We start from the raw sequence: 57,046 nt of genomic DNA, 5'->3' as shown, positions 1-57,046 counted from the left end.
AAAAGCTGATCGAAGATCCGCTGAGCATGTTGCTCTGAGGTTCGGAAATTGCGCGGGGACTTTAAACAGTCCCCGCAAGCATTTGAATTTCAAGACCTGTGACCGGTGACGGGCAGGCGAAGGAGATCTTACGATGGCGGATAACAATTTCGACGTAATCGTTATTGGTGCGGGTCCCGGTGGCTATGTCACGGCCATTCGCGCCGCACAGCTCGGCCTGAAAACCGCGGTTGTGGAACGCGAACATCTTGGCGGTATCTGCCTGAACTGGGGCTGTATCCCGACCAAGGCGCTGCTGCGTTCGGCAGAAGTCTATCGCAACATGCAGCATGCCAAGTCATTTGGTCTGTCATGCGAAAAACCATCCTTTGATCTGGATGCAGTCATTCAGCGTTCGCGCGGTGTTTCCAAACAGCTTTCGGGTGGTGTTGGCCATCTTCTTAAGAAGAATAAGGTCACCGTGATTAACGGCGAAGCCAAATTCGACGGTCCGAAAAAGATCAAGGTCGAAGGCAAGGATGCCGGTACCTATACCGCGAAGAATTACATCATTGCGACCGGTGCACGGGCGCGGTCCCTGCCGGGGCTGGAAGCTGATGGCAAGGTGGTCTGGGACTATAAAAAGGCGATGACGCCTGATAAGATGCCCAAAAGCCTTGTGGTTGTAGGTTCGGGCGCGATTGGTATCGAATTTGCCAGTTTCTATCACACCATGGGTGCGGAAGTGACAGTGGTCGAAATCATGTCGCAGATCATGCCGGTCGAAGACAAGGAAGTGGCCGCCCTTGCACAGAAGATGATGACCAAGGACGGGATGAAGATCCTGACAGAAGCCAAAGTCGCGAATCTTAAGCGCAATGCAGACAATGTTGTCGTCACCATTGAAACCAAAGACGGCAAGAAACAGGAATTGACTGTTGATCGCGTTATTTCTGCGGTTGGCGTAATCGGCAATACCGAAAATCTTGGCCTTGAAACCACCAAGGTAAAGGTTGATCGCAATGTGATCGGTACGGATGAATATTCCGCAACCGCAGAGCCGGGCATTTATGCCATTGGTGACGTTGCCGGTCCGCCGATGCTGGCACACAAGGCAGAACATGAAGGTGTGATCTGCGTTGAAAAGATTGCCGGTGTCAAAGGGGTTCACCCGCTTGATCCGCGCAAGATACCGGGTTGCACTTATTGCCATCCGCAGGTGGCAAGTGTCGGTCTGACCGAAGCCAAAGCCAAGGAAGCCGGTTACGACGTCAAGGTTGGCAAATTTCCGTTCATCGGGAATGGCAAGGCGGTTGCACTGGGCGAGGCCGAAGGTCTGGTCAAAACCGTGTTTGATGCCAAGACCGGTGAATTGCTTGGTGCACACATGGTTGGCGCCGAAGTGACCGAGCTGATCCAGGGCTTTGTCGTGGCCATGGGTCTTGAAACGACCGAAGAAGATCTGATGCATACGGTCTTCCCGCATCCGACCCTTTCGGAAATGATGCATGAGTCGGTCCTTGACGCCTATGGGCGTGCGATCCACTTCTAGAATACTGCGTTGTACCGGGCAAACATGCCCGGTATGACCGTTTTGGACGATTGTCGGTTTGACAAATGCGTGACGTGGCGGCACATTGCCGCCCGTCCAATCCTTCGGAGGTAACTCTATGTCGACGGCGCGCAACGAAGCCCAAGCACTTCGTCACCCGGAAAAGCAGAAACGCCCGGATCGTCCATCCGGACGCAAGCCGGAATGGATTCGCGTCAAGGCGCCAACCTCGAAGGGGTATCAGGAAACGCGTGAACTTGCGCGTGGCCTTAATCTTCATACCGTTTGCGAAGAAGCAGCCTGCCCGAATATCGGCGAATGCTGGCAGAAGAAACATGCATCCTTCATGATCATGGGGGATACCTGCACGCGTGCCTGTTCGTTCTGTAACGTCAAGACCGGGATGCCCGGTGCCCTTGACCCGTTCGAGCCGGAAAATCTTGCGATGGCGGTTGCCGACATGGCGCTTAAGCATGTCGTGATCACCTCGGTTGACCGTGACGATCTGGCCGATGGCGGGGCCGCACATTTTGCCCGCGTAATCGAAGCGATCCGTCACAAATCGCCGGAAACAACCATTGAAATTCTGACGCCGGACTTCCGCGATAAACCCGGTGCCGTTGAAATTGTTGCCCGCGCACGGCCCGACGTTTTCAACCACAACCTTGAAACCGTGCCGCGGCTTTATACCTCGATCCGTCCGGGCGCGCGTTATTATCAGTCGCTGCGCATTCTTGATCGTGTCAAACAGATTGATCCGACGATCTTTACGAAATCGGGCCTGATGGTTGGTTTTGGTGAGGAACGTCACGAACTGGCACAGGTCATGGATGATCTGCGTGTTGCCGATGTCGATTTCCTGACGATTGGCCAGTATTTGCAGCCGACCCTGAAACACGAGCCAGTCAACCGTTTTGTGACCCCGGACGAGTTCAAGGATTATGCATCCATGGCACGCGGCAAAGGGTTCCTGATGGTGTCGGCAACGCCGCTAACGCGTTCAAGCTATCACGCGGATCGCGACTTTGAAGAGTTGCGTAAGGCACGCGAAAGAAAGCTTGCTGCTGCGGATGAAGCCAAAGCCAGAATGCAGGCAAACACTGCGGCGCAATAAGTGCGCCACATTTCAGAACGATAAACGCGACGACAAAGGAGATCAGGGTGCCGACGCATGCGGAGCGCAGGAAACTGCCCTATACGCCGGAACAGCTGTTTGACCTCGTCGCGGATATCGATTCCTATTCGGAATTCCTGCCATGGTGTGTGGCATCGCGTGTGCGCAAGCGTAACGGCGACGTTTTGCATGCCGATCTGGTGATCGGTTTCAAAATGTTTCGCGAGAAATACACCTCGAAAGTCACCTTGCAGCGCCCGGACCGGGTGGATGTCGAATATCTGCAGGGACCGTTCAAGTACCTCAACAATCACTGGGTTTTTGAACCGGCAGAGGATGGTGGCACGTGGCTCGACTTCTTTGTCGATTTCGAATTCCGTTCTGCCCTGTTGCAGAAGATGATCGGGGTGGTGTTCAACGAGGCCGTCAAATTGATGGTTGGTGCATTTGAAACCCGCGCCCATCAGGTTTATGGCGAGCCGAACAGCTCGACACCGTCCAGCTCGTAATTTCATCAATCCCGTGTCGGAAAATGACTTTCCGGCAGTGACCTATTTCGATTTGCCAGCCATTTCGGAAAGCATGTCATAGGCTTCCAGAATGGTTGCCTTGCGCACGGCATGCCGATCACCATCATAAATCCGGCGACGATGCAGGGCAGGGTGACCGTTTCCCGCACAAGCAAGATGGACAAGTCCGACCGGTTTTTCTTCCGATCCACCGCCCGGCCCGGCGATGCCGGTAACAGCAATCGCCATGGTCGCCAATGGTGCGCGGGCCAGAGCACCTTCGGCCATTGCGATGGCGACCTGTTCCGATACCGCGCCATGCTTGTCCAGAAGTTCCTGCGCAACGCCAATCAGACCATGCTTGGCTTCGTTCGAATAGGTGACAAAGCCGCAATCCACAACCGATGAACTCCCGTCAACCGCGGTTAATCCGCCGGCAATCAAGCCGCCGGTGCAGGATTCTGCGGTTGCGATCATTTCGCCGTTTGCCTTGCAAAGGGTAATCAGCTTTGCTGCGTTAGCAAGTATGTCCGGTTCGATTTGCATGAGGGTTAAACTCCTGCGAAGTAGCGAATACCGATCAGTATGATCATGCCAAAAACGCCGGCAAGGATGTCATCAAGCATGATGCCAAAACCACCACTGATCCGGCGGTCAATCCAGCGGATCGGCCAGGGTTTCAAAATGTCGAAAACCCTGAACATGACAAAAGCCGCAGCAAGCCAGACAAGATCGACAAATCCGTTACCCAAGGGGACAACAAGAATACAAAGCCACTGTCCCGCGACCTCGTCGATAACGATTTCACCCGGATCGTGAACACCGATCATCTCGCTGTATTTATGGGAAATCGGAATCCCGGCGACAAAGACGATGACAATTCCCGCCAAAAGGGCCGGATATCCCAAAAGAACGGCAATGGCCCAGCCCACGGGAACAGCGGCGAGTGATCCCATCGTGCCTGGGGCCTTTGTGGTTCGTCCGCTGTAAAACCATGTTGCAGCACAGGTCAGCATGAATTGGGATAAACGCATGTTTTGAACGCTGGTGATTGTATCGGAAGACCATTGAGTAACATATTGATGTGCAAAGCAGATGAATTTTTTGCCTTTAAGGATGTGTTAACGTGCTTGCCTGTCTTCGCGCTAACAGGTAGCGTAAAGAAAATAGATATTCAGCCGGGGTCTGAAAAAAACTGGTTGCGCGTCGACTTCATATCGAACGGGCAACTTTGGGTAAATAGGGGTTAGACACTGAATATGTCGGCGTTGGAACGCGCGCGTCGCCTGTTGGAAAAATGGTTTCCGGATCGGCAGATACTTATCCGATCCAATGATTCCGTTTCCCAGCTACGTCTCGGTAAATACGCTCAGCTAACGCTGGCATCAATCGGGGTGATTGCGATCACGTGGTCGGTCGGGGTATCGGGATATTCCTGGTATCTTGATCAACGGCTTGCCGCGCGCGAAGAGCAACTGTTTCGCAGTGAGCTGTCCTACAACCAACTGATCGCCCGGGTGACGGAAAGCCAGCGCCGTTTTGGCGAGATCACGTCACAGATGGAAGATACCCATCGCAATCTTCTGTCGATGGCTGAAAAGAATTTGATGCTGCAGGCGCGGGTTCAGGATTACACCTCGAAGCTGGCCGTCAGTGAAAAGGAAAAGGTCCGGATTTCCGCGCTACGGACATCGATGGACAACCAGATGAACGCGCTGCAAACCCAGATTGACGGTATTACCAACCGCAATCTTGCCCTGCGCGACGAACTGGAAACGGTTGAAACGGTCATGTCACGTGTGATGCGCGAACGTGACCAGGCCATGCAGCGGTCGAAAAAACTGCAATCGGAACTGGGTGAAGCACGCCAGCGGATTGCTGATCTGCACACCATCCAGAAGCAGGCGATGCAGCGCGTGGCAGAAACCGCAGACAGCACCATTCTGGAACTGGAAACGGTGCTTGAGATGACCGGTCTTTCGGTGGATGAGGTTATTACACCGCCAATGAAGCCGCAGGCCCAGGGCAGTGGCGAGGTTGCTGGTGGTGTCGGGGGGCCGTTCGTGGCATTCGAGGCCGAGCATCCCGAGGACGAACAGTTTGTGAATGCCGCACTTGCCGTTGGGGACCGTATGGATCAACTGGTAAGTCTGCATGACCGAATTAAAAGAACCCCGTTGGGGCAACCTGCGGATTCCTATTACCTTTCCAGTTCGTTTGGAAAACGCAAGGATCCCATTAACGGCAAATGGGCTTTTCATTCCGGCGTTGATCTTGCCGGGCCCATGAAGACACCAATTCATGCGACGGCCCCCGGAAAGGTGGTGTTCGCCGGATGGAGCGGAAAATACGGGAAGATGGTTGAAATTGACCATGGTAACGGCCTTCGAACCCGTTTCGGACATCTATACAAGGTCCTCGTCAAGAAGGGCGACGAAGTGAATTTAAAGGGCAAAATCGCATTGATGGGAAGTACTGGCCGCAGTACCGGAAGCCACGTGCACTATGAAGTTCTGGTTCACGACAAGCCGGTAGACCCCATCAAGTTCATTGAGGCGGGACATTATGTTTTCAAAAACGAGCAAGACACAGCAGGGAACGAATAGTTCCCATAATTCGGCTTCCGAGAAAAAAGGCGGCCTGTCGATTATCAATTCCGACCTTCGGGTTACTGGCGACCTGATTTCTGAATCTGACGTTCAGGTCGACGGGTTTGTGAATGGCGACATTCGCACGCGCAATCTTACTATCGGCCAGCATGGCGAAGTGCGCGGCGAGATCGTTGCCGAAAAAGTCCGTATATGCGGTTCCGTCACCGGCCAGGTTCGCGCCCGTGATGTTTCATTGGCAGAAACAGCCCGTATGCTGGGTGATATTCTTCATGAAAGCCTGTCGATTGAGCCGGGTGCCCATATCGAAGGTCATTGCCGTCGTATCGAAGGTGCCGTTGAAGAGGGCGGTCTTACCGTCATTCAGGCAGGCCAGATCGTCGCGGCGAACGTGAAAAAAGAACATAAGCAATAAGACAAGACATGCGTGTTGGTGATCTTTCACCGACACCGGCACAAGATCAAAACCCGGAAAAGCGATGCTGCTTTTCCGGGTTTGCTTTATTCGTCGATCTGATCGTGTTCGGAATGCTTATGCTTTTTCCGGCTGTGCGACCAGCGGCAGCAATTCGTCCAGCCCCTTGAGGACCACATCGGCACTGTGCGACAGGCGTTCCATCGGTTGCTGTGTGCGGTTGATCCAGGCGGTGCGGAAGCCGAAATGCCCGGCCCCGGCAATATCCCATCCATTTGATGACTGGAACGATATTTCAGCCGGGGACAGTTCCAACTGGTCGACGGCAAGCTGATAAACATCGGGATGCGGCTTGTAGGTTTTGAGATCGTCGACACAGATGATCTGATCAAACAGTGCCAGAATACCGGACGATTTGGCCGCCGATATCAGCATATGTTTGGCACCATTTGACAGGATCGCAAGTTTATGCCCCTGCGATTTAAGCGTCTTCAGTGTTTCGACGACTTCGGGGAAAGTATCAAGCGACAGATAGGTTTCCATCAGCTTTGCCCGAAGGGCAGGGTCTTTTTTGCCGATTGCCGCCATGGCGTAATCAAGGGCGTCGCCCGTGACGCTCCAGAAATCAGTGAAGTCACCCATCAGACTGCGCAACCACGTATATTCAAGCTGCTTTTGGCGCCAGATGCTTGATAGCCGGTCTGCTTCATCGCCAATCGTTCCCTTGAACCGGTTCACTGCCGATCCAACGTCGAAAAGGGTACCATAGGCATCGAAAACGAATGCGCGGCAGGACGTAAGTGCATTTTCTGACATTTTCTCTGGCCTCATCTGTCGGACAGGGTTCGATCAAATATGGTGTTCTCTTTACCAAACCGCAAACGTCAAGTTAACGCCGTTCTATGCGGTCGGTTCCACAAGATCATTGGGAATCTGATGGTGCTTCTTCCTGTTGACCCATGGCGATTTCATCACGTGCGAAGCGGCGGCGATAGACATAGGTGCCTTCCATAACCCGCTGAACGTAATTGCGTGTTTCGCTATAGGGAATCATTTCAATCCAGTCGACGGGATCAACATCTGCATCCCGCGGATCACCGTATTCGGCAATCCACTGACGAACGCGGCTTGGACCGGCATTATAGCTGGCGATGGTCAGGATTTCCTCGCCATCCCAACGGTCCAGCAGGCGTGTCAGATATTCCCGCCCGAGCGAGATGTTAAATCCCGGGTCGCTTGTCAGGCGTGATGTTTCGTAATCCAGTTTAAGATCCTTGGCCATGCGTTCGGCGGTTGCTGGCATCAACTGCATCAGGCCCCGTGCCCCGGCAGATGATACGGCTTCGGGATTAAACAGGCTTTCCTGACGCATAATTGCATGGACCAGTGCCGGGTCTGGGTTATGACCAAGGGGGACCTGTTCATGAACGGGGTAGGCAGCGTCAAGATAGCCGCTGCCGGTACGGATGCTGCGCTTCGCGGCGATAATCGCAAGGTCGGCACGGCCGTATTCGCGCGCAAGATCGGTTGCCATTGCAAGATATTCGGGTTCGTCATGCGCATAGACAAGTGCCATGACAAACGGGCGAATGATATTGCCAAGCCCCATCTCGCCGAGCTTGCGGGTTACCTGTGTCAGTTCCTGTGATTCGAAATCGGCACGTTGCTGTTCTGTCGGGATCGGTTGTTCGACAGAGTAGCTTGGTTTGACGCCCAATGCGTCAATTGCCAGCTGACCATAGAAAGTATGGGCATGGTCGGCGGCAAGTTTGTACCATTCACGCGCCTTGTCCTTGTCACCAATCGCATCATTGGCGCGACCCGCCCAATAGGCACCGCGCGCCTGGCTGATCGGGTATTGCACCACGTCATACAGGTTCTGGAAATGGGTCAGGGCAATTCGCGCATCGCCCAGGAATTCCAGCGCGATCCAGCCGGCAAACCATTCGGCTTCGGCAATATCACCGGCATCGCTTTGGCCATGGTTGGCAACCAGACGATAGGCATCTGTAATGTGGCCTTTCTGAAGGGCACGACGGGCCAGAATGGCCTTTTCGATCCACCAGTATTGCGGGCGGATCGATATATAGGCGAGGTCATTGGCCTGCGAGAGCAGCAAATCACGTGCTTCCTGATCGCGGTCCTTGATACGGCGCCAGCGAACACGTTCGTAAATCAGGCCCGGATCGTTCTGGTATTTCTTTGGGACACGGTTGATTGCGCCGTCAACACCGGGGTCGAGCGACCGCAGGGCTGCACGTGCCTTGGCCAGCAAAAGATAATCTTTGCTGACATATTTTTCGGTACGGCTTGCCGGTCCAAGACGGCCTTCCCATAGAAGACGGTCAAGACGCTGCTGATGGGTTTCCTGATCGATATATTTGCCGTAACGATCCAGAAAACGTTTTTCCTGACCGGTTCCGAAATTCTCGTGTACCCAACTGTTGCGGATCAAAGTGGTCGCAGCGTCGGTTTCGCCAGACGCGAGGAGGGCCTTTATCTGCCGGGTGGCACCGTCTGCCGTAACCGGCGCAGACCGCTTGAACCATGCCAGCACCACATCGTTGGGTACGGCATCTGTCATGGCTTCTTCGGCGCGCTGACGCAGCAGAGACTGACTGGGCCATTTCGGGTTGGCATCAATGAAATTTGTGATTTCTTCGAAGCTGCGACCGGAATTCGGGCTGATCAGCCACATCCATTCACTGGCTTTTTGCAGCAGCGGGTCATCAAAGTTCGGAAGAAGTTTTTCGAATGTTTTTGTGCGGCCGTCTTCCAGCGCATCAAGAAACACATTAAGCCGCGCACGGCTAACAGATGAGAATGCCGGTGACGGCGGCAGTTCGGTCAGAATGTTTTCATCCTGACCTGCTGCATATGCCTTATCGCCAATCGGCGCCAGAAAAGTGAATACACCGAGTGCCAATGCGCAGATCGAAACACCGCGGAAAGACGCATGCGCCATTTAAAATTCCCCTTTTGCCTTACGGCAGGTAATGCGCTCCAGACAACCTTATTATGGCAGTGAAACAGCCAATTGCCAATCGGTCGTGAGAGGAAAGAGTAACCTTGATCAAACAAGGCGCGCTTTAATGTATACAGACGCTTGCGGGATGCCTTAACAGCCGCTATTTTCGCGTCGCTTTCAATCCACGATAAGATTTGGAGATATCGATGTTTAAGGGTTCGATTACCGCTTTGATTACACCGTTCACTCAGGATGGTGCAATCGATGAGAAAGCGTTCCAGTCGTTTGTGGATTGGCAGCTTAAACAGGGCACGACCGGTGTTGTGCCGGTCGGAACCACAGGTGAATCGCCGACTTTGAGCCATGCGGAACACCACCGCGTTGTTGAACTGGCACTTGAAGTTGCCAAGGGCCGTGGCCCGGTTATTGCCGGAACCGGTTCAAATTCGACCGCAGAGGCGATTTCGTTGACCCGTCATGCCCAGAATGCCGGCGCGGACGCGGCACTTGTGGTAACGCCTTATTATAACAAGCCCGGTCAGCGCGGTCTTTATGCGCATTACAAGGCGATCCATGACGCGACCGATATTCCGATCGTGATCTACAACATTCCGGGACGATCAGTCGTGGATATGTCTGTTGATACGATGGCGCAGCTTTCGAAACTGCCGCGTATCGTCGGTGTGAAGGATGCAACTAGCGATCTGGAACGTCCGGCATTGACGCGTTTGGCGGCAGGGGCGGATTTCTGCCAGCTATCGGGCGAAGATGGCACCATCGTTCCGTTCCTGGCACAGGGTGGTCATGGCTGCATTTCGGTGACGTCCAACATCGCACCGAAGCTTTGCGCTGAATTGCATACCGCATGGGCAGCCGGGAACATCGCCAAGGTTCAGGAGTTGAATTATCGACTTCTGCCGGTTCACAAGGCGATGTTCTGCGAAACCAGCCCGGGACCGGTCAAATACGCAGCCGAGCTTCTTGGCCTTTGCGGCAGCCACATGCGTTTGCCGATGGTCGAGATTACCGAAGAATCCAAGCAGCGCGTTGAATCCGCGCTGCGCACTGCCGGAATTTTGTCCTAAGGGATTAATTTCGGCCTACAAGTTGTTGTAATGGCACCGAAAAAAGAAGACAGCAATAACAAGGTCGTCGCGCAAAACAGGCGGGCCCGTTTCGATTTTTTCCTGACGGAAACTTTTGAAGCCGGGGTCGCCCTGCGCGGGACCGAGGTCAAGTCGCTTCGTGACGGCAAGGGGAACATTCAGGAATCCTATGCCGAAGAAAAGAACGGCGAGATCTGGCTGATTAATGCCTATATTCCGGAATATCAAAGCAAGATGCCGTTCGGACACGAAGAACGCCGACCGCGCAAACTGCTTTTGCATAAACGTGAAATCACGAAAATGAGCGACGCCCTGAACAAGAAGGGGTTCACCCTCGTTCCGGTGAAGCTTTATTTCAATGACCGCGGCATCGCCAAGCTTGAACTGGCGATCGCGGAAGGCAAGAAAAAGGCTGACAAGCGCGAAGCGGTCAAGGAACGTGACTGGCAGCGTGACAAGGCCCGGATCATGCGGGATTTCGGATAATAGTCCTGCCTCGCAAGCATGTGTATTGCTTGCCAATGCCGATAGAATGCATAAATGGCGCAGACATGGTGAACATGACTGCGCCATTTTTCGTATGATGTGGTCAGGGAGGATGATGAATGGCTGATGGTTTCAGTGGCAAGATCAAGGAAAAGCTGATCGAAGCGAAACAGAAATGGGCGGAAAACGGTCGTCTTTTGACGGGGCAGGCCGATCATGCCCATGAAAATCGCCTGCCACCCGGCCAGCGCGAGGTCAAGGACTGGCCGGTGCTTGATCTTGGCATCACGCCGCATGTCGGAACGGATGACTTTCGCTTGACGATTGACGGCGAGGTTGAAAATCCGGTTACGCTTGATTTCGGCCAGTTGCTTGATCTGCCGCCCTTCATGGCCAAAAACGATATTCATTGCGTGACCAGCTGGTCGCGTTACGACAATCACTGGCAGGGTGTGTCTGCCTTGTCGCTTGCCGATCTGGTAAAGCCGACATCAGATGCCCGCCACGTACTTTTCACCGCCCACGACGGCTATACGACCAATGTTCGGATTGATCAGTTTCTCGATGATGATGTTTTACTTGCCCATCATTGGGAAGATGCACCATTGACCGAGGAGCATGGCGGCCCGGTTCGCGTGATCATCCCCAAGCTGTATTTCTGGAAAAGTGCCAAATGGGTTCGCCAGATTACATTTTCCAAAACCGACAAACCCGGATTTTGGGAAGTACGTGGCTATCACAATAATGCCGATCCATGGACGGAAGAGCGATATGGCTAGGAAAACCAGAACTTTCGGAAACGGAATGCTGATTTTGTTGAAGACCGGTTTGTACGGCTTCATTTGCCTGATGATTGGAAATTCTGCCATGGCCAGCGATAAAGCGACCAATGCCTATGATTTTTCATTCCCGTCGATTGACGGGGGCGAAATCGACCTTGCGGATTATCGCGGCAAGGCGGTTCTGGTCGTCAATACGGCGTCGATGTGTGGTTACACCCCGCAATATACCGGGCTTCAGGCGCTATGGTCGGATTATCGGGCCGACGGACTGGTTGTTCTGGGGGTTCCTTCAGGCGATTTCGGCGGGCAGGAATACGCCGATGACAGCGAAATCAAGGATTTCTGCACCGTCAATTTTGATGTCGATTTCCCGATGACCACCAAACAGTCGGTTCGCGGAGACGATGCGCATCCGTTCTTTAAATGGGCAGAGGCCGAACTTGGCAGCGATCAGGCCCCGAAATGGAATTTCCACAAATATCTGGTCGATCCGAACGGCAATCTGGTTGCCAGTTTTGCCACCCGGATCAAGCCGGAAGATGATGTGGTTGTGAGTGCAATCAAGGAAGCACTGTCCGGGTCTTGATGCCGGTCCCGATCAGCGCCGACCATCCATGACATCCAGAAAAACAAGACCGTACTGGTCGAGTTTCTTGACACCAACCCCGTTGATTGATGCCATATCCTGCAATGTCCGTGGTTTGAAGCGGACCATTTCCCAAAGCGTTCTGTCACTGAAAATGACATAAGGCGGAACATTCTGGCTGGTGGCAAGCTCGCGCCGCAGGGTGCGCAGGCGTTCCCACAGATCACGATCTTCCTCGTTCTTGAACTCGGTATCGAAATCACGCAGCCGCTTGGTCATGGTGCGTTTGCTTTCGCCCGGGTCCTTGCGCATTTCAACGACTTTTTCACCGCGCAGGACGGGGCGGGATTCTTCGGTCAGGTAAACGCCACCATGGCCTTCGACATCGACCTGAAGATAGCCCATCGCAAGCAATTGCCGGAAAACCGACCGCCATTGCGGCTGTGAGACATCCTTGCCAATACCGTAGACGGAAAGATCGTCATGGCTGTTTTGACGGATTTTTTCGGTCTTGCGTCCCATCAGGACTTCGATGATGTGGGCTGGACCAAACCGCTGTCCGGTGCGATAAACTGCCGAAAGTGCCTTGCGGGATGCATCGGTTGCGTCCCACGTATCAACCGGTTCAAGACAGGTATCGCAATTGCCGCAGGGTTTTGCGTCTTCTTCGCCGAAATAGGACAAAATGACCTGGCGACGGCATTTCGTGGTTTCGGCAAGGCCGACCAAGGCATCAAGCTTTCGGCTTTCAATGCGCTTCTGACTGTCAGGCGCGTCAGATGATGCCAGCATGGAGCGGATGGAAACGATATCGGACAGATCGTAATTCATCCATGCATTGGCGGGCAAGCCATCGCGGCCCGCGCGGCCTGTCTCCTGATAATAGGCTTCCATGCTTTTGGGCAGGTTCAGATGTGCGACAAAGCGGACATTCGGCTTGTCGATCCCCATGCCAAAGGCAACCGTTGCGCAAATGATCAGACCGTCTTCGCGCAGGAACCTGTCCTGATGAAGCTGTCTTGTTTCCTGTGTCAGTCCGGCGTGATAGGGCAAGGCGGGGCGCCCGTTATCGGTCAGCCATTGGGCGACGTCTTCGGTCTTGCGACGCGACAGGCAATAGACAATCCCGGCATCTTCGGGATGTTCCCGGTTAAGGAAAGAAAGAAGGCGCTGCTTTGAATTGCCCTTTGTTTCGATCCGGTAGGTGATATTGGGCCGGTCAAAACCGGTCAGGAAGCATTGCGCATTTGTCAGATGCAGGTTTTCGGCAATGTCCTTGCGGGTCGGGGTATCTGCCGTCGCGGTCAGGGCAACACGCGGCACATGCGGGAAACGCGTTGGCAGAAGGTCAAGCCGACGGTATTCCGGTCGGAAATCGTGCCCCCATTGCGAAACACAGTGTGCTTCGTCAATGGCAAACAGTGATATGCTGATCCGGTCAAGCAGGTTGAGAAAACGATCCGTCGCGAACCGTTCCGGGGCGACATAAAGCAGATCGATATCGCCATCAACCGCTCGGGTTTCAATTTCGCGCGCGGCTTCGGGCGTAAGTGTTGAATTTATAAAGGCCGCCTTGACGCCAAGCTGGCTTAGCGCGTCGACCTGATCCTTCATTAATGCGATCAGGGGGGATACAACAATTGCCGTTCCCGAACGACAAAGGGCAGGTATCTGATAACATAAAGATTTGCCGCCGCCGGTTGGCATCAGCACCAGTGCATCGTTGCCGGCAATCACGTGGTCGATGATTTCGGCCTGCTGACCACGGAAACTGTCATAACCGAACACTTCGCGCAGAACGTCAATCGGCAGACGTTGCATGGGTCGGTCGAGCAGGTCGGGTAGTGGTGCTGTATCGGGCAATTTAACGGTCCAGATGTGCGCGGATATCGGCAAAGACGTTTTCAAACATCTCTGGCGTCAGGCGATAGGTCTGGGTGTTGTAGCGCGAACAGTGATAGCTATCAAACAGTGTGATGCCATTTTCCATTTGATGCGATGCCCCGTGGCCGAATTTCAGGGATGAAAGCTTCAGCCCGAAGGTGCGTAACATTGCCTGATGGGCCACCTGTCCGAGGCACAGAATGGCCGAAAGGTTTTTCATCGCGCCAAATTCGCTGATCAGGAAGGGGCGACAGGTATTGGCTTCGGGGCCAGTCGGTTTGTTTTCCGGTGGAACGCATTTGACGGCATTGGTAATCCGGCAATCAATCAGTTCAAGTCCGTCATCCGGGCGTTTCGCATAAGTGCCCTTGGCAAAACCGAATTTCTTGAGCGTGTCATAAAGAAGATCGCCGGCGTAATCGCCGGTAAACGGGCGACCGGTAGCATTCGCGCCCTTTAAGCCCGGAGCAAGTCCAACGACGAGCAGGCGGGCATCAATGGGCCCGAACGGGCGGACCGGGCCGTTATAGAAATCGGGAAATTTCGCCTGATTGGCACGACGAAAATCAACAAGGCGCGGGCAAAGTTGGCAGTCCCTGTCGGGTTGAAGGTAGGTGGTCATGGCGTGTCCGACAGTTTGCCGGGCGCAATTTGTTCTGCACCCGGTCATTTGATCAACAAAAGAGGGAATTAATCGAAATCAATTTCATCAAGATCGGGATGTTGCGGGTGATCATCAAAATCCGGATGGTCATCTTCGCGACGTTGCTGAACCTTGCGGGCGATTGTGCCTTCCAGTTCGGTCAGTTCGATAAAGTTATCGGCCTGACGACGCAGTTCGTCGGCAACCATCGGGGGATTCGATTTGACGGTCGATACAACGGTAACACGAACGCCTTTGCGCTGAACCGCGTCGACAAGACGGCGGAAATCGCCATCACCCGAGAAAATGACAACGTGATCAAGATGCTGGGCCATTTCCATGACATCGATCGCGAGCTCGATATCCATGTTGCCCTTGATTTTCCGGCGACCGGCGGCATCGGTGAATTCCTTGGTCGGTTTGGTGACCATGGTGTAGCCATTATAGTCAAGCCAGTCGACCAGCGGACGGATGGGGGAGTATTCCTGATCTTCGATCAGCGCGGTGTAGTAGAAGGCGCGGATCAGTTGCCCCTTTTGTGCAAAAAGATCCAGCAAGCGTTTGTAATCTATGTCGAAACCAAGTGCTCTGGCCGCGGCATAGAGGTTCGAGCCGTCAATGAACAGCCCGATGCGTTCCTGCGGGTAAAAAATCATCTGAAAATTCCTCAAACATAGCTTTTTAATAATGCCGTTTCCAAAATTCGGGAAACGCCGACTTTTTTACCGTGCAACTGCACACAAAGAAAGGGCGAAAATATCGTGGACACAACGGGATCGCTTCCGTAGTTATGCGCCAGCATCCCCGCAAATGATGTGCAACAGCCCGTTTCGTGAGCAAGCCGACCATGAACAACGACACTGCCCGTAATGACAGGGTGATCCTGATCGCCTTTGGCGCCAATCTTCCTACCGAGGAATATGGGGCACCTGCCGATACATTGAAAGCGGCCCTTAAACGATTGGCGGAGGATGGCGACATTTCTGTGGCAAATGTATCCCCGTTCTACGAGACCGCACCGGTTCCGGTGTCGGACCAGCCATGGTACGTCAATGGCGTTGCGCGGCTTGAAACGGTTTTAGGCGCACATGATCTTCTGGCACGTCTTCACCATGTCGAGGCGGAATTTGGCCGCGTCAGGCGCGAAAGAAACGAGGCACGGGTTATTGATCTTGATCTGATTGCCTATGGCGATGAACTGGTGATCGAGGAGGGCGGCATCCAGGTGCCCCATCCGCGCATGCATCAACGGGCGTTCGTTCTGCTGCCGCTTCGCGATATCGTTCCGAACTGGCAGCATCCGCAGCTTTGTCAGTCGATTGATGATTTGATCCGAGCGCTTCCGGCAGATCAGGAAATCCGCAAACAATCCTGATATGCGTAAAAACCGCTAAAAACCTTCCGATCCGGACGGCTTCGCTGTTGCAACAATCCAAATGCGACGCTATAAAGTCCGGTCTGGACACCCCAAAAGTATTTCTGGAGACATTTATGGCGCGCGTTACCGTCGAAGATTGCGTTGAAAAAATTCCGAACCGCTTCGAGCTCGTGATGCTGGCAGCTCAGCGTGCACGCAACATCTCGGCCGGTGCCGAACTGACCATTGATCGTGATAACGACAAGAATCCGGTTGTTGCCCTGCGCGAAATTGCAGAGCAGACCGTTGATTATGACGATCTGCGCAATGGCATGGTTTCCGGCCTGCAGCGGCATGTTGAAGTCGATGAACCTGAAGAAGCCGAAGACGATTTTGGTCCGAAGCTGATGGCAGAAGCAATTGAAGATGCTTCGGTTGGCGTGACCATCCCGTCCGCTGACGAAGACGAATAAGGTCAAGTAACCTTGTTCTGAGACAGCATTCAAAAGAAAAGCCACGGTGATTATCTTCCGTGGCTTTTTTTTATCCAAATCGTACTATCTTATGAAGGGGTATGGATTTAGCCCCGCCAGACGAATACGGAGAAGCCGCTGAATGATGCGCCAATACGAACTTGTGGAACGGGTTAAGGCCTATGATCCGGATGCATGCGAAACGTCGCTGAACCGGGCATATGTTTATGCTACCCAAAAACACGGTTCGCAGAAGCGCGCCAATGGGGATCCGTATTTTTCCCATCCGATCGAAGTCGCCGGTATTCTGACGAACTACAAACTTGATTGCGACACGATCATCACGGCACTGTTGCACGACACCATCGAAGATACTGATGCAACACCGCAGGAAATCACCAAGCTGTTTGGCAGCAACATCATGAAGCTGGTCGATGGTGTGACCAAGCTGACCCAGATCGAGCTGAAATCTGCCGACTCAAAACAGGCCGAGAATTTCCGCAAGCTTTTACTTGCGATGTCCGAAGATATCCGGGTTCTTTTGGTGAAGCTTGCGGACCGTTTGCATAACATGCGCACGCTGCATTACATCCCGAAACCGGAAAAGCGGGTGCGGATTGCTGCCGAAACGCTCGAGATTTATGCGCCGCTTGCTGAACGCATCGGTATGCATGACATCAAGGAAGAACTTGAAGACCTTGCCTTCCAGCATATCAATCAGGAAGCGCGTGATTCGATCCGCGCCCGCCTGGAATTTCTGCGCGAGAAGGACGACAATGTCGTCAACCGCATTGTTGCCGAGTTAAAAGAGGTCATCAGCCGCCAGGGCCTGTCGGTCGACATTTACGGGCGCGAAAAGCGTCCTTATTCGATCTGGCAGAAGATGCAGCGCAAGAACATCACCTTTGGTGAACTGTCCGATATCATGGCGTTCCGTGTGCTGGTCGAGGACATGCCGCAATGCTACGAGGTTCTTGGCTATTTGCATGCCAACTACAAGGTCGTGCCGGGCCGGTTCAAGGATTACATATCGACCCCGAAGCCGAACGGCTATCGATCCATTCATACCACTGTACTTGGCCCGGAAAATCATCGTATCGAGGTGCAGATCCGCACCCGGCAGATGCACGAGGTCAACGAAAACGGTGTGGCAGCGCACTGGGCCTATAAACAGGGCAGCGGGGACGAAAACAAGGAAGGCGTTCAGTATCGCTGGCTGCGCGATCTGCTTGATATCCTTGAACATGCCTCAGAACCCGAAGAATTCCTTGAACATACCAAGCTTGCGATGTTCCAGGATCAGGTATTCTGTTTCAGTCCGAAAGGCGATGTGATTGCATTGCCGGCTGGTGCCACGCCTGTCGACTTTGCCTATATGATCCATACCCATATCGGCGACACCTGTGTCGGGGCGAAAGTGAACGGCGCGATGGTACCGTTGCGCACGACCCTTAATAACGGTGATCAGGTCGAAATTGTAACCTCGAAGGCGCAGACACCGAATCCCACCTGGGAACGCTTTGTCGCGACCGGCAAGGCGCGCGCACGTATCCGCCGTTTCATCCGCCAGCAGCAGGAAGATCAGTACAAGGATCTGGGCAAGGCCATTCTGCAAAAGGCATTCCGGCAGGAAGGTTACGACTATTCCGACAAGGCGATCGATGGTGTCCTGAAAATCTTCAAACTGCCAAGTGTCGATACGCTTCTGGCGTCGGTCGGGGCAGGGCATCATACCGGCCGCGAAATCGTTCATGCGGTTTTCCCGGGCACGAAAGATGTCGAAACGGCGCGTAAAGTGGTTCCGTTGGAGCGCGCGCGCAATCGCAAACATGACCATGCCATACCGCTTAAGGGGCTGATCCCCGGCATGGCTGTTCACTATGCCGGGTGCTGCCATCCGCTTCCGGGGGACCGGATTGTCGGTATCGTTACGACCGGCAAGGGTGTCACGATCCATACAATCGATTGCGATACGCTTGAAACCTTTACCGAGCAGCCGGAACGCTGGCTTGACGTTGGCTGGGACAATGATGGCGAGCCGGAACATTTCATCGGGCGCCTTGGGCTGACTGTCGGACATGAACAGGGGGCGCTGAGTTCGATTACCAGCGTGATTGCCAAGAACCATGGCAATATCACCAACCTTCGCTTTACCAACCGCACGCAGGATTTCTTTGAAATGCTGATCGATATTGACGTGGTTGATGTCAAACATCTGACCAACATTATTGCCGCGTTGCGGGCGACCCCCGTTGTCAATACCGTTGAACGTGCGCGCGGATGAAACAGGATTGTGAAGGAGTTCGCCTTTTGGGGGATTTTGGCGCAAAACCCTTGCCAATCGGACGCCCAACACTTACGCATATGCCACACCTGTTTTACGCCTGTCCCGTTTGGCCTATGAATTGATCCTGCATGTTCCGGCGCCGCATCAAACCGACATCCTTTGAACGCATAAGAAATGTGCTTTGGCCGCGCGGAGGCTGGCGCAGATCTTCACGGTATTTCGCCCATCGTGTGGCACGACTGCCGGGAACGCCATACAGCATCGCGTCGGGGTTTGCCATCGGGGCCGCGGTATCCTTTACCCCGTTCATCGGCTTTCACTTTGTCCTGTCTGCGCTGTTCAGCATACTGACACGAAGCAATCTGGTGGCGTCTTTACTTGGAACCATCGTCGGCAATCCCTGGACATTTCCATTCATCTGGTTGTGGCTTTATACCTGCGGTAACTGGATTCTCGGAACGAACCTTGCGACCGATACTGTCCATTTCAATATGGCGGTGCTCTGGGACTTTGTTGTCATGGGGCTGAACTATATCGGCGGGGGACTGATTTTCGGTCACTGGGATACGGCCGATCAGGCTGCCCTGGCGCGGCTTTGGGAAAGTATCGTCGACATTATCTGGCCGATGATGGTCGGTTGCGTTCCCACTTCACTTGTCGTCTGGATGCTGTTTTACTTCCCTGTACGCCGGGCCGTCGTCATCTATCGTCACAACCGCATCCTGCGCCGGATGAAAACATCCGAACGTCATGGGCTTGGCCCGATGCTGGAAAGTGCGAAGAAGAAAATCGGGACGGCTGCGGCCCACGCCACCAAAAAGCAGGACGAAAAGCAATGAGCGCGAAATTAAGGCTGGGTGTGAATATCGACCATGTTGCCACGATCCGCAATGCGCGTGGTGGCGTGCATCCTGACCCGGTAAGGGCAGCAATCCTGGCGGCGAAAGCCGGTGCGGATGGTATTACCGCCCATCTGCGTGAAGATCGTCGTCATATTTCAGATAATGATATCAAACGTTTGCGCGCCGAAATTGATCTTCCGCTGAATTTCGAGATGGCCGCGACGGATGAAATGCTGGCGATTGCGGTTGCGGCAAAACCGCATGCTGCCTGCATCGTTCCGGAAAAACGCGAAGAACGCACGACCGAAGGCGGTCTGGATGCGGCGGGCGGGCACAATCACCTGCATAAATATGTTTCGGAACTTGGGGCAGCGGGGATTCGTGTTTCGCTGTTTATCGAGGCATCCAGGGCGCAGCTTGATGCCGCCAAACATCTTGGTGCGCCCGTTGTTGAAATCCACACCGGGGCCTATTGCGATAAAACGGGCGAGGCACGGGCGCACGAGCTGGAACGCATCCGGGATGCCGTTCGTTATGGTGCCAGTATCGGGCTTGAAGTTCATGCGGGACATGGGCTTAGTTTTGATACGGTGACGCCAATTGCGGCGATGCCGGAAATTGCCGAGCTTAATATCGGCCATTTTCTTATTGGCGAAGCGGTGTTTACCGGCCTTGAACAAAGCATTGCAGAAATGCGTCGATTGATGGATTTGGCGCGCCAGAAAAGTGGCAATGCACAATGATTATTGGCATTGGCACCGATCTGTGTGATATCCGGCGGATTGAAACAGCGCTGGATCGTTATGGCGAGCGTTTCATGAAGCGCGTTTTCACCGAGATCGAGATCGCACGAGCCGTGCGCCGCCCGCACAGGACGGCATCATCGCTGGCGATGGCGTTTGCGGCAAAAGAAGCGTGTTCCAAGGCCTTGGGAACGGGTTTTCGTCGGGGCGTGTATCACAACACCATGGGTGTTGTGCATCAACCGAGCGGCAAGCCTGACATGGTGTTGATTGACGGCGCGCTGAAAAGACTTGAAGAATTGACGCCGGCAGGAAAAGTTGCATCGGTTTATGTAACCCTGACAGACGAATACCCGTTGGCGAATGCGGTCGTGGTCATTTCGGCCGATTGATTGGTAATAAAGTGATTGGTTTAGATACTGAATGGAAAAGCTAGTGCAAAAAAAGAAAACGGGTGGACTTCTGGACACCTTCAAAACCGTTTTCTGGGCCATTGTGATCGCGCTTTTGGTTCGGACATTCGCCTTCGAACCGTTTAATATTCCATCCGGTTCGATGATCCCGACCTTGCTGGTTGGGGACTATTTGTTTGTGTCGAAATTTTCCTATGGATATTCAAAGCACAGCCTGCCGTTCAGTGTACCGCTGATTCCCGGTCGTATCATGTCGTCCGAACCGGAACGCGGCGATGTTGTTGTTTTCAAACTGCCTGCTGATCCGTCCCAGGATTATATCAAACGTGTTATCGGTCTACCGGGCGACACGGTTCAGGTCACCAATGGTCGTTTGCTGATTAACGGCAAAACCGTCGAACGCGACCGGATCGAGGATTACATCCTGACCGATGGCAGCGGACAGGCAATTGCCGTTCCGCAATATATCGAAACGCTTCCGAATGGTAAGGTTCACCGTATCCTCGAGATATTTGGCGATCAGGGTCCAAGCGATAACACCGAACCCTTTACCGTTCCCGAAGGGCATTTCTTCATGATGGGTGACAACCGCGACAATTCGGCCGATAGCCGGGCCTTCCCGTCGCGGTTCCGGTTCGTCCCGATCGAAAACCTCGTGGGACGTGCGGAATTCCTGTTCTATTCCAAAGACAGTTCGCAGCCGATCTATGACTTGGGCAGCATCCGGTTTGACCGGTTGTTCCAGGGAGTTAACTAATGGCCGAAACTGCGCCATTGATTGCTGAAATTGATCACGAGTTTGCGCAGCCCGATTTGCTTCGGGTTGCGTTGACGCATCGCAGTGCCGCCAAAGGCAAGGATGCGCTAAGTGGTGGCAATGAACGGCTGGAATTTCTTGGCGACCGTGTCCTTGGGCTTGTTGTTGCGGAAATGCTTTACACGCGGTTTGGTCGCGAACGCGAAGGCGCGATGGCCAAGCGTTTTGTTGCTCTTGTCCGCCGTGAAACGCTCGCGAGGCTGGCGCAGCAGATTGGTCTTGGCAATCACATTCAAATGGCAAAAGGCGAACGTGCCGCTGGTGCAGATACCAATCCGGCCATTTTATCTGATTGCATGGAAGCAGTGATTGCCGCACTCTATCTTGATGGCGGGCTGGAGCCTGCGAGAGTGTTTATTGAGCGGCTTTGGCTGCCGCTTCTTGATGAAGCGCCCAAGCCGCCACAGGATGCGAAAACCCGTTTGCAGGAACTGTTGCAGGGACGTGGCAAGCCATTGCCAAAATATGAAATGGTCGGTCGTCAGGGCCCCGCACATGCACCTGTCTTTACCATTGAACTGAGCACCGGAGACGGTGAAAGCGTAAAGGCCGAGGGCAAATCGAAACGCGAGGCGGAACAACTGGCCGCTCAATTGATGTTGGATACACTGAACCATGAATGAGGTTCCCACGCCTGTGAACGAAGACAGATTACCTTATCAGCAGCGGTGCGGATTTGTCGCACTGGTCGGTGCGCCAAACGCCGGTAAATCAACCCTTCTGAACCAGCTTGTCGGTACGAAGGTATCGATTGTGTCTCCCAAGGTGCAGACGACACGAACGCGCGTGCGCGGAATCGTCATGACCGAGGACGCGCAACTTGTTTTCATCGATACCCCGGGTATCTTTGCGCCGAAACGCCGTCTTGACCGGGCGATGGTCAAAGCCGCGTGGAACGGTGCGGACGATGCCGATCTGGTTGTGCTTGTCATTGATGCCGGGGCAGGGATCACCGAAGAAGTCCGCGCGATCATCGATCAGCTAAAAACACAGAACCGCAAGGCCATTCTTGCGATGAACAAGGTCGACAAGGTTGCCGACAAGGAAAAGCTTCTCCGTCTGTCGCAGGAATTCTTTGCCGAGGAAGTTTTCACCGATGTCTTCATGATTTCGGCCAAGAAAGGTTCCGGCACACAGGATCTGGTGAATTTCCTTGCTGCGAAAATGCCCGATGGGCCTTGGATGTTCCCGGAAGACGACGTTTCGGATATGCCGTTGCGCCTTTTGGCGGCCGAGATCACGCGCGAAAAGCTTTATTATCAGCTACAGCAGGAATTGCCGTATTCGGCAACGGTCGAAACCGAACTGTGGGAAGAGCGCAAGGACGGATCGGTCAAGCTGGAGCAGACGATTTTCGTGGAACGCGAGGGCCAGAAAGCCATCATCCTTGGCAAAGGCGGCAAGCGCATCAAGGCACTTGGCAGTGATGCCAGAAAGGAACTTGAAGCGATTTTTGAACGTCGCGTTCATCTGTTCCTGTTCGTCAAGGTCCGGGAAAACTGGGGCGATGACCCCAACCGCTTTGCGATGTGGGGACTTGATCCCAACGCTTGAGGCATGTCCGGCAAGCGAGATGCGATTGTAGCCTGCCAACAGGTTTGGATATGGAAAACGGATCTATATGGGGAATAGTGTTGATTGTCGTTGGCGCCGTTGCCGCGATGATCGTTGCGCGTGTTGCCCGCCGGCCATTCCGTTATCGGCACGATGGCAAACATATCGAGCGCGACAAATCATTCCTTTCGCGCCCGGTTAATCTTCTGGCTTTGCTCGCGGCCGTTGCGACCTTCGTTCTTGGATTGCTTTGGCGTTTGAATGGAAATGGACCGTCGTAATGACCAAGCACCACAATGATCCGATTGATGATGCAATTGATGAAGTTGAAAACAGCAACACATTGAAACGTATTGTTTTTATTGTTGCGTTGATCTGCCTTGCATCCAGTCTCGCCGGTCTTTTCTTTCTTGTTACCCGTCTGATCCTGCCACGCGGCTTTTTCTAGAGGTGCAGGATGGATTGGCGTGATGATGCAATCGTCCTGTCCACACGCAAGCTCGGTGAAAATTCAGTACGTCTTTCGGTTCTGACGCGCGACTATGGCCGATATGCTGGCATGGTACGCGGGGCGACCAGCAAATCCATGCGCGGCACGCTTGAGCCCGGAAACGAGGTCCGGGTGGGATGGTCGGCCAGACTGGCTGAACATCTGGGGCAGTTTCGCTGTGAATTGACGGGCGCGCATGTTGCCGATCTTTTGCTGTCTCCCGGGCCGTTGATGGCATTAAGTTCGGCCTGTGCCATGCTTGAAGTCACTTTGCCGGAACGCGAAGCACATGCCGCGTTATATCACGGTACCGTCGCATTGCTTTCGGCCCTTAAGACAGAACAATGGCTGGCATCCTATATCCGGTGGGAAGTCGGTTTGCTTGACGAGCTTGGATATGGGTTAAGCCTTGATCGTTGTGCGGCAACCGATGTCACGGATGATCTGTGTTTTGTTTCCCCCAAAAGTGGCCGCGCCGTTTCCGAGGCCGCAGGCACGGCATATCGTGACCGTTTGCTACCATTACCGGCGTTTCTGGCCGGTGGGAAGGCATCACAAAGCAGTCGGGAACATGGATTGAACGAGCAATTCCGACAGGGGATCAAACTGACCGGATTTTTCATTCATCGCGATATTTTCGAGGCAAAAGGTGTAAAGCCCGTTGCGGCCCGTGACAGATTGGTAAGCCATATCTGGCGATCAGTAGACACGGATTAAAAATAAATACCGTACTTTGATGCGGACTTGTGTTGACCAGAACCATACCCACCGTAGTATGTTGCCAAAATGGTGATTGAGCGCCGGATAACGGACTGAATTGCCGAATTGATTGCAACCTGCCAAACAACAAGAAAAATCGTTCATGAGCACCAAGACTTCCGATCCGGCCAATGCCGGCCAAATCAGGGAAACGCGCCTTGCGGACGCGTTGAGCGAACGTTATCTCGCTTATGCCATGTCGACAATCATGTCGCGTTCTCTTCCCGATGTGCGCGATGGTCTGAAACCCGTGCATCGGCGTCTGCTGTATGCCATGCGCCAGCTAAAGCTTGATCCGGCGCAGGGCTTCAAGAAATGCGCCCGTGTTGTCGGTGACGTGATCGGTAAATATCACCCGCATGGTGATCAGTCGGTCTATGACGCGCTTGTCCGTTTGGCTCAGGATTTTGCCGTCCGCTATCCGCTGGTCGACGGGCAGGGGAACTTTGGCAACATCGACGGCGATAACGCAGCGGCAATGCGTTATACCGAGGCCCGCATGACCGCGGTTGCCGCGGCGCTGATGAACGGCCTTGATGAAGATGCGGTTGACTTCCGGCCGACATATGACGGCGAGGATCACGAACCAATCGTCATGCCTGCTGCCTTTCCGAACCTGCTTGCCAATGGTGCCGCTGGTATCGCGGTTGGTATGGCAACCAACATTCCGCCGCACAATGTTGGCGAACTGTGTGCCGGCCTGATCAAGCTGATCGATAATCCCGATACGTCGATTGCGGAACTGGTGCGGTGTGTGCCGGGGCCGGATTTCCCGACGGGTGGTGTTCTGGTCGAGCCGCGCGAAAATATTCTTGAGGCCTATGCCACCGGGCGCGGTTCATTCCGTCTGCGCGCCAAATGGGAAGTCGAGAAGCTCAGTCACGGACTGTTCCAGGTCGTTGTGACCGAAATTCCCTATCAGGTTCAGAAAGCCAAACTGGTCGAGCGTATTGCCGACCTTATGGTCTTGAAAAAACTTCCGCTTCTGGCCGATGTCCGTGATGAGTCGACCGACCTGATCCGTCTGGTGTTTGAGCCGCGCACCCGCGCTGTCGAGCCGGAACATCTGATGGAAATGCTGTTCAAGAATACCGAACTGGAAATCCGGTTTGGTCTGAACATGAACGTTCTGGACGGGGACAATACGCCGCGCGTCATGAACCTGCGCGAAGTGCTGCGTGCGTTCTTGGCCCATCGTCAGGACGTTCTGATCCGTCGTTCCAACCATCGACTGGCCAAGATCAATCATCGCCTTGAAGTGCTTGATGGTTATCTTGTTGCCTATCTGAACCTTGATGAGGTCATCCGGATCATTCGTTTCGAGGATGAGCCGAAGGTGTCGTTGATGTCGACTTTCGACCTGACGGAAGTTCAGGCGGATGCAATTCTCAATATGCGTCTGCGGTCGTTGCGCAAGCTCGAAGAGATGGAAATCAAAAACGAGCATGCCAAACTGACCGAAGAGAAAGAAGGCCTCGAAGCGCTTCTTGCCAGCGAAACGCTGCGTTGGGAAAAAATCCGCGACGAAGTCGAGGAAATGCGCGAGAAATTCGGCAAGAAGACGGCCCTTGGCAAACGTCGTACCGAAATCGGTGATGCGCCCGAGGAAATCGAAGTCCCCCTTGAAGCCTTGATCGAACGTGAACCAATCATGGTGATTTGTTCGAAAATGGGGTGGATCAGAGCCCTTAAAGGGCATACCGCCGATACCAGTGATCTGAAGTTCAAGGATGGTGACGAAGGGCGCTTTGCCCTTAAAGCCTTCACCACTGACAAGCTTCTGATCATGAGCACCGAAGGCCGGTGTTACACGATGTCATGTGACAAGCTTCCCGGCGGACGTGGCCATGGTGAACCTATCCGGCTGACGATTGATCTGCCGCAGGAACATGACATTGTTGCAATGGTCATCCATAAGCCTGGCCGGAACCTGCTTGTTGCAAGCTCGGCCGGCCGCGGCTTCCAGGTGGCGGAAGCCGATGTGGTTGCCCAGACCAAGAACGGTAAGCAGATTTTGAACCTTGGCAAGGATGAAGAGGCTAAAATCTGCCTGCCAGTGGAACATGATCACGTTGCCGTTCTGGGTGAAAACCGTAAGCTTCTGATCTATCCGGTTGCCGAGGTGCCAGAAATGACCCGCGGGCGCGGGGTCATCCTGCAGAAATATCGTCAGGGTGGCTTGGCAGACCTTATTCTGTTCAATCTTGAAGAAGGTCTGAGCTGGACAATGGGTGGCAGTGAAGGTCGCACACGTACGGTTACCGAACTTGACGAATGGATTGGCAAGCGTGCCGGTGCCGGCCGTATGCCACCGACCGGTTTCCCGCGATCAAACAAGTTCGAGTAACACATTCGCTTGATCTGATAGCCGAGAGAATAAAGGGATAAGGGCAGGGATGGCCTTGTCCCTTTTTCGTTTTCGGGTACACGTTTGGCCATGTTCTCAGAAAAAGTGGCTTGTTTTTATTCCATATTCTGGAATGGCGCTCAAACAGGCAAAATATATAGCGTTTTGGGGCGTAAATATGTAACTTCGCAACCTGATTAGCAGGGAGCCCGCAAAATCCCTGTGATTTCCAAAAGGGCGTGGGAGTGAAAACGTGAATTTTCTAGGGAGTTTCGTCCGTTTTATCGACGGTCTGAATGACTGGATCGGACGTGGCGTGGCCTGGCTGATAATCCCGATGGTGGTGATCACATTTCTGGTCGCGACACTGCGTTACGGGTTTTCCATTGGCTGGGTTTCGATGCAGGAAAGCTATATGTGGCTGCACGGCATCGTCTTCATGGTGGGAGCCGGTTATACATTGCTGCATGGTGGCCACGTCCGGGTTGATGTGTTCTATCGGCCGGCTTCGGCACGCTATAAGGCCTGGGTTGACCTTTTCGGTTCCCTGCTGCTGCTGCTGCCGGTGATCATCATGGTGTATATCTATAGTTACCCCTATGTGATGACCAGCTGGCATCGCCTTGAAGGATCGCACGAAACCGGCGGCCTGCCAGGGCTGTTCCTTTATAAATCGGTTATTCTCGTTTTCTGCGTCCTGATTGCTTTGCAGGGATTATCCCTTGCTGCGCGCAGCATTCTCGTGCTGGCCGGACATAAAGAATTTGAAATCAAAGAAGAAGAGCACGAGGGCGTTTGATGTCGGGGGAAATTCTTAGCCTTGTAATGTTCGCAGTAGCCTGCGGCGTTCTTCTTCTCGGTTTTCCGGTCGCATTTTCCCTGGCGGGGACGGGGCTTGTCTTTGCGCTGATCGGCAACTCGATGGGCGTGTTTGACATGCCGCTTCTGGGCTCTTTGCCGTCGCGCTATTTCGGTGTGATGACCAACGAGCTTTATGTTGCGATCCCGCTTTTCGTTTTCATGGGCGTCATGCTTGAACGTGCCCGAATTGCAGAAAAGCTGCTGACGACCATGGGGCTTCTGTTTGGCACCATGCGGGCGGGGCTTGGCATTTCGGTCGTGCTGGTGGGGATGCTGCTGGCGGCTTCGACCGGTATCGTTGGGGCAACCGTTGTAACCATGGGGCTTCTCAGCCTTCCGGCGATGCAGAAGGCCGGATACAGCCCGCGTCTTTCCACCGGTGTGATTTGTGCTTCGGGTACGCTGGGGCAGATTATTCCGCCGTCCATCGTGCTGGTTCTGCTCGGTGATATCCTTCAGGGGGCCTATGCCGAAGCCCAGCGGTCGCTGGGTAACTGGGCGCCGGAACCGGTTTCGGTTATTGATCTGTTTGCCGGTGCGTTTATTCCCGGCATGCTTCTGGTCGGGCTTTATATCTGCTGGATCATCATTCAGGCGTTTATTGATCCGAAATCGGCGCCTCCGCTGGTCACCGACAAACGTCCGGAAGGTCTTTGGGGCGAAGTTCTTCGTGCGCTGATACCCCCGGGATTGCTGATTGTCGCCGTGCTTGGTTCGATCCTGACCGGTATCGCAACCCCGACGGAATCTGCGGCCTTTGGTGGCGTTGGTGCCGTTATTCTTGCGGCTTTCTACAGGCGCCTGTCATGGGCTGTTCTGCGTCATGTGACCCGCCAGACCGTCCAGATCAGCGCGATGGTGTTCGTAATCCTACTGGGTGCTTCGGTATTCTCGCTGGTCTTCCGGGGCCTTGGCGGGGATCACCTTGTCGAAGAACTGCTGCATAACCTTCCGGGTGGTGTTTTCAGCGCCATGCTGGTTGTCATGCTGCTGATGTTTGTCATGGGCTTCTTCCTCGATTTCATTGAAATCGTGTTTGTGGTTGTGCCAATCGTTGGCCCGATCCTGCTCAAGATGGATATCGATCCGGTCTGGCTTGGCGTTATGATTGCCATCAACCTGCAGACCAGCTTCCTGACACCGCCGTTCGGCTTTGCCCTGTTCTATCTGCGTGGGGTGGCTCCGGCGGCAATCAAGACCTGGGACATCTATCGCGGGATTGTCCCGTTCGTCCTGATCCAGGTTCTTGGACTTGGTCTTGTGGCCGCATTCCCGGCCCTGGCAACCTGGTTACCGGACGTGTTGTTCAAGTAGCAACCGTTTAAATCACAAGGTAAAAGGCGCCCGTGATGGGGCGCCTTTTCTTTTCTGTTTTTTCCGATATACGGATAAAAAAAGGGTCGGCAAATACCGACCCTTTTTGTTCTCAAAAACTGAAAACCTAGTATTTGAACGGCAGGATACGTGCCTGGGCGAAAGCCGATTCCGAGAATTTCGACCAGCCGATCGACTGGGTACGGAACGCGATCAGGCTTTCAAAGACTTCCTGCGACAGCGGGTTAGACGCAACGAGGTCACGCAGAACCGTGCCCGACAATGCGCCAAGGTTTGTCAGAATGTCGTCCGAGAACGGGCGAACATCGACATTGTGCTTGTCGCGCAGGGTCTGGAGTGCCTGGTTGTTCCGCGCGGTGAATTCCGACAGAACCATCTGGTTCACAGCACGGTTGGCCTGCTCGACAATTGCCTTCAGGTCATCCGGAAGGGCATTCCAGGCATCAAGGTTGATGAAGTTGTCGAGCACGGTTGCCGGCTCGTGCCAGCCCGGATAGTAGTAGAACTTGGCTGATTTATAGAGACCAAATGCCAGGTCGTTATACGGGCCGACCCATTCGGTCGCGTCAATCGCACCGGACTGAAGTGCCGGGGGAATTTCGCCACCCGGAAGGTTCACAACGTTACCGCCTGCAGCTTTGACGACTTCGCCACCAAGGCCCGGAATACGCATTTTCAGACCTTTATAGTCATCAATCGTATTCATTTCCTTGTTGAACCAGCCGCCCATCTGGGTGCCGGTATTCCCCGACGGGAAGAATTTGCAGTTCAGTTCGGAATAGACTTTATCCGCAAGTTCCTGACCGCCACCCCACTGGAACCAGGCATTTTGTTCCTGAGCGTTCAGCCCGAATGGCATGGCTGCGATATACTGGGTGGCATCAACTTTACCTTTCCAGTAGTAGGGCGCGCCATGGCCCATTTCGACAGTGCCGTTACCAACAGCATCAATGGCCTCAAAAGCGGGAACAATTTCGCCCGCGCCAAAAACGGTCACATTCATGCGGCCGTTTGATGCCTTGTTGATGTATTCAGCCAGAAGGTTAGCCCCGGTCCCCAGACCCGGGAAGTTTTTTGGCCAAGTCGTGACCATACGCCATTCACGGACTTCCTGTGCGATAGCCGGTTTGGCAAAGGTAGACGCGACCGCTGCGGTCGCACCGGCTACCGCGGCGCCGGAAAGAAATTGGCGACGTTTCATAGATTACAGCCTCCCAAAGATGCAAGCTCATGATTTATTTTACTCAAAGCCGTCATGCGACTTTGGGCAAAGCTTATATGCGTCTGGAGAATGTGGCAACCGGGGATCGAGTAGGTAGGCACTACTTTAGTCTAAGTGTTTCGGGTCGGGTGTTTTACTGGCAGATGTCAGTTATCCGAACCGTTCGGCAAAGGAATTTTCACCCATTTCCCGCCGCGAAAACCTTCAAGAGGCTGAAAGCGCATCTTGTAGGACATTTTGCGGCACTCGCCGATCCAGTATCCCAGATAAACATGTGGCAGTTCGAGAATCTGGCACTCGTTTATGAGATCAAGGATGATAAAGGTTCCAAGCCCGCGGCGCTGTTCGCGCGGATCAAAAAAGCTGTAAACAGCCGACAATCCATCAGAGAGATTGTCAACCAGGGCAACGGCAATCAGGCTGCGGTCAGGGCGTCTGTATTCGAAAATTGACGTATCAACAGTGCTGTCTTCGATCATTGCCCGGTAGTCGCGGGCATCCATTCTTGCCATGTCGCCATTGCCGTGGCGGGCATCCTGATATTCGCTGAAAAGCTGAAACTGTTCCTGTGTTGCGGCTGGCGGCAAAATCGTGCGGGTCAGGTCGCTATTTTTTGCGACAATCCGGCGGAATGATTTTGTCTTGCAAAAGTCGGCCGAACGTACGCGCACGGGAACGCACGCATCACATTCGCTGCAGGCCGGCAAATAGGCGATGGAATGACTGCGACGGAACCCCGACCGTGAAAGCAGATCATGAATGTTGTTCGCTTCCGGCCCCCGTAATTCTGTGACCAGCTTGCGTTCGAACCGGCCTGCCAGATACGGACAGGGCATCGGAGCCGTCATAAAGTAATGTTGGGTTAGTCGTCTTTGATTGACGGTCATTTATCGCGTTTGCCCGGGTTCAAGAGGGTCTTCTGATAATATGAGATTAGGTATAAATCATGACGGTTTAAAGGGCGAACCCGGTGATTGTTCGAATTCGCCAGAAAGTTTTAACGGTTTGTCGGCACCGAGAAGCTCGGACGGCGATTTGTCGGCGAACCATTCCCGGACGGAGGTGTCGGGCTTTCCGCATCCGATCCGGTTTCCGGGGACGGGGAGCCTGATGTACCTGCATCGGGCGTTTGATCGTCAAGCGCCGGGCGTTCACCGGTTCCGCGAAGAAGTGTAATGCTGATACGGCGGTTGCGTTCGTTTTCCGGTGTTTCCGGGATCAGCGGGTCGGTATCGGCAAGGCCCGCAACCTTGGCAAAGCGCCCTGTTGCAAGGCCCTGTGTTTCAAGTTCTCGACGGGTCGCCAATGCACGATCCGAAGACAGTTCCCAGTTGCTGTAGCCGGTGATTGTCGTAAAGGGCACCGCATCCGTATGGCCTTCAATCGAAATATCCTGCGGCATGCCTTTGATTGCTTCGACAACCTTTGAAAGCAGAAGCTTGGTATGTTCGGCCATGACAGCACTGCCGCTTGGGAACATTGCAGTACCGTCTTCGTCCAAAATCTGGATGCGAAGACCTTCGTCGGTTTCTTCGATCCGGATATTTTTTGCCAGTTCCTGCAAATCCGGCGAGCTTTCAATTGCCTTGCGCAATTGTTCTTCGGCTTCCTTGAATTCCTTGTCTTCCTGTTCGGCAAGACGTTGTTCGGCTATTTCTTCCGGGGTTTTTACCGGCGGGATATCCATGCTTACTGTTGGCGCGCCCATTTCAGAGCGCAAAGATCCCTGTTCGGCAAGGCTTTGTCCGCCAAGAATCCCGCCGGAACCGGACTCGCTTTGTGAAATGGTTTCCGGGGTGAAGTAGTTCGAGATACCCTGAAGCTGTTCCTCGGTTGCGCTGCTAAGCAGCCAAAGCAACAAAAAGAACGCCATCATTGCCGTCACAAAATCGGCATAGGCAACTTTCCACGAGCCGCCATGATGGCCGCCGTGTCCGCCTTTTTTGACTTTCTTAATGACGATATCAGGCATTCTTTGCGCGGATCCCGGTTATCAATAACGCTTGAAGATTGTTTTTCTTATTAGGCCGTTGGCGCATTCTGCAAGGCATCGTCCAGCTCCTTGAAGCTTGGACGAATGTCATGAGGAAGCGTTTTTCGGGCAAACTCGACCGAAACCTGCGGGGCATATCCCTGCATATGACCAATCAGGGCAGCCTTCATGCAACTGTAGAATTTTGCATCCTGATCAAGTGTCTTTTTGATGATGGCAGATGTCGGGCCAACGAAACCATATGATGCCAAAATACCAAGGAAGGTCCCGACAAGTGCCGCACCGATCAGGCCACCCAGAACTTCCGGGGGCTCGGTGACCGAGCCCATGGTCACGATCACACCAAGAACGGCTGCAACAATCCCGAGACCGGGAAGGGCATCACCTACCGTCTGGATGGCATCAGGAACCATGTGCTCTTCTTCATGATGAACTTCGAGTTCCTGATCAATAACGGCTTCCAGCTCGTAGGCGTTGGTTGTTCCCAGCGTTAACAGGCGCAAATAATCGCACAGGAATTCCACGGCATGGTGGTCATGCATGACGCCCGGAAAGTTGCCAAACAGGCTTGAACTTTCGGGATTCTCGACATGGCTTTCAAGGGCAAGGTCGCCCTTCGATTTGGCAAGCCGGAATACGGCATAAAGGCAAATCAGCAGTTCAAGATAAGCCGCTTTTTTCTTCGGCCCTTTTAGTGCCCGGATCGTATAAGCGATGGATTTTTTAAGGATGCTTAGCGGGTTGGCAATCAGAAACGTACCGAAAGCCGCGCCGAAAATGATCAGAACCTCAAGCGGCTGAACAAGTACGCCAAACTCACCATGCGGAAGATAACCACCCAGGACGGCACCGATTACGATAACGTAACCAATAATCAGAAACATTATGTATTCCCCGCTACCCCATAAATTTTCACAAGTAACTCATCCTGAAACGGCTCGGCGAAATTCGCATTGGCTGATTTTGGGATACGACACCTGCAACTATATGATCCATATTAACTTTTAATCTTATTAAGATAGCGTTTAAAACGCTGTCGCGTGGGGTTTGACAGCACAAGTTTTTCCCGCCATTTTCCCTGATCCTGTACGCAGGGCATGTCTAATAGGTTTTATCAGCAAGAGCATTCTTCAATATGTCATTTTCATCGCGCGATTTTCGGGACTGTCTGGGACAATTTGCAACCGGTGTTGCGGTTGTTACGGCACGGGCGAATAATGGCGCAAAAGCAGGCATTACGATCAATTCGTTTGCGTCGGTGTCGCTCGATCCGGCTCTGGTCCTTTTTTCAGTAGACCAGCGCGCGGCCACACATTCATTGTTTGCAGGTGAGTGTGACCGTTTTTGCATCAATATCCTTAATCGGGATCAACGCGACCTGTCTGACCTGTTTTCATCACCGGTTCAGGACCGTTGGGAAGACCTCGTTTTTGAAGATGATTGTCATGGTGTGCCAAAGCTGATCGGTAATCTTGCGACATTTTCCTGCAAGCGACATGCAATTCACGATGGCGGGGACCACAGCATCATTGTCGGGCATGTGCAGGATATTTCGATGGGGAATACCGGCGATCCGCTTCTTTATTATGGTGGCCGCTACCACTCCCTCGGGGAATGATCAAAGGGCCAACGACGCTGTCGCTGGCCCCGATGTTTTCAATCAAGTGATGTGTTGCCCAGAAGGCGACTGCCAAATCCGGCACCCGTCAGTTTTTCAATCACCTGTTCCGCGTGGGTGGTGTCTCTGACTTCGAGTACCATGTCGACGTCTGTCTGCTTTGCCGGCACATCATAGAAGTGACGCTGATGGTACACTTCGATGATGTTGGCTTCGGCGTCACCGATCAGCGCGCTGATGGTTGCAAGTGCGCCCGGCACATCGGGGATTTCGATACGCACACGGACAAGGCGGCCTTCGCGCGCCATACCGCGCATCAGAACCTGCGCCAGAAGGCGTGTGTCGATGTTGCCACCACTGACAATCATGCAAACCTTCTTGCCCTTGAAGCGGTCATGATGGTCAAGCAGGGCCGCAAGAGGGGCCGCACCGGCACCCTCGACAACCGTTTTCTCGATCTCGATCAGCATCTGAATGGCGCGCTCGATCGAGCTTTCCTCGACCAGCAGAACATCATCAAGCTTTTCCTTGCAAATCTCCAAGGTCAGGCCGCCGGGCTGCTTGACGGCAATGCCTTCGGCAATCGTCACGCCACCACCGGAAAGCGGCAAGCCTTTGATGCCTTCATACATGGAAGGATAAAGCTTGGTCTCGACACCGATCACCTCGATATCCGGGCGTCGGGCCTTGATGGCCGTGACAATACCGGCCGCAAGGCCGCCGCCGCCGATTGGCACGATAATGGTGTCGATGTCCGCACCATCATTGAGGATTTCAAGTCCAACAGTCCCCTGACCGGCAATGATATGCGGATCATCAAACGGGTGAACGAAGGTCAGGCCGCGTTCTTCCTGAATTTTCGATGCGGCTTCAAGACTTTCGGCAAAAACACTGCCTTTAAGGACAACTTCCGCCCCGTGTGAGCGGGTGTGATGCACCTTGGTAAAGGGTGTATTTTTCGGCATGACAATGGTCGCCGGGATGCCAAGGCGTTTGGCGTTATAGGCGACCCCCTGCGCATGGTTGCCCGCCGATACGGCGATGACACCCTTCGCGCGTTCTTCAGGCGTCAGGCTGGCAAGTTTGACATAGGCGCCGCGTTCCTTGAAGGAAGCGGTGTATTGCAGATTTTCAAGTTTCAGATGAACTTCTGCCTCGCAAATTCTTGAGAGTGTTTGTGATTTCACCAATGGCGTTTTGCTGACGATGCCTTCAAGCAAGCCGGATGCGCGTACGATGTCGTGATAGGAAACGGTCATTTCCATACTCCTGCGGCCAGCCGCACTTTACGTGATGTGCTGGCATTTTATCATGTGTGGGCAAAATTCGGATGTTTAACCAAGCCTGTCATCCGCGGATGACAGGGATCACATTCGCAGGGCGGAAATCCCGATAATCATGGCCATCGCACCGGCACGAAGCGTCGGACGGGGATGCGATGCGAGGATGTCAAGGCAAGCAGACATAGCCATGTTCTTTCGGGTTATGGATCGTTAATCGTGACGCAGCTTTGCGGATTAGGCGCGCAAGGTCAAGTTTGCAAACAAAAAAGCCGGGTTGCAACATTTGCAACCCGGCCGGTTTGGGAACGCAGGCAGGGTTATTCCATATTCATGATGATGGTTTTCTTGTGCGTGAAATGTTCAAGCATGCTCTCAAGCGATGCCTCCTTGCCAAGACCCGAAAGCTTGACGCCGCCATATGACAGGTTTGGCTGCACGACAAGGTTCTGGTTGACCTGAACAAAGCCCGCTTCAAGCCGTTTGGTGGCCGTCAGCGCGGTTTTAAGGTCCTTGGTCCAGACAGTTGCGGCAAGGCCAAAGTCGCTGTCATTGGCAAGCTCGATCGCCTCGTCAAAGGTTTTGAACCTGAACACACACGCAACAGGGCCAAAAATTTCTTCGCGGGCAATCCGCGCATCGGGTTTGACATTGGTAAAGACGACCGGACGGACAAACATGCCATCGGCAAGTGCCGGATCGGTCGGAAGGGCGCTGAGTTCATTTTTGGTCGCACCTTCTTCCTCGCCGATCTCGATATAACCGCACACCTTGTCGCGCTGTTTGCGATTGATGATGGTGCCGATATCGGTTTCCTCGTCCAGCGGATCACCCATTTTAAGGGTGTTTACCTTGGCCAGAAGGCGGCTCACGAACTCGTCATGCAGGCTTTCATGCACCAGAATGCGCGACGACGCCGTGCAGCTCTGGCCCTGACGGGTAAAGCGCATGCCGCCAATTGCCCCTGCGATGGCCTTGTCCAGATCGGCGTCACCCATCACGATCATCGGGGATTTGCCACCCAGTTCCAGTGTAACCGGGATCAGCTTTTCGGCGGCTGCGCGGTAGACCGTGCGACCGGTTTCGACCGATCCGGTGAAGGAAACCTTTTTGACATCCTTGTGCGCGACCAGCGGGCCGCCGCATCCGGGACCAAAGCCGGAAAGGATATTCAAAACACCCTTTGGCAGAATCTGCTGCATGATCTGGCAGACACGAAGGACGGTAAAGGGTGTGTCTTCTGCCGATTTAACGACAACGGTATTGCCCGCAACCAAGGCCGGGGCAACCTTGATCGCCATCAGAAGCAGCGGCACGTTCCAGGGAATGATCGCACCGACAACGCCAACCGGTTCACGTGTTGTCAGGGTCATCATGTTCGGGTTGAACGGAATGGTTTCGCCCTTCAGTTCCGAGGCAAGGCCGCCAAAGAAGGTGAACATGTCAGCAAGAACCGATGCCTCTACACGGCTTTCGGTACGCAGGGCCTTGCCTGATTCAAGGGCAACCATACGGCCGAGTTCTTCAACATGCTGGGTCAGGATACGTCCGCATTCCGCAACCAGTTTGCCGCGTTCGCGGGCAGGGCGGTTCGCCCAATCCTTCTGGGCCTTCTTTGCCACCGAAACCGCGAAATCGACGTCATCGGCATCACCTTCGGCAGCCTGCGCAATGACCTTGCCGGTTGCCGGGTTCAGGACGTCGAAATTTCTGCCATTTTTGGCAGGTACAAGTTCCCCGTCGATCAGGTGACGACGATCGAGTTCCTTGACCAGTTTATGGGGATCAAGCACGGGTTCGATAGACATTTCAGGCTCCCTGTCATATAGCTGCGCGCCCGTTTTCTGACTGTGCAGCGAAATAAGTGGTTATTCGGTATTGTTTTACCAATTTATCGATCCGATACCGGAAAGGCAAGGTCCTTTCACCATCTTAGGCATGACAGTCGGGGGCAGGGTTGATAGGGTTATTTAAAAGCGGGTCGCATGCCGGTTTCGAAATGCACCACAGCTACAATTCTGTAAGGACAAGGGGATACCCATGCCGCGCCATTTTGACACGACGTTTGATGTTGTCCGTGAACTCAAGCCATCTTATCCGGTTTATTGCCTGCGCCCCGACATCCTGCGTGAATCGGCCAAACGGTTTGTCGATATGTTTCCCGGCAATGTCCTTTATGCGGTCAAGTGCAATCCGCATCCGGAAATCATGCGATACCTGCACGAAGGCGGTGTTCGCCATTTCGATACCGCATCGCCCGAGGAAATTGCCCTTGTCCGTCGCCAGTTTCCGGGAATGAACGTCTATTTCATGCATCCTGTCAAAAGCCGGGATGCCATTCGCAGTGCGCACCGTGTTTTCGGCGTGAAGCATTACGTGATCGATACCGAGGATGAACTTGAAAAAGTCCGCGCCGAAACCGACGGCGAGACCGATCTGGTCATTCATGTTCGCCTGGCAACCCCGCCGGCAGGGGCAGCCTATAACCTTTCGGCAAAATTCGGTGCGCGTCCGATGACGGCATCGGAACTTTTGAAAAAAGTTGATGGATACGGCTATGCCGCCGGGCTTTGCTTCCATGTCGGGTCGCAATGCACGACGCCGAACGGGTATCGCATTGCTGTTGAACTGATCCGGCAGGTTGTCGACTTTTCCGGGGTCAAAGTCCGCTATATCGATGTTGGCGGCGGGTTCCCCGGCCAATATATGAACCAGCGCGCACCGGGGCTTGAGGTCTTCATGGAGGAAATCAAGGACTGCATTCGCTGGCTTGGCCTGCCCGATACCACCTTTATGTGCGAGCCGGGCCGGGCACTGGTGTCGAGTGGTGTGTCACTGATCACGCAGGTGCATCTGCGCAAGGAAGACCAGCTATTCATCAATGACGGTGTGTATGGCAGCCTTTCCGAGGCAGTTACCGGGCAGTTGCGTTTCCCGGTGCGACCGATGCGGATAGGTGGTGATTTTAACGAAACCGACACCCTCGATTTCACGATCTATGGTCCGACTTGCGACAATATGGATGTGCTTCCGGCAACGGTGACCTTGCCCGCCGACATCCGCGAAGGGGACTGGATCGAATTTGGGCATATCGGTGCTTACAGCAACGCACTCGCCACCCATTTCAACGGTTTTTACCCGGAATTGCTGGTAACGGTTGGCGAAACATTCCCGTTTATTGATGGTGAATTTCCGCAGGTTGGCTAACCAAAACCGACCATAGCGGTAAAACAGTACTTGTTTGCGGATATTCTTGTGTGCACTATGCTGCCTGTTATGACACCGGGCAGCATGAATGCCCGGCACAAGATCTGAAACAGGGAAGATACGCCGTGACCAACAGCCTTTTCATGCGCATACGAAGCCGATTTCCATCTGACCTGTCCAAGGTCCTGATCGAAACGGCAGAGGGCACAACATACAGCTACGGTGATGCCGATGCGGCGTCCGCACGTATTGCCGGGCTTTTGACCGCGCTTGGTGCCAAAAAGGGTGATCGCGTCGCGGTTCAGGTCGATAAGTCCCCCGAATCCCTGTTCCTTTATCTCGGCTGTATCCGCGCAGGTCTGGTCTATCTGCCGCTGAATACCGCGTATCAGGCAGGTGAACTTGCCTATTTCATGGGGAACGCGGCACCTATTGTTTTTGTCTGCCAGCCACACCGCGAAGATGAAGTAATGGCAATTGCCGATGCACAGGGTGTTGAAAAGGTTTTGACACTTGGCACGACGGGCGAGGGGACGTTGATCCATCAGGCGGCGGATTTCCCCGCTGAATTTGCCCCGGTTGCCTGTGCAGATGATGAACTTGCGGCCATTCTTTACACCTCTGGAACGACGGGCAAGCCAAAGGGCGCCATGATGACCCAGACCAATTTATGGTCAAATGCCGCGACCCTGGAGAAGCTTTGGGGCTTTGGCCCGGACGATGTTCTTTTACATGCGCTTCCGATTTTCCATACGCACGGGCTTTTCATTGCGTGTCATTGCGTGATGCTGTCGGGATCGAAAATGTTCTTCCTGCCGAAGTTCGACCGCGATCAGGTCATGGCACTGCTTCCGCGCAGTACTGTCATGATGGGGGTACCGACATTTTATGTCCGGCTGTTGTCTGGTGATGATTTTAATGCCGATGTGACATCGGGCATGCGGTTGTTCATTTCGGGATCGGCACCCTTGCTGCCCGAAACATTTGTGGCCTTCAGGGAACGGACCGGCAAGGCGTTGCTGGAACGTTACGGCATGACTGAAATGGGGATGGCAACGTCCAACCCACTCAATGGCGAGCGGATCGTGCATACGGTCGGACCAGCCCTGCCGGATGTGGAAGTCCGGGTCTGTGACGAAAAGGGTAATGTCCTTGGAACCGACGAGATCGGCGTTCTGGAGGCACGAGGCCCGAACGTTTTCGCCGGATACTGGCAAATGCCGGAAAAGACGGCCGAGGAATTCCGCGAAGACGGTTTCTTCATTACCGGTGACATCGCGAAAATCGATGCCAAGGGATATGTCCATATCGTTGGTCGCGCCAAGGATCTTGTGATCTCCGGCGGATTCAACGTTTACCCGAAAGAAATCGAAACGGTCATCGACAAGATGGATGGTGTTGTCGAAAGTGCCGTGATCGGTGTTGCGCATCCGGATTTTGGCGAGGCCGTCGTGGCCGTTATTGTCCGGAGCAGCGATAAATTGTCCGAAGATGACGTGGTCAATGCGATCAAGGGGCAGCTTGCCAATTTCAAAGTGCCCAAGCGCGTTTTCTTCGTGTCCGAACTTCCGCGTAATGCGATGGGAAAAGTACAGAAGAATATCCTGCGCGAGGATTATAGCGCGGTATTTGCCAACTAGAACAGGGCGAGGGGACAGCTTGCCCTGTCAGCACATTATCCCGAAAACAAGAAAAGCCCCGGCAATCAATGCCGGGGCTTTTCTTTGGACGGCTACGGTCTGGCTTAGTGACCGAAAGCAACGCGATGTGCAACATCGTCAATCATGTCACGGTTCAGGCCGATATCTGCCAGCTCACGTGCATCAAGTTTACGGAGCGCAGTCTGGGTCTGGTACTGAACACGAAGGGCGCGCAGGAAAGCAAAAATCTTGGTTACGATCATTTCATCACCTATTTCAAACCGGCCAATTTCAAATTGGCGCTGTCATTCAGATAACCGGCATGTGCTCACCGAAGATATTCCATCAAGGAATAGTTAACTGGTTTGACGTGTCGGTCTGCTTATTATGTACCGAATGATCATCTGCATTTCTTTGCATCAGCCAGTCGATACATCGTTTTTATTTCGTGAGAGCAAACTACGCCCGGTTGATTGTGAAATCCAATGCGTTTTTTGCATGGCTGGCGATTGGAAAGCGCAGAAAGTCATGTTTTTGCAACGAAAACGCTTAAATAACGTCATAATACAGATTTGCTTCGTTGTTTATTGCTATGTTTTCAGCGCATAGCTAATTAAATTACCAATCGCTTTCCAATTGAAAGCGGAACCGCTACAACAGCAGTCGCGATTTTCATATGAACATATCCGGATTGATGCCTTCAGGCGAATTCACGGATGGCTTTCTATCGGACAGGAGACACGGACAGATGAGTATCAACCGCCCGAAGCTCAGCTTTGAGCAGGCAATTGCAGCTTATCTGCAATATGCCCCGCGTTTGCCGCAGGTTGATCCGGCATCTGTTCCTGCGAAAACACAGTATGTCGGGAATCTTCTGGAGATCGCGGACCAATTTGATCTGATCGTGTTTGATGCTTTCGGTGTGCTCAACAGCGGGGCGCAAGCCATTCCCGGTGCGGTCGAAACCGTTGCTGCCCTCCAGAAATCGGGAAAGAAACTTGCCGTTGTCACCAATGATGCATCCAGTTCAGCCGAGGCAATCCTCGCACGGCATCGCGGGCGCGGGTTTGATTTCAACACGACAAACCTGATCAGCAGCCAGCAATTCGTGGCCCCGATGATGGAAACCTACAAGGATCTGTCTCATTGGGGGGCCATGGCGCCGGCTCACTGGCCATTTGATATTCTGCCGGGCAGGGTGGAACCGCTTGGCGCGGATCGTGCGCTTTATGATGCGGTTGACGGTTTTGTTCTTATTGATTCTGAAAACTGGTCCGATATCCAGCAGAATCATCTGGAAGAAAGCCTTGTAGCCAATCCACGTCCCATTCTGGTCGGCAATCCCGATATCTGTGCGCCGATGGGGGCATTCCTGTCCGTTGAGTCCGGATATTTCGCCCATAAGGCGGCGGATCGTTGCAACGTGATACCTGATTGCGTTGGCAAACCCTATGGCCATGTGTTTGATGAAGTCCTGCGTCGTCACCCGGATATCAGCCGGGACCGGGTCCTGATGGTAGGTGATACAATCCATACCGATGTGCTGGGTGGGCTGGCGGCAGGCATCAAGACGCTTCTGGTGCATCAGGGTGGGTTCCTTGACGGCCAGGATGATATCGAAAGCCTGTTTGAAAAGTCGGGTTTGCGTCCGCATTTTTGTGCGCGTGCGATTGGTCATGGCATTGACGTTTCAGGTGCCAAAAGCGAAGCCTGCTGTGCCTGATAACGGATAAAACGACCCGGTAAAAAAAGGCCCGCTGACAGGGCACTCCCGACCTGATCGTCATTCCCGCAACGGTCGGAATCCAGCCTCTTTCAACAGGGCATGGATTCCGGGTCTGTCCTGTGCTTCGCTGGGAATGACGATTTTGATCAGCCGACAAACCAATCCAGCCAAGCCAATCCCCCAAGTCGCCATCGATGACCGACCTTTCGGCACGTCCGAATGCACCATCGGCCCCGCCACCAATCCAATCCAGCCCGCGAACCCCGCTGTCCTCTGCATCGCCAAACGCCACCGACCGGGTAGGCCGGACGGACGGGGCTGAGCTAGACTGAACTAGATTGCACCAGACCGACCACGCCCCAGTCCCTGCTGCCCCGAACAAACGCCTCGGGCTTTCGATGGACACCGCAAGCGCACCTCCCCCCAAGGATGAAGGCGTTGTCGCAGGGCAGGCACAAATCCCGCCATTGATGACCAGCCTTTCGGCATCTCCGAATGATCCATCGGCCCCATCGCCAAGCCAACCAATTCAGTCAGCCGATCCAATGCAGACGCAATTCGGGCCTGCTGATCCTCGGCATTGCCAGACTTCACCGACCGGACTGGCTCCGGACTGGACTGAGCTGGACCGAACCAACTTCACCTCGTCCCGGCTTTCGCTGCCCCGTTCAAACACCCTTGCCCCAAGGGCACATCTCTCCCGTCATGATAAACCACAGTTTTTCGTAAATCTCGCATGCCCTCACGGCCCGGACGCACCACCGCCGTAATGACTTTTCCATGCGCCAGTGATGCCCCTTTGGCGATACCGCCGTCGTCCTTTCAGACGATCAGATTGCTGCTTCATCATCATCCCATTCCTGTCTTTGCCGCCCGAAACGCAAAAACCCGCAAAAGCGAATCACGCTTTGCGGGTTTTGTCTCCAGACCCATTTGTCCTGTTGACTTTATCTTTATGTCACAACAAAAAGAACAAATCAAGAACTTTTTCCAGAAAGGCGGAAAAAAGTTCCCTTGTTAAATGGCCTCGGCAACGTCAATTGCACTGTATGTCAGAATTCCTGACGCGCCGGCACGTTTGAAACAGGACAGCGTTTCAATGGCGCAGCCAAGGTAATCAAGCCAGCCATTCTGGGCTGCAGCACGCAACATGGCGTATTCACCTGACACCTGATAGGCGAAAACAGGGACGCCAAATTCCTCGCGCACCCGATACAGAACGTCAAGATACGGAAGACCCGGTTTCACGATGACGGAGTCCGCGCCTTCCTCAAGGTCATAGGCGACTTCGCGCATCGCTTCGCTGCTATTGGCGGGGTCAAGCTGGTATGTCTTCTTGTCCGCCTTGCCCAAGGCAGAAGCCGATCCAATCGCGTCACGGAACGGACCATAGAAGGACGATGCGTACTTTGCCGCATAGGCCATGATCTGGACCTTTTTAAGCCCTTCGGATTCCAGAACATCACGAATGGCACCGATACGGCCATCCATCATGTCGGACGGGGCAACAACATCGCATCCTGCCTGCGCCTGAACCAGTGCCTGGCGCACAAGTGCCTCGGTCGTTTCATCATTAAGGATTTCACCGTTAATCACGATCCCGTCCTGACCATCCGCATTGAATGGATCAAGGGCAACGTCGGTAATGACACCAAGATTGGGGCAGGCGTCTTTGATCGCCTTTGTCGCACGGCAAACCACGTTGTCGGGATTATATGCTTCGCGCGCATCCTTGGTTTTAAGGCTGGCATCAATATACGGGAAAAGCGCAAGGGCAGGGATGCCAAGCTTTTCAGCGTGTTTTGCCGTTTCAACAAGCACATCGACGCTTTGGCGTTCGACACCGGGCATTGACGGGATCGGTGTCCGTTCGTTTTTACCATCGATCACAAATACCGGCAGGATCAGATCATGCGCCGTCAATCGGGTTTCCGCCACCATGCGTCGTGACCAGTCGCTCATGCGGGTACGGCGAAGGCGGGTGCGCGGGAAAGTGCCATAGGTGACTGTTTTGGCCATGATCTGTTCTCTTGTCAGTGGGGCGGCATTCTGAATTCAGAAATGAGGTGACAATTTATGGGACAGAATTGACGGCGGATCAACTATTGCTGGCGCGATAAAGGCGTTTACGCATGGTCAGCATATAAACCGGTATGATCAAGGCCAGAAAACTTGCTGTCAGGACAAAAGCCGTAACCAGTCCAAGCTGTTGACCAATCGCCCCAATAACCGGTGGCCCGGCCATCAAGGCGGTGTAACCGGTTGCCGCAATGGTTGAAACGACCGCACCGCCGCTTCTGCCACTTGCCTCCGCCGCAGCAGAAATCAGAAGCGGCAGGATGACTGCCAGTCCAACCCCGGCGATGGCACACCCGACCCAGGCAACGACGTAGTGCGGGGCAAGTGCCAGCACAAACAGGCCAAAGGATGCGCATGCCGAACTGGACAGCAGGATTTGCGGTCGGCCAAATTTCGTAACCAGCCAGTCCCCCGACAAGCGGGTAATGGCCATGGTCGCCGAATAGCAGGCAAAGCCCACGGCCGCCATCGTCGGGCCGGAATTGAGTTCCGTATTCATCAGAACCGTTGCCCAGTCGGTAATAACGCCTTCGCCAAACTGGCCGATGAAGGCACAGGCGCCAAATGGCAGTAGTGTCAGAAACATCGCGCGCTGTTTGGCAGATGATCCGTCATGCGTTTGGGCGGGATGGGGAACGGCAGCATCTGGCAGCAATTGACGTTGAAGGACCAGATGCAAAATCAGAAAAATGGTCAGCATGACGGGAAGGTGCCATTCAACCGGCAAGGGCAGGGCAAACCATGCCGCTGTCGTGCCCGCACCGGCAAAGCCCCCGAGGCTCCAGAAACCGTGCAGGCCGGACATGACGCTGCGTTTCTTGGCCCGTTCAACATTCAGGCCATTGGCATTCATCGATATATCAAGGAACGCGCCAAAAAAGCCAAGTGCGAACATGGCAATAGCAATCGACATGAAGCTTGGCATGAAGACGGGAATGCCAACGGCAATGAAATAAGCAATCCCGGAATAGCGTGCGACGCGTTCGCTGCCAAATTTGTCCGATAGGCGACCGGCAACCGGCATGACGGCAAGAACGCCAACCGCGGCAGCCAGCAAGATGGCACCAAGGTCATCATGGCCAAAACCAAGGCGTTCCTGCACCAGCGGAATATGCGGGACCCAGCTTGAAAAGGCGGCACCATGCAGAAAGAAAATGGCTCGGATCCGGTTGTGGGCAATCTGGTTGGAGATAGGCATTTGGGGCTCGGCCTCCGTCAGGCAAGGATCACATTGATCCCGCGTTCGGTATAGTTGTTCAGATATCCGCTTGATAGCTTCCTGCCCGTTACCAGATGCGAAATCGCATCAAGGTCACAGACCCTGAATGGCAAGCTGGTTTCGAGTTTGTCGGCAGTTGTGACAGCAATGGCTTCGGCAGATTGTGCCAGCATCGCTGCCTTGGTGGCGCGCTCTTCGGCCGTGCTGGTGGTCAAACCCAGTTCGGGATGAAGGGCGCAGGTGCCCAGCAGCACAAGATCGGCATTGTAGTTGCGTATTTCATCAATGGCCGTCGGTCCGCAGATCGCCAGATCACGTTTCAGAACCATCCCGCCAATCATGATGATGTTCGCATTCGGATGATTGGCCAGTTCAACGGCAATCAGGGGATTGACCGTGATCACGGTGCCGGAAAATGTCGGTTTCAGGTTCCGGGCGACTTCATAGATGGTTGTACCACTATCAAAAAAGACCACACCATGATCCGGAACAAGGTCATGTGCGACCTTGCGCGCGATTTCGGAGCGTTCCGGCTTTAAATCCTGTGCCCGGTCATGAAACCCTTCGCGGGCAGTACTTGGTAACGTAGCGCCCCCGTGAATACGCCTGAGACTTCCGGCATCTTCCATCTGGCGCAGGTCACGCCGAATGGTATCAAGGGACGCATGAAAAAGTGCAGACAGGTCATGAATATGAACTGTGCCCTGGCTGTGAAGGAGTTTTTCGATTTCACGCTGGCGCGAATTGACACTCGACATCGATTTGCCTGTTTTGCATGTTTTGCCGATAATGCGCGTTTACCTTTGATTGGGAAGATGGTCAATAAAAAACCGGCCCCGTACAAACAGGGCCGGTTTTATATTCAACGATATGATGGCTCAGGCTTTATCCAGTGCCTGTTTCAGATCGGCAAGAATGTCATCGATATGTTCGATACCAATCGACAGACGGACATAACCGTCCGTCACACCAGATGAAATACGATCCTGTTCGGAAAGCTGGCTGTGCGTTGTCGTGGCCGGATGAATGGCAAGCGATCTGGTGTCGCCGATATTGGCGACATGATAAAACAGGCCAAGGCTGTTGATGAATTTCTCGCCGGCTGCTTTGCCGCCTGCAAGCTCAAACCCCATAAGCGATCCGTACCCGCCCTTAAGGTAAGTATCGGCACGGCGGCGGCTTTCGCCGTCCTGTTTGCCAGGATAGATCACCTTGGTGACTTTTGGATGGGACGAAAGGAAGTCGGCAACTTTGGTGCTGTTTTCGCAGTGACGTTCCATGCGCAGCGGCAGTGTTTCCATGCCCTGAATGGTCTGGAACGAGTTGAACGGCGAGGCGGCCGCACCAACATCACGCAGCAACGTGCAACGCAGCTTGATCGCATAGGCAACCGGGCCGATCGGCTTGACGGCCTGCGTCCAGACCGCACCGTGATAGCTGGGGTCCGGTTCGTTCAGCAACGGGAAGCGTTTTGCATGTTTTTCCCAGTCAAATCTGCCGGAATCGATAACAATCCCGCCAACCGAGGTGCCATGCCCGGCAATAAATTTGGTGGTCGAATAGATGACAATAGTCGCGCCATGATCGATGGGGCGGCACAGCACCGGCGCGGCGGTATTGTCCATGATCACTGGAACGCCGAGCTCATCCCCGATGTTCGCGACCTCGCGGATGGGGAAAACATGAAGCTTGGGATTCGGCAGGGTTTCGGCGTAATAGGCGCGCGTCTTGTCATCCGTCAGGCGTCGGAAGTTTTCCGGGTCGGATGGATCGGCAAAGCGTACTTCGATTCCCATCTGCTTGAACGTATTGGCAAACAGGTTCCATGTGCCGCCATACAAATCCGTCGAACTGACGATATTGTCGCCAGCTTGGGCGATATTAAGTACGGCGAAAGTTGATGCCGCCTGACCGGAGCCAACGGCAACCGCCGCGGCACCGCCCTCAAGGGCTGTAATGCGCTGTTCCAGCACATCATTGGTCGGGTTCATCAGGCGTGTATATATGTTGCCGAGCTCCTTGAGAGCAAAGAGATCGGCTGCGTGTTGCGTATCACGGAACTGGTAACTGGTCGTTTGATATAGCGGTACCGCGACCGAGCCAGTAGCCGGGTCAGCACGATAACCTGCATGTAAAACGATGGTTTCCGGTTTGGATGATCCTGTCATGTCGTTTCCCCTGATTATAGGTTGTATTGATTTTGCGGAAGTAACGCATATTCGCGCCATGGCGACAAGAAGGTGGATGAAAAATCCGCAAATGACGGAATGAGAAAGCCCGACCAGAATACATTCACATAATTCGGTACTGTTATACCGAATGAATTGACAAAGGTCCGAATTCACGTTTACGTAAAGGGAAAATACCAAAACATTCAGAGGCGGCGATCCAATGGAATTCAACCTGTCTGAAGACCAGCAGGCATTTGCCCAGGCAGCCCGCGATTTCGCGCAAAACGAAATGGCACCCTATGCGGGCGAGTGGGATGCAAAACACATTTTCCCCGAAGAGACCCTGCGTAAGGCGGCCGAACTTGGCTTTGCCGCGATATACACGCGCGAAGATGTCGGGGGATCGGGCCTTGGTCGTCTGGATGCCGCAGTGATTTTCGAAGAACTGGCGGGCGCATGTCCGTCAACGGCGGCCTATATTTCGATACACAACATGGCATGCTGGATGATTGACCGTTTCGGGAATGAAGATCAGCGTCAAAAATATCTTCCCAAACTTGTTACCATGGAACATTTCGCCAGTTATTGCCTGACCGAGCCGGGCGCTGGGTCGGATGCAGGGGCACTTCGTACCCGTGCCGTTCGGGAAGGTGATCACTATATCCTGAATGGCGAGAAGGCATTTATCTCCGGCGGGTCGCGCAGCGACGTTTATATCGTCATGGCGCGAACCGGTGATGACAGCCCCAAGGGCATTTCGACCTTTATCATCCCGAAGGATGCCGAAGGCCTGTCGTTTGGCAAGCTGGAAGAAAAAATGGGCTGGAACAGTCAGCCGACATCCGCCGTGATTTTCAGCAATTGCAAAGTCCCTGTCGAAAACCGGTTGGGTGACGAAGGCGAGGGCTTCAGGTTTGCCATGATGGGGCTCGATGGCGGACGGCTTAATATCTCTGCCTGTTCTATCGGCGGCGCACGTGCCGCGATGGATCATGCGCGCGATCACATGAAGGTCCGCAAGCAGTTTGGCAAAACCCTTGATCAATTTCAGGCATTGCAGTTCAAATATGCCGACATGGTGACCGAGCTTGAAGCAGCACGGCTGATGCTGCACAAAGCAGCCTGGAAACTGGACAACAAGGCACCGGATGCCACACAGTTTTGCGCAATGGCGAAACGTTTCGGCACGGATATCGGGTTCAGGGTTTGCAATGAAGCTCTGCAGCTTCATGGTGGATATGGCTATATTCGCGAATACCCGGTCGAAAGACTTTTACGCGATCTTCGGGTTCACCAGATTCTGGAAGGCACCAACGAAATCATGCGCCTGATCATCTCACGTGCCGCGTTAAAGGATTGATTTATGAGCAGCGAGAACGCGACAAGTCCATCGCATGGCAATGAGGCATCCGTTGTTTTCTCGAAAGACGGGGCCATCGGTCATATCCTGTTAAACCGACCCAAGGCATTGAATGCGCTTGATCTGACGATGATTGATGCGATCACAGCCAAACTTCGTGAATGGGAAAACGATGCGACGGTTGTTGCAATCGTGATCGAAGGGGCAGGTGAAAAGGCCTTTTGTGCTGGTGGCGATATTCGCGGACTTTATGACGCGCGAAAACGGGATGACGATGCGCTGCTTGATGCCTTCTATCGGCGGGAATACTGCCTGAACAATTATATTGCCACGTATCCCAAGCCCTACATTGCGTTGATGAACGGCATTACAATGGGCGGGGGCGTCGGTGTGTCTGTACATGGGCATTTTCGGGTGGTGACGGAACGCACATTGTTTGCAATGCCAGAAACCGGGATCGGATTTTTCCCCGATGTCGGGGGTGGATATTTTCTGTCCCGCTGCCCGGGGCAGATCGGCCTCTATCTTGGTTTGACAGGTGCCCGGATCAAGGCGGCAGATTGCGTTTATGCCGACTTGGCAACCCATAATGTGAATAGCGAAAATATTGCCGCGCTGAAGTCGGATCTGTCGGCCATAGAAGGCGGGAATGATCCTTTTTCTGCGGTGAAGAAGGTTCTGGATGATCATCATGTAAAAGGCGAAGAGGCTACTCTGAAGCCCTTGCGTACCGAAATCGACAGACTGTTTGGTGCCGATACAATGGCGGATATTTTTGCCGCACTTGATGCGTCTTCGACTGATTTTGCCAAAGAAACAGTCAAAATACTGCGAAGCAAGTCGCCAATTGCTGTCTGCGTAACGTTCGAACAGATACGTCAGGGACGCGATATGACGCTTGCGCAGGATCTGGCGATGGAATTCCGTTTGTCACAACGCACCGTTCGCATGCCCGATCTTTTTGAAGGGGTTCGTGCAGTGATTGTTGACAAGGATCACAGTCCGAAATGGCAGCACGCCGATATTGGTCAAGTCGATCCGCGCGATGTGGCGGCATATTTTGACCTTTTACCTGAAGATAAAGAGTTGAAGTTGCAGTTCTGACTGGCTCTGTAACTTACAGAAATCAAAATAGAATCTCGATCATCGAGAAATCAGAGGAGACTCCAAATGGCGAAAATCGGTTTCATCGGTCTGGGAAATATGGGCGGGCCGATGGCGGCCAACCTGATCAAGGCCGGTCATGCGCTGAAGGTTTTTGATTTGTCCGAAGCTGCGGTCGGCAAGGCGGTTGCAGAGGGTGCCACCAAGGCATCGACGGTTTCCGATGCGGCAACGGATGTCGAGTTCGTTGTCACGGTTCTTCCCGCTGGAAAGCACGTCCTGTCAGTTTATGACGGACCAGATGGCGTGATTGCCAATGCCAAGGCGGGTACCCTTTTGATTGATAGCTCGACCATCGAAGTTGATGCGGCCCGTAAAGCTGCCGAGCTGGCAAAGGCTGAAGGTCTTGGTGCTGTTGACGCGCCGATCTCTGGCGGGGTTGCCGGCGCTACTGCCGGAACACTGACTTTCATGGTCGGTGGTGATGATGGCGATTTTGATCGTGCGAAGCCGGTTCTTGAAGGAATGGGCAGCAATATCATTCATGCAGGCACCAGCGGGGCCGGGCAGGCGGCGAAGATTTGCAACAACATGGTGCTTGGCGTCAGCATGATTGCCGTATCCGAGGCCTTTATGCTTGCAAAGCGTCTGGGGCTGGATGCGCAGAAGCTGTTTGATATTTCTTCAAAAGCATCCGGCCAGTGCTGGTCATTGACCAGTTACTGCCCCGTACCGGGGCCGGTTCCAACGTCGCCTGCAAATCGCGATTATCAACCGGGATTTGCTGTGGACATGATGCTGAAAGACTTGAAACTGGCGCAACAGGCGGCGGCATCTGCCGGGGCGACAACCCCAATGGGGGCGTTGGCCGAAAGCCTGTATGCACTTTATTCCAATAGCGGAAATGGCGGGATGGATTTCTCGGCAATTGTCAAAATGCTGGACGGCGACAAGTAACGTTACGGCATTATGAAGTATATTATGCAGGCCCGGTATTTGCCGGGCCTGTTTTTTTATGAATACCGTGGCCTGCATTAGTGGTAGATTTGTGCAGGTTGACGGTGAAAATGCCTATACAGAAATTCCCGGATTGATGAATGACAACAAGAAACAGTGTACCGCGCGAAATCTATTTCGAATTGAGACAGGTTGGAAACTATCTGCGTTGTACGGCAATTGACGGAAAAACGGGAATCGAGGTGACAGTTGCCGGTCCGGTTTCAAGGAATCCGGAGCAACTCAAGCGCGTCGCGGTACAAAAACTTGAATACGTCCTCAACAAGGGATAAAGTATACAATATAAAGAGCGATGCGTTCGGTGGCGTTGGTGTTTTATTCTAAGAATGAAATACGATTTGGTGTTTTTGACCAATTTGTCAAAGCCGCTTGCAGCCTTCGACCTCATGTGTCTAAGGTTTGTGCTCTAATCGCGCTTTTGGATAATGAACCACAAAAAGAATGGTCGTGCCCAAAAGCTAGAACCGGGGAAAACCCGATAACAAAAAGACGGAGGCTTCGGAGGTTTGCTAGGGGGCAATGGGGAGACTTGGTCTCATCCAATCAATACAGCTGTATCTTGTTTTGCACCTTCAGCCAGTCGGTCGAAGACCTCGTTTGTCTGTGCCAAATCTAAGGTTGTGCAATGGATTGGGCTTATTTCTTACAACAATTGATCAACGGTCTGACGCTGGGAGCCATCTACGGTTTGATCGCCATCGGCTACACGATGGTCTACGGCATCATCGGTATGATCAACTTCGCGCACGGCGAAATCTACATGCTGGGCGCGTTCCATTCCCTGATCACGTTCCTGATCTGTCAGGCTGCAGGGATTAGCGGCATACTTCCGCTTACACTTCTTTTGATGCTGTTTGTGTCAATGGTGCTCACCTCTATCTACGGGTGGGGCGTTGAACGGATTGCATACAGGCCGCTGCGCGGATCATTCCGTCTTGCAGCGCTGATTTCGGCTATCGGCATGTCGATCTTCCTGCAGAACTTTGTTCAGATTTCGCAAGGGGCTCGTGTGAAGCCGATGCAGCCACTAATCGAGGGTGGCATCACCCTGATGGAAAGCCCGAATTTCAACGTTCAGCTCAGCTATATGCAGATCGTCATTATTGTTCTGACCTTCGTGCTGATGGTTGTGTTCTCGACTCTGATTGCGAAAACCTCGCTCGGTCGCGCCCAGCGCGCCTGTGAGCAGGATCGAACCATGGCAGGCCTTCTTGGTGTCAACGTTGACCGTACGATCTCCACGACCTTTGTCATGGGGGCAGCCCTTGCTGCGGTTGCTGGCATGATGGTGACCCTGTATTACGGCGTGATCGACTTCTATATCGGCTTCCTTGCCGGTGTTAAGGCCTTCACTGCGGCCGTTCTGGGCGGGATCGGTTCACTTCCGGGCGCAATGCTTGGTGGTCTGCTGATTGGTTTGATCGAAGCATTCTGGTCGGGCTATCTCACAATTGAATACAAGGACGTTGCAACGTTCGGTATTCTGGTTCTTGTGCTGATTTTCCGTCCGTGGGGTCTGCTTGGTAAGCCGGAGGTCGAGAAAGTCTGATGTCCGCTCTTATCACTTCTTCACGGATTTCCGGTGCAGAGATTGTTAAGGAACTTGCGTTCTTTGCCGTCATCGCACTGTTGATGTCAGTCATGATCCTGGGCGTCGAGACAGTTGACCGTCCAACCGGGCTTGAACTGGCCGTTCGCTGGGATCTTGTGATCACCGCGATTATATCGACCATCATCGGCCGATTGGCACTGATCATTCGCCGCGAACATATTTCGCGTATTGGACAGGCGGTTCTGATTACCGTGGCGGCTGTCGCAGTATTCGAAATGTTTGTCCGCTTCCGCGAAATGGATGATCGCTGGGCTTCTCCTGTTTTCATTGATATGGCGTTTGGCAGTGTAACCAGTATCGTTCTGGCCATTGCGTTTATTGCCATCGTCTTTGCAATTGCCTATTTCAGCATGAAAAAGGTAGCTGCCGAAGAGGAGGAAAGCGGTTCGAATCTGTCCGCCAAAATCCAGTTGGCCTACCGGACCAACACCAAAAAGATCGGGGCGTTGGGGATTGTATTCTTCATCATCTTCCCGTTCCTGTTTGGCGAGAACCGTTCTGCGATCGATCTTGCAACCCTTGTCATGATCTACATCATGCTGGGGTGGGGCTTGAACATCGTGGTTGGTCTAGCTGGTCTGCTTGACCTTGGCTACGTTGCCTTCTATGCAGTTGGTGCCTATTCCTATGCACTTCTGTCGCAGCATTTTGATCTCAGCTTTTGGCTTTGCCTGCCATTGGCCGGTATTTTCGCCGCGAGCTTCGGGATCATCCTGGGCTTCCCTGTTCTGCGACTGCGCGGGGACTATCTTGCGATTGTTACCCTTGGGTTTGGCGAGATCATCCGTGTTGTCCTGATCAACTGGTACGATCTGACCGGTGGGCCGGACGGCATTTCATCGATCGAACGGCCGAGTTTCTTTGGATTGGCCGAGTTCGACCGACGCCTGCCGGAAGGGGTGATGGGCTTCAACGAATTGTTCGGTCTGGACTATTCGACGATGCATCGCCTGATCTTCCTGTATTATCTGATCCTTGTGCTGGCACTGGTGACTGCGTTTGTCACTGTACGTCTGCGCAAACTGCCGATCGGACGCGCATGGGAAGCGTTGCGTGAAGACGAAATCGCCTGCCGTTCGCTGGGCATCAATCCGACCAACACCAAACTGTCAGCATTTGCCATTGGCGCAATGTTTGGCGGTTTTGCCGGCGCGTTCTTTGCCACCCGTCAGGGTTTCATCAGTCCGGAAAGCTTTACCTTCCTAGAATCTGCCGTGATCCTTGCCATCGTTGTTCTGGGTGGTATGGGCAGTCAAATCGGGGTGGTTCTTGCCGCGATTGTGATGATTGGTTTTCCGGAAATGTTCCGTGAACTGGCTGAATATCGCATGCTGATTTTCGGGGCTGGTATGGTTGCCATCATGTTGTGGCGTCCACGCGGTCTTCTGTCTTTCCGTGACCCGACCATTCTGCTGAATATGAGCAAGAAAGAAAAAGTTGCCGGAGAAGTCAAATGACCGACAACGTACAGCTTGAAGTCGAACACCTTACCATGCGCTTTGGCGGCCTGGTCGCCATCGATGATCTTTCGTTCACCGCAAGAAAGCGCGAGATCACGGCAATTATCGGCCCGAACGGGGCAGGGAAAACCACGGTTTTCAACTGCCTTACCGGGTTCTATGTTCCAACCGAGGGACGTCTGACACTTTATGCCAATGACGGACCGCGTTTGCTGGAGCGTATGGAAGGTTTCCGTATTCCGCGTAACAACGGCGTTGCACGTACTTTCCAGAATATCCGCCTGTTTACAGGCATGACCGTTCTGGAAAACCTGATTGTCGCGCAACATAACCAGCTTATGGAGGCATCCGCCTTTTCGCTGGCGGGGCTTTTCAATCTCGGTCGTTATACCAGCGCCGAGAAAGAAGCGCTTGAAACCGCCAAGTTCTGGCTGAACAAGGTTGGCCTGTACGAGCAGGCGGACTGGAATGCCGGTAACCTGCCTTATGGTTCCCAGCGTCGCCTCGAGATTGCGCGTGCAATGTGCGTCAATCCTTCTTTGCTGTGTCTCGACGAGCCAGCAGCGGGTCTGAACCCTCGTGAGTCTGCGGAGCTCAACATTCTCTTGCAGAGCATCCGTGACGATCAGGGGATCGGCCTTCTGTTGATCGAACATGACATGAGCGTCGTCATGAAGATTTCCGACCATGTGATCGTGCTTGATTACGGAAAGAAGATTGCAGATGGCAATCCGGAAGCCGTCAAGAATGATCCGGCTGTTATTCGTGCTTACCTTGGTGAGGATGAAGACGATGAACTGCCGCCGGAAGTCGCTGCCGACCTTCATCTTGATCCGAATGCGTAGCGAGGGAGCAGATCGATATGTCCATGCTGAAGATTGAAGGTGTTCACACCTTCTATGGCAATATCGAAGCCCTCAAGGGCATTGATATGGAAGTCAACGAGGGCGAGATTGTCACCTTGATCGGGGCCAACGGCGCCGGTAAGACGACCTTGCTGATGACATGCTGCGGATCACCGCAGGCGTCAAAAGGGCGTATTCTGTTTGAAGATCAGGATATCAGTCGCATGCCTACGCATGAGATTTGCCGTCTTGGCATTCAGCAGTCACCCGAAGGGCGTCGGATTTTCCCGCGCATGTCGGTTTATGAAAACCTGCAGATGGGGGCAAGCACCCAGGATCCAAAATATTTCGAAGAGGATCTGGAAATGGTGTTTGATCTGTTCCCGCGTCTCAAGGAACGTATCAACCAGCGTGCTGGCACGATGTCGGGCGGCGAACAGCAGATGCTTGCGATTGGACGTGCTCTTATGGGGCGTCCGCGGTTGCTGTTGCTCGATGAGCCGTCGCTGGGGATTGCGCCACTTGTCGTCAAGCAGATTTTCGAGACGATCAAGAAGATCAACCGCGAGAAGAAGGTGACTGTCTTCCTGGTTGAGCAAAATGCGTTTCACGCGCTTAAACTTGCCCATCGCGGATATGTGATGGTCAACGGTAATATCACTCTCTCGGGTACTGGTGCGGAACTTCTGGCAAATCCGGAAGTTCGTGCAGCTTATCTCGAGGGTGGTCACTAGGAGGACGGATATGGAAGCGATTACAGGTACCAGCGTTGGTGTCACGATCGGAATGACCGTCGTCCTGATGGGGTTCTGCGCGTTCATGACAGGGCAGGCGATTGCCAACACGTGGCGACCGTTTTACCAGCTTTACCCCTATGCGTTATTGTTGGGAGCAACTGACCGCTTCATGACCTTCGCTCTGTTCGAAGGCGAGCTGCTTTCGTTTTCGGGATACATCTTCGATACGGTTATCCTGTTTGTGATCATGGCGGCAGCCTTCCGTATTACCCGGGTCAACAAGATGCTGTCGCAGTATCCGTGGCTTTATGAGCGTATGGGGCCGTTCGGTTTCCGTGCACGCGAAGGGGCGGACGTCTGAACTTTTTGATGGTGACGGTTTGCCGTCACCATCGCATCGCTAAATTATTGGCAATGCAGTGTTTAGTACTATTGCACACCAATTCTGGGGTGTTAAAGTACAGGGAGCCGAAACCGGTAATCGACAAAAAAACGAGCCGGTTTGGGGTCCGAAAAAGATGGTTCTGTCATGGTGACGGGACCAACCTTTGGAACAGGGAGACTTCTCTTATGTCGAAAACCAAGCTCGGCCTTCTGGCAACTGCTTCCGCGCTTGTCCTCTCGATGGGTGCAGCAAAAGCAGACATCGTTATCGCGACCGTTGGTCCGATGACCGGCCCGTACGCCGCCTTTGGCGAACAGATGACCCAGGGTGCCCAGAAAGCGGTTGCAGACCTCAATGCTGCCGGTGGCGTTAACGGCGAAAAAGTCGTTCTCGAAATCGGCGATGACGCTTGCGATCCGAAACAGGCTGTTGCTGTTGCAAACCAGCTCGTCAGCAAGGGTGTTGCCCTTGTCGCTGGTCACTTCTGCTCGGGTTCATCGATCCCGGCTTCTGAAGTTTACTTCGAAGAAGGCATCGTGCAGATTTCTCCGGCTTCGACCAACCCGCAACTGACCGAGCGTGACATGGATAACGTTTTCCGTGTTTGCGGCCGCGACGATCAGCAGGGCGAAGTTGCAGGCAAATATCTTGCTGAAAACTATGGCGACAAGAAAATCGCCATCGTTCATGACAAACAGGCTTACTCGAAAGGTCTCGCTGACGAGACCAAGAAAAACCTGAACGCTGCCGGCGTTGAAGAAGTCATGTACGAAGCCATTACCCCGGGCGAGAAAGATTACTCGGCTCTGGTGACCAAGCTGAAATCCGAAGGCGTTGATGTCCTTTATTACGGCGGTTATCACACCGAACTTGGTCTGATCGTTCGTCAGATGCGCAGCCAGGGTCTGGAAACTGTTGCGATTTCGGGTGATGCTCTTAACTCGCTCGAATATTGGTCGATCACTGGCGATGCCGGTGCGGGCACGCTTTTCACCGCCGGTCCGGCGCTTGAAAAAGACCCGCGCAACGCTGAACTCGTAAAATACTTCGAAGGTCAGGGTTACAAGCCGGAAGGTTACACCCTTTACACCTATGGTGCGGTTCAGGCTTGGGCACAGGCAGTTGAAAAAGCCGGTACCACCGACTCTGAAGCTGTTATTGAAGCACTGCATAGTGGTGACTCGTTCGACACCGTTCTTGGTTCGATTTCCTTCGATGCCAAAGGTGATGTTGCTGCACCGGGTTACGTCTTCTATGAATGGAAAGACGGCGGTTACGACTACGCCAACTAATCAGATATTCTGATCGGCAGAAAGCCCGGCATCATGCCGGGCTTTTTTGTTGTCTGCCGGATAAAAGAAAAGCGTCTTCGGATAATCCCGAAGGCGCTTTTTCTTTAAGATCCAAAGGGCAGGCGTTTACTTTGCCTTGCGACCCAGACCGATTTTCTTGGCAAACTG

Annotated in this window: 57 protein-coding genes (1 of these 57 cut by a window edge); 39 read left to right on the top strand and 18 right to left on the bottom strand. The window is 53.6% G+C overall.

The features are described from left to right. The 4 genes from TH5_RS05090 to TH5_RS05075 all read left to right on the top strand — a co-directional run. Positions 1–38: the final stretch of a pyruvate dehydrogenase complex dihydrolipoamide acetyltransferase gene (locus TH5_RS05090; RefSeq protein ID WP_114120966.1), read on the top strand. Its footprint begins 1,276 nt before the window's first position; only the last 38 of its 1,314 coding nucleotides appear in the window; its start codon lies off the left edge, out of view; the stop codon is at positions 36–38. 95 nt (positions 39–133) lie between these two features. After that, on the top strand, positions 134–1,531 hold the full coding sequence (lpdA, locus tag TH5_RS05085) for a dihydrolipoyl dehydrogenase (RefSeq protein ID WP_114120965.1): 1,398 nt from the start codon (positions 134–136) through the stop codon (positions 1,529–1,531). A gap of 118 nt (positions 1,532–1,649) precedes the next feature. Beyond that, positions 1,650–2,645, top strand: coding sequence for a lipoyl synthase (gene lipA, locus TH5_RS05080; RefSeq protein WP_114120964.1), 996 nt, complete (start codon positions 1,650–1,652; stop codon positions 2,643–2,645). Positions 2,646–2,692: 47 nt separating this feature from the next. Next, the gene (locus tag TH5_RS05075; protein WP_114120963.1) at positions 2,693–3,154 is read left to right on the top strand and encodes a type II toxin-antitoxin system RatA family toxin; all 462 of its coding nucleotides are present in this window, start codon (positions 2,693–2,695) and stop codon (positions 3,152–3,154) included. Between the two features lie 42 nt (positions 3,155–3,196). Here TH5_RS05075 and TH5_RS05070 read toward each other — a convergent pair whose 3' ends face one another. Both TH5_RS05070 and TH5_RS05065 read right to left on the bottom strand, forming a co-directional pair. Then, positions 3,197–3,700, bottom strand: a complete 504-nt coding sequence (locus TH5_RS05070) for a CinA family protein (protein WP_114120962.1) — start codon at positions 3,698–3,700, stop codon at positions 3,197–3,199. Between the two features lie 5 nt (positions 3,701–3,705). Further along, positions 3,706–4,188, bottom strand: coding sequence for a phosphatidylglycerophosphatase A family protein (locus TH5_RS05065; RefSeq protein ID WP_114120961.1), 483 nt, complete (start codon positions 4,186–4,188; stop codon positions 3,706–3,708). Between the two features lie 225 nt (positions 4,189–4,413). On the opposite strand from TH5_RS05065, the gene TH5_RS05060 reads away from it, so the two are divergent. Next, positions 4,414–5,760 (top strand): M23 family metallopeptidase, encoded by a 1,347-nt coding sequence (locus TH5_RS05060; RefSeq protein WP_114120960.1) that lies wholly within the window; start codon positions 4,414–4,416, stop codon positions 5,758–5,760. Continuing rightward, positions 5,720–6,178, top strand: a complete 459-nt coding sequence (locus TH5_RS05055) for a bactofilin family protein (RefSeq protein WP_062948676.1) — start codon at positions 5,720–5,722, stop codon at positions 6,176–6,178. Before TH5_RS05060 ends, TH5_RS05055 begins: the two co-directional genes overlap by 41 nt. A gap of 117 nt (positions 6,179–6,295) precedes the next feature. Here the strand turns inward: TH5_RS05055 and TH5_RS05050 are convergent, their stop codons facing one another. Together TH5_RS05050 and TH5_RS05045 are read right to left on the bottom strand one after the other, a co-directional pair. Beyond that, the gene (locus TH5_RS05050) at positions 6,296–6,994 is read right to left on the bottom strand and encodes a haloacid dehalogenase type II (protein ID WP_062961490.1); all 699 of its coding nucleotides are present in this window, start codon (positions 6,992–6,994) and stop codon (positions 6,296–6,298) included. A gap of 106 nt (positions 6,995–7,100) precedes the next feature. Then, the gene (locus tag TH5_RS05045) at positions 7,101–9,143 is read right to left on the bottom strand and encodes a lytic transglycosylase domain-containing protein (protein ID WP_114120959.1); all 2,043 of its coding nucleotides are present in this window, start codon (positions 9,141–9,143) and stop codon (positions 7,101–7,103) included. A gap of 209 nt (positions 9,144–9,352) precedes the next feature. Here TH5_RS05045 and dapA point away from each other — a divergent pair, with 209 nt between their 5' ends. The 4 genes from dapA to TH5_RS05025 all read left to right on the top strand — a co-directional run bounded on the left by dapA (position 9,353) and on the right by TH5_RS05025 (position 12,106). Next, entirely contained in the window at positions 9,353–10,231 is an 879-nt protein-coding gene (gene dapA / locus TH5_RS05040; RefSeq protein WP_114120958.1) for a 4-hydroxy-tetrahydrodipicolinate synthase, read from the top strand. Between the two features lie 30 nt (positions 10,232–10,261). Beyond that, positions 10,262–10,738, top strand: a complete 477-nt coding sequence (gene smpB / locus TH5_RS05035) for an SsrA-binding protein SmpB (RefSeq protein WP_007089481.1) — start codon at positions 10,262–10,264, stop codon at positions 10,736–10,738. A 119-nt stretch (positions 10,739–10,857) separates the two neighbouring features. Then, the gene (locus TH5_RS05030) at positions 10,858–11,517 is read left to right on the top strand and encodes a sulfite oxidase-like oxidoreductase (RefSeq protein ID WP_114120957.1); all 660 of its coding nucleotides are present in this window, start codon (positions 10,858–10,860) and stop codon (positions 11,515–11,517) included. 88 nt (positions 11,518–11,605) lie between these two features. Beyond that, positions 11,606–12,106: a glutathione peroxidase gene (locus TH5_RS05025; RefSeq protein WP_244204817.1), complete on the top strand. Its 501-nt coding sequence runs from the start codon at positions 11,606–11,608 to the stop codon at positions 12,104–12,106. Between the two features lie 12 nt (positions 12,107–12,118). Here TH5_RS05025 and recQ read toward each other — a convergent pair whose 3' ends face one another. The 3 genes from recQ to TH5_RS05010 form a co-directional block, all read right to left on the bottom strand. Next, positions 12,119–13,927 (bottom strand): DNA helicase RecQ, encoded by a 1,809-nt coding sequence (gene recQ, locus TH5_RS05020; protein WP_167443473.1) that lies wholly within the window; start codon positions 13,925–13,927, stop codon positions 12,119–12,121. A 43-nt stretch (positions 13,928–13,970) separates the two neighbouring features. Next, entirely contained in the window at positions 13,971–14,612 is a 642-nt protein-coding gene (locus TH5_RS05015; RefSeq protein ID WP_114120954.1) for a uracil-DNA glycosylase, read from the bottom strand. 68 nt (positions 14,613–14,680) lie between these two features. Continuing rightward, complete coding sequence (locus TH5_RS05010) at positions 14,681–15,289, bottom strand: LabA-like NYN domain-containing protein (RefSeq protein WP_062948692.1); 609 nt, start codon at positions 15,287–15,289, stop codon at positions 14,681–14,683. 191 nt (positions 15,290–15,480) lie between these two features. Here TH5_RS05010 and folK point away from each other — a divergent pair, with 191 nt between their 5' ends. From folK to TH5_RS04940, 15 genes are all read left to right on the top strand, one after another. Continuing rightward, on the top strand, positions 15,481–16,008 hold the full coding sequence (gene folK, locus TH5_RS05005) for a 2-amino-4-hydroxy-6-hydroxymethyldihydropteridine diphosphokinase (protein ID WP_114120953.1): 528 nt from the start codon (positions 15,481–15,483) through the stop codon (positions 16,006–16,008). Positions 16,009–16,124: 116 nt separating this feature from the next. Next, a complete protein-coding gene (gene rpoZ / locus TH5_RS05000) occupies positions 16,125–16,463 on the top strand; it encodes a DNA-directed RNA polymerase subunit omega (RefSeq protein WP_114120952.1) in 339 nt (112 codons plus the stop codon). A gap of 142 nt (positions 16,464–16,605) precedes the next feature. Further along, positions 16,606–18,747 (top strand): RelA/SpoT family protein, encoded by a 2,142-nt coding sequence (locus tag TH5_RS04995; RefSeq protein WP_114120951.1) that lies wholly within the window; start codon positions 16,606–16,608, stop codon positions 18,745–18,747. A 131-nt stretch (positions 18,748–18,878) separates the two neighbouring features. Beyond that, positions 18,879–19,589: a DUF2062 domain-containing protein gene (locus TH5_RS04990; protein WP_062948700.1), complete on the top strand. Its 711-nt coding sequence runs from the start codon at positions 18,879–18,881 to the stop codon at positions 19,587–19,589. Then, a complete protein-coding gene (locus tag TH5_RS04985) occupies positions 19,586–20,335 on the top strand; it encodes a pyridoxine 5'-phosphate synthase (protein ID WP_114120950.1) in 750 nt (249 codons plus the stop codon). Before TH5_RS04990 ends, TH5_RS04985 begins: the two co-directional genes overlap by 4 nt. After that, positions 20,332–20,727 carry a holo-ACP synthase gene (acpS, locus tag TH5_RS04980; protein WP_114120949.1) on the top strand — a complete coding sequence of 132 codons (396 nt, stop codon included), beginning with the start codon at positions 20,332–20,334 and terminating at the stop codon, positions 20,725–20,727. The genes TH5_RS04985 and acpS overlap by 4 nt, the downstream gene beginning before the upstream one ends. A 43-nt stretch (positions 20,728–20,770) precedes the next feature. After that, the gene (lepB, locus tag TH5_RS04975; protein WP_385967697.1) at positions 20,771–21,505 is read left to right on the top strand and encodes a signal peptidase I; all 735 of its coding nucleotides are present in this window, start codon (positions 20,771–20,773) and stop codon (positions 21,503–21,505) included. After that, positions 21,505–22,188: a ribonuclease III gene (rnc, locus tag TH5_RS04970; protein WP_062948708.1), complete on the top strand. Its 684-nt coding sequence runs from the start codon at positions 21,505–21,507 to the stop codon at positions 22,186–22,188. The genes lepB and rnc overlap by 1 nt, the downstream gene beginning before the upstream one ends. Continuing rightward, on the top strand, positions 22,181–23,119 hold the full coding sequence (gene era / locus TH5_RS04965) for a GTPase Era (RefSeq protein ID WP_062961496.1): 939 nt from the start codon (positions 22,181–22,183) through the stop codon (positions 23,117–23,119). Before rnc ends, era begins: the two co-directional genes overlap by 8 nt. Before the next feature lie 77 nt (positions 23,120–23,196). Beyond that, entirely contained in the window at positions 23,197–23,400 is a 204-nt protein-coding gene (locus TH5_RS04960) for a hypothetical protein (protein WP_114120947.1), read from the top strand. Continuing rightward, on the top strand, positions 23,400–23,567 hold the full coding sequence (locus TH5_RS25450) for a hypothetical protein (RefSeq protein ID WP_167443470.1): 168 nt from the start codon (positions 23,400–23,402) through the stop codon (positions 23,565–23,567). The genes TH5_RS04960 and TH5_RS25450 overlap by 1 nt, the downstream gene beginning before the upstream one ends. Positions 23,568–23,576: 9 nt before the next feature. Next, positions 23,577–24,326: a DNA repair protein RecO gene (gene recO, locus TH5_RS04955; RefSeq protein WP_114120946.1), complete on the top strand. Its 750-nt coding sequence runs from the start codon at positions 23,577–23,579 to the stop codon at positions 24,324–24,326. A 145-nt stretch (positions 24,327–24,471) separates the two neighbouring features. Beyond that, on the top strand, positions 24,472–26,715 hold the full coding sequence (gene parC / locus TH5_RS04950) for a DNA topoisomerase IV subunit A (RefSeq protein ID WP_114120945.1): 2,244 nt from the start codon (positions 24,472–24,474) through the stop codon (positions 26,713–26,715). 253 nt (positions 26,716–26,968) lie between these two features. Beyond that, complete coding sequence (locus TH5_RS04945; protein ID WP_062948718.1) at positions 26,969–27,514, top strand: TRAP transporter small permease subunit; 546 nt, start codon at positions 26,969–26,971, stop codon at positions 27,512–27,514. After that, entirely contained in the window at positions 27,514–28,890 is a 1,377-nt protein-coding gene (locus tag TH5_RS04940) for a TRAP transporter large permease (RefSeq protein ID WP_114120944.1), read from the top strand. Before TH5_RS04945 ends, TH5_RS04940 begins: the two co-directional genes overlap by 1 nt. Positions 28,891–29,017: 127 nt before the next feature. On the opposite strand, the gene TH5_RS04935 is transcribed toward TH5_RS04940, so the two are convergent. The 4 genes from TH5_RS04935 to motA all read right to left on the bottom strand — a co-directional run bounded on the left by TH5_RS04935 (position 29,018) and on the right by motA (position 33,010). Next, entirely contained in the window at positions 29,018–30,112 is a 1,095-nt protein-coding gene (locus TH5_RS04935) for a TRAP transporter substrate-binding protein (protein ID WP_114120943.1), read from the bottom strand. A gap of 167 nt (positions 30,113–30,279) precedes the next feature. Then, positions 30,280–31,020, bottom strand: coding sequence for an arginyltransferase (locus tag TH5_RS04930; protein WP_114120942.1), 741 nt, complete (start codon positions 31,018–31,020; stop codon positions 30,280–30,282). Between the two features lie 110 nt (positions 31,021–31,130). Next, positions 31,131–32,105 carry a flagellar motor protein MotB gene (locus tag TH5_RS04925; RefSeq protein WP_114120941.1) on the bottom strand — a complete coding sequence of 325 codons (975 nt, stop codon included), beginning with the start codon at positions 32,103–32,105 and terminating at the stop codon, positions 31,131–31,133. A 50-nt stretch (positions 32,106–32,155) separates the two neighbouring features. Next, positions 32,156–33,010, bottom strand: coding sequence for a flagellar motor stator protein MotA (gene motA, locus TH5_RS04920; protein ID WP_062948727.1), 855 nt, complete (start codon positions 33,008–33,010; stop codon positions 32,156–32,158). Between the two features lie 251 nt (positions 33,011–33,261). On the opposite strand from motA, the gene TH5_RS04915 reads away from it, so the two are divergent. Further along, positions 33,262–33,744, top strand: a complete 483-nt coding sequence (locus TH5_RS04915) for a flavin reductase family protein (protein ID WP_085643263.1) — start codon at positions 33,262–33,264, stop codon at positions 33,742–33,744. Between the two features lie 38 nt (positions 33,745–33,782). Here TH5_RS04915 and TH5_RS04910 read toward each other — a convergent pair whose 3' ends face one another. Both TH5_RS04910 and TH5_RS04905 read right to left on the bottom strand, forming a co-directional pair. Beyond that, on the bottom strand, positions 33,783–35,003 hold the full coding sequence (locus TH5_RS04910) for a threonine ammonia-lyase (protein ID WP_197467430.1): 1,221 nt from the start codon (positions 35,001–35,003) through the stop codon (positions 33,783–33,785). Between the two features lie 341 nt (positions 35,004–35,344). After that, the gene (locus tag TH5_RS04905; protein ID WP_114120940.1) at positions 35,345–36,832 is read right to left on the bottom strand and encodes an aldehyde dehydrogenase family protein; all 1,488 of its coding nucleotides are present in this window, start codon (positions 36,830–36,832) and stop codon (positions 35,345–35,347) included. Between the two features lie 232 nt (positions 36,833–37,064). On the opposite strand from TH5_RS04905, the gene TH5_RS04900 reads away from it, so the two are divergent. Both TH5_RS04900 and TH5_RS04895 read left to right on the top strand, forming a co-directional pair. Continuing rightward, positions 37,065–38,231 carry a type III PLP-dependent enzyme gene (locus tag TH5_RS04900; protein ID WP_085643257.1) on the top strand — a complete coding sequence of 389 codons (1,167 nt, stop codon included), beginning with the start codon at positions 37,065–37,067 and terminating at the stop codon, positions 38,229–38,231. Positions 38,232–38,356: 125 nt separating this feature from the next. Next, positions 38,357–39,871 carry a malonate--CoA ligase gene (locus TH5_RS04895; RefSeq protein WP_167443469.1) on the top strand — a complete coding sequence of 505 codons (1,515 nt, stop codon included), beginning with the start codon at positions 38,357–38,359 and terminating at the stop codon, positions 39,869–39,871. A gap of 104 nt (positions 39,872–39,975) precedes the next feature. On the opposite strand, the gene TH5_RS04890 is transcribed toward TH5_RS04895, so the two are convergent. Beyond that, a complete protein-coding gene (locus TH5_RS04890) occupies positions 39,976–40,134 on the bottom strand; it encodes a DUF1127 domain-containing protein (protein WP_114120938.1) in 159 nt (52 codons plus the stop codon). Between the two features lie 485 nt (positions 40,135–40,619). Here TH5_RS04890 and TH5_RS04885 point away from each other — a divergent pair, with 485 nt between their 5' ends. Continuing rightward, positions 40,620–41,594, top strand: a complete 975-nt coding sequence (locus TH5_RS04885; protein WP_114120937.1) for an HAD-IIA family hydrolase — start codon at positions 40,620–40,622, stop codon at positions 41,592–41,594. Positions 41,595–42,614: 1,020 nt separating this feature from the next. Here the strand turns inward: TH5_RS04885 and hemB are convergent. The 4 genes from hemB to TH5_RS04860 form a co-directional block, all read right to left on the bottom strand. After that, positions 42,615–43,616 (bottom strand): porphobilinogen synthase, encoded by a 1,002-nt coding sequence (hemB, locus tag TH5_RS04875; protein ID WP_062958487.1) that lies wholly within the window; start codon positions 43,614–43,616, stop codon positions 42,615–42,617. A 79-nt stretch (positions 43,617–43,695) separates the two neighbouring features. Continuing rightward, positions 43,696–44,874, bottom strand: coding sequence for an MFS transporter (locus TH5_RS04870; RefSeq protein WP_114120935.1), 1,179 nt, complete (start codon positions 44,872–44,874; stop codon positions 43,696–43,698). 17 nt (positions 44,875–44,891) lie between these two features. Continuing rightward, a complete protein-coding gene (locus tag TH5_RS04865) occupies positions 44,892–45,653 on the bottom strand; it encodes a DeoR/GlpR family DNA-binding transcription regulator (protein WP_114120934.1) in 762 nt (253 codons plus the stop codon). A 120-nt stretch (positions 45,654–45,773) separates the two neighbouring features. Further along, complete coding sequence (locus TH5_RS04860; protein WP_114120933.1) at positions 45,774–47,063, bottom strand: O-acetylhomoserine aminocarboxypropyltransferase/cysteine synthase family protein; 1,290 nt, start codon at positions 47,061–47,063, stop codon at positions 45,774–45,776. Between the two features lie 223 nt (positions 47,064–47,286). On the opposite strand from TH5_RS04860, the gene TH5_RS04855 reads away from it, so the two are divergent. From TH5_RS04855 to TH5_RS04810, 10 genes are all read left to right on the top strand, one after another. After that, positions 47,287–48,426, top strand: a complete 1,140-nt coding sequence (locus TH5_RS04855) for an isobutyryl-CoA dehydrogenase (protein ID WP_114120932.1) — start codon at positions 47,287–47,289, stop codon at positions 48,424–48,426. Between the two features lie 3 nt (positions 48,427–48,429). Then, the gene (locus TH5_RS04850; RefSeq protein WP_114120931.1) at positions 48,430–49,530 is read left to right on the top strand and encodes an enoyl-CoA hydratase/isomerase family protein; all 1,101 of its coding nucleotides are present in this window, start codon (positions 48,430–48,432) and stop codon (positions 49,528–49,530) included. Between the two features lie 66 nt (positions 49,531–49,596). Further along, positions 49,597–50,487 carry a 3-hydroxyisobutyrate dehydrogenase gene (mmsB, locus tag TH5_RS04845; RefSeq protein ID WP_114120930.1) on the top strand — a complete coding sequence of 297 codons (891 nt, stop codon included), beginning with the start codon at positions 49,597–49,599 and terminating at the stop codon, positions 50,485–50,487. A 140-nt stretch (positions 50,488–50,627) separates the two neighbouring features. Beyond that, positions 50,628–50,819, top strand: a complete 192-nt coding sequence (locus tag TH5_RS04840) for a DUF6898 family protein (protein WP_114120929.1) — start codon at positions 50,628–50,630, stop codon at positions 50,817–50,819. A 353-nt stretch (positions 50,820–51,172) separates the two neighbouring features. Continuing rightward, positions 51,173–52,096, top strand: a complete 924-nt coding sequence (locus TH5_RS04835; RefSeq protein WP_062948757.1) for an ABC transporter permease subunit — start codon at positions 51,173–51,175, stop codon at positions 52,094–52,096. After that, positions 52,096–53,616, top strand: coding sequence for a high-affinity branched-chain amino acid ABC transporter permease LivM (gene livM, locus TH5_RS04830; RefSeq protein WP_114120928.1), 1,521 nt, complete (start codon positions 52,096–52,098; stop codon positions 53,614–53,616). Before TH5_RS04835 ends, livM begins: the two co-directional genes overlap by 1 nt. Continuing rightward, positions 53,613–54,464 carry an ABC transporter ATP-binding protein gene (locus TH5_RS04825; RefSeq protein WP_114120927.1) on the top strand — a complete coding sequence of 284 codons (852 nt, stop codon included), beginning with the start codon at positions 53,613–53,615 and terminating at the stop codon, positions 54,462–54,464. Before livM ends, TH5_RS04825 begins: the two co-directional genes overlap by 4 nt. A gap of 23 nt (positions 54,465–54,487) precedes the next feature. Continuing rightward, positions 54,488–55,198 carry an ABC transporter ATP-binding protein gene (locus TH5_RS04820; protein ID WP_114121057.1) on the top strand — a complete coding sequence of 237 codons (711 nt, stop codon included), beginning with the start codon at positions 54,488–54,490 and terminating at the stop codon, positions 55,196–55,198. Positions 55,199–55,208: 10 nt separating this feature from the next. Further along, positions 55,209–55,562 (top strand): DUF6867 family protein, encoded by a 354-nt coding sequence (locus TH5_RS04815; RefSeq protein WP_114120926.1) that lies wholly within the window; start codon positions 55,209–55,211, stop codon positions 55,560–55,562. Positions 55,563–55,771: 209 nt separating this feature from the next. Then, the gene (locus TH5_RS04810; protein WP_114120925.1) at positions 55,772–56,878 is read left to right on the top strand and encodes a branched-chain amino acid ABC transporter substrate-binding protein; all 1,107 of its coding nucleotides are present in this window, start codon (positions 55,772–55,774) and stop codon (positions 56,876–56,878) included. Positions 56,879–57,046 lie beyond the last annotated feature (168 nt).

The sequence above is a fragment of the Thalassospira xianhensis MCCC 1A02616 genome, assembly GCF_003326475.1.
In the GTDB taxonomy this organism is placed as follows: domain Bacteria; phylum Pseudomonadota; class Alphaproteobacteria; order Rhodospirillales; family Thalassospiraceae; genus Thalassospira; species Thalassospira xianhensis.
Note: the sequence above shows the minus strand (reverse complement) of the source record. Positions and strands in the feature narration are given on the sequence as shown.

What these genes read in the sequence shown, in the direction of transcription:
- TH5_RS04810 (WP_114120925.1), top strand. Translation starts at nt 55,772, where the DNA reads ATGTCGAAAACCAAGCTCGGCCTTCTGGCAACTGCTTCCGCGCTTGTC.
- motA (WP_062948727.1), bottom strand. Translation starts at nt 33,010, where the DNA reads ATGTTTCTGATTATTGGTTACGTTATCGTAATCGGTGCCGTCCTGGGT.
- TH5_RS04985 (WP_114120950.1), top strand. Translation starts at nt 19,586, where the DNA reads ATGAGCGCGAAATTAAGGCTGGGTGTGAATATCGACCATGTTGCCACG.
- era (WP_062961496.1), top strand. Translation starts at nt 22,181, where the DNA reads ATGAATGAGGTTCCCACGCCTGTGAACGAAGACAGATTACCTTATCAG.
- TH5_RS05010 (WP_062948692.1), bottom strand. Translation starts at nt 15,289, where the DNA reads ATGATTTTTTACCCGCAGGAACGCATCGGGCTGTTCATTGACGGCTCG.
- TH5_RS05030 (WP_114120957.1), top strand. Translation starts at nt 10,858, where the DNA reads ATGGCTGATGGTTTCAGTGGCAAGATCAAGGAAAAGCTGATCGAAGCG.
- TH5_RS04925 (WP_114120941.1), bottom strand. Translation starts at nt 32,105, where the DNA reads ATGCCTGATATCGTCATTAAGAAAGTCAAAAAAGGCGGACACGGCGGC.
- TH5_RS04835 (WP_062948757.1), top strand. Translation starts at nt 51,173, where the DNA reads ATGGATTGGGCTTATTTCTTACAACAATTGATCAACGGTCTGACGCTG.
- mmsB (WP_114120930.1), top strand. Translation starts at nt 49,597, where the DNA reads ATGGCGAAAATCGGTTTCATCGGTCTGGGAAATATGGGCGGGCCGATG.
- TH5_RS04890 (WP_114120938.1), bottom strand. Translation starts at nt 40,134, where the DNA reads ATGATCGTAACCAAGATTTTTGCTTTCCTGCGCGCCCTTCGTGTTCAG.
- TH5_RS04870 (WP_114120935.1), bottom strand. Translation starts at nt 44,874, where the DNA reads ATGCCTATCTCCAACCAGATTGCCCACAACCGGATCCGAGCCATTTTC.
- TH5_RS04885 (WP_114120937.1), top strand. Translation starts at nt 40,620, where the DNA reads ATGAGTATCAACCGCCCGAAGCTCAGCTTTGAGCAGGCAATTGCAGCT.
- TH5_RS04850 (WP_114120931.1), top strand. Translation starts at nt 48,430, where the DNA reads ATGAGCAGCGAGAACGCGACAAGTCCATCGCATGGCAATGAGGCATCC.
- TH5_RS04935 (WP_114120943.1), bottom strand. Translation starts at nt 30,112, where the DNA reads ATGAAACGTCGCCAATTTCTTTCCGGCGCCGCGGTAGCCGGTGCGACC.
- TH5_RS05050 (WP_062961490.1), bottom strand. Translation starts at nt 6,994, where the DNA reads ATGTCAGAAAATGCACTTACGTCCTGCCGCGCATTCGTTTTCGATGCC.
- TH5_RS04855 (WP_114120932.1), top strand. Translation starts at nt 47,287, where the DNA reads ATGGAATTCAACCTGTCTGAAGACCAGCAGGCATTTGCCCAGGCAGCC.
- TH5_RS04910 (WP_197467430.1), bottom strand. Translation starts at nt 35,003, where the DNA reads ATGACCGTTTCCTATCACGACATCGTACGCGCATCCGGCTTGCTTGAA.
- TH5_RS05060 (WP_114120960.1), top strand. Translation starts at nt 4,414, where the DNA reads ATGTCGGCGTTGGAACGCGCGCGTCGCCTGTTGGAAAAATGGTTTCCG.
- TH5_RS04825 (WP_114120927.1), top strand. Translation starts at nt 53,613, where the DNA reads ATGACCGACAACGTACAGCTTGAAGTCGAACACCTTACCATGCGCTTT.
- TH5_RS05015 (WP_114120954.1), bottom strand. Translation starts at nt 14,612, where the DNA reads ATGACCACCTACCTTCAACCCGACAGGGACTGCCAACTTTGCCCGCGC.
- parC (WP_114120945.1), top strand. Translation starts at nt 24,472, where the DNA reads ATGAGCACCAAGACTTCCGATCCGGCCAATGCCGGCCAAATCAGGGAA.
- folK (WP_114120953.1), top strand. Translation starts at nt 15,481, where the DNA reads ATGAACAACGACACTGCCCGTAATGACAGGGTGATCCTGATCGCCTTT.
- TH5_RS04915 (WP_085643263.1), top strand. Translation starts at nt 33,262, where the DNA reads ATGTCATTTTCATCGCGCGATTTTCGGGACTGTCTGGGACAATTTGCA.
- TH5_RS04815 (WP_114120926.1), top strand. Translation starts at nt 55,209, where the DNA reads ATGGAAGCGATTACAGGTACCAGCGTTGGTGTCACGATCGGAATGACC.
- TH5_RS04905 (WP_114120940.1), bottom strand. Translation starts at nt 36,832, where the DNA reads ATGTCTATCGAACCCGTGCTTGATCCCCATAAACTGGTCAAGGAACTC.
- rpoZ (WP_114120952.1), top strand. Translation starts at nt 16,125, where the DNA reads ATGGCGCGCGTTACCGTCGAAGATTGCGTTGAAAAAATTCCGAACCGC.
- lipA (WP_114120964.1), top strand. Translation starts at nt 1,650, where the DNA reads ATGTCGACGGCGCGCAACGAAGCCCAAGCACTTCGTCACCCGGAAAAG.
- TH5_RS05055 (WP_062948676.1), top strand. Translation starts at nt 5,720, where the DNA reads ATGTTTTCAAAAACGAGCAAGACACAGCAGGGAACGAATAGTTCCCAT.
- TH5_RS04995 (WP_114120951.1), top strand. Translation starts at nt 16,606, where the DNA reads ATGATGCGCCAATACGAACTTGTGGAACGGGTTAAGGCCTATGATCCG.
- smpB (WP_007089481.1), top strand. Translation starts at nt 10,262, where the DNA reads ATGGCACCGAAAAAAGAAGACAGCAATAACAAGGTCGTCGCGCAAAAC.
- hemB (WP_062958487.1), bottom strand. Translation starts at nt 43,616, where the DNA reads ATGGCCAAAACAGTCACCTATGGCACTTTCCCGCGCACCCGCCTTCGC.
- TH5_RS04940 (WP_114120944.1), top strand. Translation starts at nt 27,514, where the DNA reads ATGTCGGGGGAAATTCTTAGCCTTGTAATGTTCGCAGTAGCCTGCGGC.
- TH5_RS04840 (WP_114120929.1), top strand. Translation starts at nt 50,628, where the DNA reads ATGACAACAAGAAACAGTGTACCGCGCGAAATCTATTTCGAATTGAGA.
- TH5_RS05025 (WP_244204817.1), top strand. Translation starts at nt 11,606, where the DNA reads ATGGCCAGCGATAAAGCGACCAATGCCTATGATTTTTCATTCCCGTCG.
- TH5_RS04865 (WP_114120934.1), bottom strand. Translation starts at nt 45,653, where the DNA reads ATGTCGAGTGTCAATTCGCGCCAGCGTGAAATCGAAAAACTCCTTCAC.
- TH5_RS04930 (WP_114120942.1), bottom strand. Translation starts at nt 31,020, where the DNA reads ATGACCGTCAATCAAAGACGACTAACCCAACATTACTTTATGACGGCT.
- livM (WP_114120928.1), top strand. Translation starts at nt 52,096, where the DNA reads ATGTCCGCTCTTATCACTTCTTCACGGATTTCCGGTGCAGAGATTGTT.
- acpS (WP_114120949.1), top strand. Translation starts at nt 20,332, where the DNA reads ATGATTATTGGCATTGGCACCGATCTGTGTGATATCCGGCGGATTGAA.
- rnc (WP_062948708.1), top strand. Translation starts at nt 21,505, where the DNA reads ATGGCCGAAACTGCGCCATTGATTGCTGAAATTGATCACGAGTTTGCG.
- recO (WP_114120946.1), top strand. Translation starts at nt 23,577, where the DNA reads ATGGATTGGCGTGATGATGCAATCGTCCTGTCCACACGCAAGCTCGGT.
- lpdA (WP_114120965.1), top strand. Translation starts at nt 134, where the DNA reads ATGGCGGATAACAATTTCGACGTAATCGTTATTGGTGCGGGTCCCGGT.
- TH5_RS25450 (WP_167443470.1), top strand. Translation starts at nt 23,400, where the DNA reads ATGACCAAGCACCACAATGATCCGATTGATGATGCAATTGATGAAGTT.
- TH5_RS04820 (WP_114121057.1), top strand. Translation starts at nt 54,488, where the DNA reads ATGCTGAAGATTGAAGGTGTTCACACCTTCTATGGCAATATCGAAGCC.
- TH5_RS04860 (WP_114120933.1), bottom strand. Translation starts at nt 47,063, where the DNA reads ATGACAGGATCATCCAAACCGGAAACCATCGTTTTACATGCAGGTTAT.
- TH5_RS04900 (WP_085643257.1), top strand. Translation starts at nt 37,065, where the DNA reads ATGCCGCGCCATTTTGACACGACGTTTGATGTTGTCCGTGAACTCAAG.
- recQ (WP_167443473.1), bottom strand. Translation starts at nt 13,927, where the DNA reads ATGCAACGTCTGCCGATTGACGTTCTGCGCGAAGTGTTCGGTTATGAC.
- TH5_RS05045 (WP_114120959.1), bottom strand. Translation starts at nt 9,143, where the DNA reads ATGGCGCATGCGTCTTTCCGCGGTGTTTCGATCTGCGCATTGGCACTC.
- dapA (WP_114120958.1), top strand. Translation starts at nt 9,353, where the DNA reads ATGTTTAAGGGTTCGATTACCGCTTTGATTACACCGTTCACTCAGGAT.
- TH5_RS05070 (WP_114120962.1), bottom strand. Translation starts at nt 3,700, where the DNA reads ATGCAAATCGAACCGGACATACTTGCTAACGCAGCAAAGCTGATTACC.
- TH5_RS04990 (WP_062948700.1), top strand. Translation starts at nt 18,879, where the DNA reads ATGTTCCGGCGCCGCATCAAACCGACATCCTTTGAACGCATAAGAAAT.
- TH5_RS05065 (WP_114120961.1), bottom strand. Translation starts at nt 4,188, where the DNA reads ATGCGTTTATCCCAATTCATGCTGACCTGTGCTGCAACATGGTTTTAC.